The sequence below is a fragment of the Bacteriovorax sp. As-1 genome, assembly GCF_058446905.1.
On record NZ_CP184341.1, the window covers coordinates 57,672 to 115,342 of the forward strand.

Below are 57,671 nucleotides of genomic sequence, written 5' to 3' on the forward strand. Positions count from 1 at the left end.
GAAATCTCTTTAGTCGACCACCAGGATAGACTTGTTCCTTTTAATCTCCCAGTTTCAACCATTCCCATTCAAAAAAATGGACAAGTTATTAAAGGTGACATCCGCGCGGTGAAACTTGAGATCATGGGCAAAGAATACTGGGCGACCAACTACTCTCCTCTGAGCCTGATTATTGGCGGGAAAAAAGTTATTATCGAAGTGACAAAAGAGAGTTTAACTCTTCCTTTTGAAGTGGCACTTTCACAATTTAAAATGGACAAAGACCCGGGAACAGACAACCCGGCAAGTTATGAGTCCTTCGTTAAACTTTTTGACGATGGCAAGATGACTAATCACCACGTCTTTATGAACAATCCATTAAAACATTCGGGATACACTTTCTACCAGGCCTCTTACTCTCAAGACAGCGGTGGAAATTATCACTCAACTCTCGCTGTAAACGTCGACCAGGGACGCGAACTAAAATATCTAGGATCGCTAATGCTCGTTCTCGGCGGAATCTGGCACTACAATCTGAACAAAAGAAAAAAAGAAAAAGGAGCTGATGCCTAATGAAAACTCTCATCTTAATCCTGCTCTCCCTACTCACTTTCAGCGCTCACGGGATGGAGACTTACTTCTGTAAAAAAGAACTGGAAACCTTGCCCATTCAGCAAGGCGGAAGGATCAAGCCTCTCTATGTCCACGCTTCGGAAGCGATGAAGGCCTTAACGGGAAAAACAAAAGTCGACGACCTTTCTGCGGTTGAAGCCTACTGTCTTCTATCTCTAAATGGCATGGGCCTTCCAGTATCTCTAAAACTTATGGCGAGAATTGATCATGTCGATGCTATGAAGTTTTTAGGTTTACCTAACGACACTCACGAAATTGATTACGAAACTCTTATCACTAAAGAAGACGAAATCAGAAATGAGGCCAGAATGGGAAAAGGAAACGATTCTTATAAGAAGGCCATGGGAAAACTTTTTGACAACATCTTCCTTTATAAAGAAATCAAAAGCGGAAACAATTGGCTTTTTGCAGACGTCCAAGGCACAAGCTTAAACTGGTCGCCACTGACAGCTTTTTTAACAGAAGATAAAGTTGTGGCCCAAAAAGCAGTGACTCCAGGTGACCCGTTTCTTCCAGTTCTACTAAAATCAAAAGCTGACTACACTGCCGCTTTCGGCGACAAATACATGGTTGAGTACTGGTATGCTAAAGCAGGACTGGCAAGTGTAGCGATGCTGCTTTCTATCCTGGCCCTGGCCTCAATGGTACTGTTTAAAAACTTCAAGATCACACTTGGTCTTGCCGGTTTATCAATCGTTGCTCAGATCACCCTGATCACTTTTAGAGTTATCATCTCTGGAAGAGCACCGATTACCAATATGTACGAGACAGTTCTCTTCTCTGGTTCAGGGGCCCTTTTATTAGGCCTGATCCTTGGACACTTTAAGAACGAAAAAGTTTTCGTTTACATGGGTCTTGCTTACAACGTTTGTACACTGATGATGATCAACTTCGCTAACGGAATGCTAACGGCAACAATCTCGCCTCTCGTTCCAGTTCTTCGCGATAACTTCTGGTTATCAACTCACGTGACAACCATCATTCTTTCTTACGGTGCTCTGGCCCTGAGCTGGATTCTTGCCAATACGGTTCTTATCAAGCGCCGCCTTGGAAAGATGGATAAAAAAGAAGAAAACACAAACGCTGATATCATCTACACGACTCTTAAATGGGGAACGACGATGCTTGCTGCCGGGATTATTCTTGGTGGTGTGTGGGCCGATTACTCTTGGGGAAGGTTTTGGGGATGGGACCCGAAAGAGACATGGTCACTGATTGTTCTTTGTCTTTATATGGCCATCCTTCACGGGCGCTACACTTCGTGGATTAAAAATGACCGCTTCATGACAGTGACAGCTGCTGCTTTCTTAAGTGTTATGATGGCATGGTTTGGAGTTAACTACATCCTGGCATCAGGACTTCACTCTTATGGATTCAGTGAAGGTGGAGCAGTCTTCTTAGGCTCGTTCTTTTTAGTTCAGATCATCATTCTGGTTGTGACAAAAAACTATTCAACAAAAAATGAAGCTGAACCTGCTTAAGGGTTCAGCTTCATCACTATTTAATTTTTTGTAAAATTCACTTTTTCAATGCCGATCACACCAATGATCGGCGCTTTTTTTCCAATAAACTTCATATTGTTAAATTCTTTTTTGTTATTCATCATCACGATTTCTGATTGAGCGTTTTTGGCCACTTCAATCTGATACTCCTTTCTCTCGCCTTTAACCGCGTTGTATAATGTATCTAAGTAAAGCACCCCACCGCGCTCTTCATCAAAGTTATGACTGTATAATCTGACTGTGACATACTTATCTTTCTGGTGAAGGATGATTCCATCTCCATTGATCTCGCTCATGTCCACTTCTTTTCTTTCTGTCAGTTTTCCGTTTTCATAAGCTTCCATATAAATGTGCTTAATCCCACGACCGTCTTCATCCATCTCATAGGTCATTCTGCCGGTGTTTTTATCAACGTCGCTTGAAACCACACACAGAACTTTTTCTGCTGCTTCTGTGGCGCTTAGAATGCTTGATAACATGAAGATGGCCAGTGCCGTAGGCACGATTTTGGATAATTGCATAAGTCCCCCATATGTTTTTGAACATTGGGTTCATCGGCAAAATTTTCCCTGAGCCTGAATGATTTTAGAAAAGGGCCTTCATTTGATCGACATACTCGGGTTTTCTCATCCCTACAAGAATGTAATCAAAACCATAGTCTAGGTAAGTTTCAACGGCCATAACTGAAAAAGGTCTCTCGGCATCATCTGGCAGAAGTCCTACAGACATTGCTTGTTTTTTAAACTCCAGCGCTTTATCTGAGAGTTTTCTTCGGGAATATAGATAGGATGTTTCCATCAATTGATAAAAGGGTTGTGCCTCTTCAGCAGAAAGTCCCTGTCCTCCCCACACGCGGGAAATGAAAGGAAAGAAGTGTCCGTAATAAACCTGGTCAACAGCATCCGGAGTGGGAAGGTTATTCCAAAGTTCAGTGAACTGCTTAATCATCTCCACTTCGTGAAAGTCATCTGCCGTCGTATTTTCATCGGCCGCTTCATCCCACTTTGTTTTGACTAATCCCATGGCGTGCTCAAAAAGCTCCTGTGCCTTCTTGTCGTCCAGGTTTTTTGTCTGTTCTTCATAGGTCGCTAGTCTCACCAGTTTATTTTGAGTAAACGCGTTTATAGGGCGATTTACGACTGTTGTCAGTCCATTTGCCATACACAGTTCAAGCAAACTCTCATCACCGTAATCGCCAAGTTTTTCCAGCGCTCCGATTTCAATCAGGTTAAATGGAAATTGAACCATTTTAAAATTCGTACCGTTCATTTCTTTTAAGACTGAAAGGATGCGAGAGAGGTCTGTTACTTGTGGATCGTTAAGTGGAAGGACAAAGTTATTTGAACTCACACCATAGGCCTTAATTCTTCCCTTCTTCACTTCTTCTTCGCAGAAAATGAAGGCCTTTTTTAAACGCGAGTAATACTCGTCTTGAGTTGAGCCTGCTGTTTGAAAATAATATTCCGGGTTATGTAGTAGAAAGTAATCCACTGAATCGCGCTTTAGTCTTTCCAAACTTTGATCCAATTGACTCTTTAAAAACTCAGGATGAATGGAATGCTTTAGTTCTTCGCTTAAATCCACCAGGTCTTCCAGCGCTTGTCCTTTGTCATTAAGTTCTTTTAAAACGCGCAAAGCGTGCCCTTGTATATATCCAGCTTTAGTGACAATGATGGGTTTATATTGTGGGTTTTCACTTAAAACAGAACCAATCAGCTCTTCTGATTCGCCATTGGTGTAATTTGAAGACGTATCAACTAATGTACAGCCGGCCTCTAGCGCTTTAATTAGCGACTCTCTGTGCACTTTTGACTTAATACTTACGCGGTAAGATCCAAATCCTACATGTCCCATGAAAACGATCCCTGAATGTATAAATTAATGAAGATAAGGCAAAAGCCCGCTGATCCTGAAGATGCCTTCGGCGCCCTTGTCCTCTTCGTACTGGAAATTACGATAGCATTCATTTTTAGAATCTAAAACAAGATCTTGTTGTCCATTAACCAGAATCCCTTCAACTTCCAGAGTGTTGGCGTTAAAAACCGGAGAACCCGAGTTGCCTTCAAATGAATCCAATCCTGCTGTAAAGGTGAGATCACTGGTGTTGCTATTTACTTTTGCGCTTTTTGAAAGCATGAGCGGAAGGCCGAATGGATGCCCAATCATAAAAACGCGAGCGTTATCCGCAATTTTATTTTTTAAGTTTAATTTAAGTGCCGGGCGTTTTTTAGGAACGCGATCCAGCTTGATGATCGTGAAGTCGCTCTCGCCATCAAAAGACTGCGCCACAATAGATTTACAGCTAAAAACATTGCTGTTTAAAACGCTGTACCCTTTTTTTGTTTGTTTTTTGCTGTCGACATCAAAGATGACCTTTTTCATCATGCAGTCTTCACTGGTTTGAAAGCAGTGCCCGGCCGTGGCCATGAGATCCGGCCCGATTAAAAACCCCGTGCATCCAGGAAGCGCACTTTTATTGGAGAAGCGCTCATCCACACACATCTGCACAGTAACTTGCAGAGTTTGAGCTTTGATGGTGGTTTTAAAAAAGTTTTCTTCTAAAAGATCGGTGCTGACAATTAGGGCCACTGAGCGGCTTAATTCCTGGATCTCTTTTGTTGATTGAGTTGTGACCAGTTCGCGGTCGTCTTTTCCATAAATCGAGCCAACAGTGCTTAGGTCGATGCTTTTAGCATGGACATTAAGCGCAGTAAAAAAGAGGCATAAAAAAAGGACCTGGCGCACATGTTCTCCTATGAAAACGAGACGCCAGATCCTACCATTTTTAAGAGGTTTCCCCCTAAAGCGTGAAATTATTACTTAGTGAAAACCCTTCAGTTCCTTGATGTTTGTGATTCTTGTGACATCTTCCCCACGGCATTCTGTCATCTTACAAACCTTAGGGATTGAACACCCTCTCACCGGGTCGCTGATATAGTCTCTTTCCCCGCGTACTAAAATCCCCTCAACCACACCAGTTTTTGAGTCAAAAACCGCCGATCCAGAGTTCCCTCCAAACGTATCGAGAGTTGCCTGGAAGTAGTAGTTATTTTTGTTTGTTCTCACAGCTGCACCATCAGCAATTTTTGATGGAAGCCCAGACGGGTGACCGATAACAACCAGATCCGCCTTATTGGCGATTTTCCCCGATGTTCTTACTTTAAGAGGAAGGCGTCCTTCTACTTTGCGGTCTAACTTAACTAAAGCGTAATCATTGTCAGTTGCTCTATCCAGTGCGCGCGAAATGATTTGTGTACATGTATAAACTGCAGACTTAGGAACAATATGTGTTTTCTTTTCTTCAGTTGTATTGGCGTAATCAAAAACCCATGAGTAGCGCGAGCAATCACTTAGCGACTCAATACAGTGACCAGCGGTCACTAGTAGATCCTCTCCAACTAAGAATCCTGAACAGTTTGCCGCTGTGATTTGCTTAGCAAAACGAGCGTCTGAACAGATTCCATCCTCTTCCAGAGTTGTTCCAGTAATTTCCAGAATATTACCTTCGCGTTCTTCTAAAACGTTCGTCGGGATCATCGCCGCAGTTGAGTGGGCAAGAGTTTTATAGAGAGTATTTTTTGATTCAAAAATATCTTTTCTGTCATCTACACCGTAGATAACTTTGTCGTAAGAAAAAGCATTGTATGTAAGGGCCAGCATCAGGCAAGAAGCGAAAATTTTCATTGGATGTCCTTAATTTTAAAATTTTAAATAAAAAAAAGGCGGCCATTTAATTGGCCGCCTTGATATGAGGAAAACTACATTGCTAGTGCATCGAAAGGGTTTAGGTATTGAGCTTTTACTTGTCTCATACCAGAGTCTTCACCCATTGACTCAAAGTACCCGTACAGTGCTCCCTCAGTGATTTTCTGGTTAGCATAGTAAGACTTGATGAAGTTTCCTGCAGTGTCTTTAATTGTAGCGTTTAGTGGAACAAAGCTTAGTCCAAGCTGAGCAAGAGTCAGCATAATGCGCTTTCTTGAAATTTGAGTTGGACGATCGTAGTTGTAAGCAACCGCTGGACGAGACTGTAGCATAGACTCGTTATCAAAAAGGTTAACAACTACTTTTTCATTGTTGAAAGTTACGCGTTGGAAAGCGTAGTTCATGCGATCGTTAACTTCAGAATACAGTCCACCAGCTTTTTGAAGCTTAGCTGTTCCCGCTCTGAAATTAGCGTAGAAGTTGTTCACTCCGTACTTCGTCCAGTTAGACTTAGCTGCACTTGATTCCCAGAAAGCGTACCATGGAATGCGAGATTCATAGATAGATGACCAGATCATGTTCACTTCATCGTGAGTTAAACCAAGCTCTTTCTCATCGAAGCTCTCAAGATAGTGAAGAAGCATGTTTTGATGGAAGTTTCTTCTTTCTGTGATTAGTTTTTCAACTTGAACAACCACGTAGCTAGCTGTGTTTAGCATCGGGATGTTGCTCAGTCTCTTTCTGGCGAAATCCAGGGCCCAGCTTACAGCTTTGTAAGTTACGTTTCTCTTATAAAAGAATGTCGGGTCTTGAACGTTTGAAAGAATAGTTGGGTCTAAAAGTAAAATAGCATCTGTCATTTTACCTTCGAACTTTGCAACAACTTCATTGAATGCCGGGTTCGTGAAAACTCCGTCAACGTTTACAACGGCCAGTTGCTTTAGTGAATCAACAACCGTCTGCACGTAACGGTCGTACTCAGCTTGAGTGTAGCCTTGAGCAAGAAGAAGCTCACGGTCTTCATCCAATACTGAACGAACACTCGCTTCGTACTCACCGCTTGCCAGGTTTTGCTCTGACATAAGTGATTGTTCAGCTTTAAGCTGAGACTTCACCATGTTGATATATGGAACAACAGAAAACTTCACAGGAAGAGTCCTGTCCCTGATCCCTACTAATTTACCGTCGTCTGAACGGATAACTTGAAAACGTTTATGAAAAGCATCTGCTGATTTAGCGAAAGCTTGGTTTGTGTTTACAGCAAGCAAACACAGTAGCCCCACCATAAGTGAGAATGATTTCATTTTTCCTCCTAGTTGAAAAATGTGTGAACTAGGATCAATGGTAAATGAAATTTTTCAGTTGAGTTGAATGTAAGAAAATATGATAGGAAGTGCTAAGATTTTGACACTAGAGCTTTTTCAACTTCATCCCACAACGCGCTTCTTAATTTAAGCGACATCACACCAGCTGCTCTTGCTTCATCCCACTTCTTTTCATCATTTCCGCAGAGAGATTGAAGACAATCTGAGGCTGCATGCGAATGCTCTCCTCCGTCAATTTCAATATGACGGGCAAGGTAGTAGCGCATGTTCGGAAACGATTCTTGAGTTTTTTGATCAAAATTCGTTGATAGATCACCAAGTATAGAAGTGAACATGTCGGGAATTAATTTTTCTCTTCCAAAGAAAAAGGCAGCAGCGACTTCATGAATTTTTCCATTGAGTGAAAGATCAATATTGAATTTTACAAAATCATGCTCGGCCTTTGTACACCACTGTTCATACTTAAGATCGCTCATAAATGAGAGCAGTCTTTTTGGATCAGCACCGACATCATTCATCGCACGCAGATAAAGAGTAAAATGATCACAGGCCTTGCCTTCTAAATCTTTATCACTCTCTTCACCTAAAACGATTTCGTTAATCAAGCGCACAGTCTCTTTAGGATAAGAACTTGGTCTCCATGGAAGCTCCACACACGTAATCTCTTTTTGCAGCCTCTTTAAAAGCGACATAAAATCCCACACCGCAAACACATGTGTCTCCATGAACATTTTAAGTTCATCGAGCGTTCTGATTTTGTTATAAAGAGTGTGATTGGCAAGAGCTTCGTGGTGAGCGATTAAATCAGGGTGATTCATAATGGATTTCATAACCAGTCCTATAGGTAAAACTATAGAAAGGTCATACCATTAAATTTCGAAATCGTCGTATGTTTGATTGAAGTTTGCGTCCAATTCTTTGGAAAAAAAGCGCCGCGAAAAATACTGCCCGGCTCTAATTGTGCGAATGAAATCGTACTCTTCCAGCTTTCTTAGGGCCGAATAAACGTCTTCAATGGCAATGGTTAGGTTTTTTGCCATTTCCGTGTGAGACATCATCTGTGAGATACCGTGAGACCTGTGAAGGTTGGGAAAGCACCAGACTCTACGATAGATATACATCAGAACAAGAATCTCAATGCGGCTTAGTTTATAATCCACAATGATTTTATCAAAGAAAATATCCGGAATTTCAGAGGTAGAGGGGCCCAGCGCAATGTTAGAGCCTCCGACATCTTGATTGTCTTCAGCTTTACCTTTTGAGCGGTGATCGGCCAGAATTGAATGTATATCGACCATATTCCATTCCTGATAAGGCCTCTATGCGATCCATGCATTAAACCTTACATAAAAAGTATAACACAAAAAAACTAAATGGAAAATGGCTAGCATTAAAACCGCGAGTGTTACTCAAGTATGGCACCCATAAAGTAGAGCTCTGAGCCCTTGAACTCGCGCTTAACTGTATGAGTAAAACCCAGGCGTAAGTAGAAATTTACGTTCTGAGCATCAGGTGAAGTTGTGAGGTGAAGCCCTTTAATTCCTTGGCCTTTAAGCAATTTCATATAGTGATGAACCAGAAGACTTCCTAGTCCTTTACCTCTGGCATCCGGGTGAAAATTGATGTGCAGGTGGGCCGGAAATTTTTCGAACTGCTCCTGAAAAACCGCGCCTCCAGGGACATCGAGCACTTTTAAAGAGGCAAAAGAGTCCTGGCAGCCACTAAGATAACCTAGTACCTTTTTCCCCTCCATCACCACGAAAAACTCCTGTGGATAGTGGGTCTGGTAGTCGCCGCACCAGCGTTTAAAGAATATCAGACGTCTTTCTTCAGAGGCAAAAGTCTTAACAGAAGTCGAAAGAAAAAAGATGTCTTCAACTTGTTTTAGAATTTTGGAATCAAAATTGATTTCTTTTAAAGTGGCGATAGAAAAACTCATTCAATAACCCTTTTCATCGTCTTATAAAAACGCAGATATGAACGAAGAGGTGCTGGTGTTGCCTGAATCAACTCAACATCCACACATTCATCGGCCCAGTCATCCCAGGAGATAATAAGATGGCTTGGAAAATACTTTCTCCATTCTTTTTTATCTTCCAGGTTTTTTAAATCGCGAAGAACCACCATCACATCCGGTGCATCCATCTCGCTTTGGCACAGAGGAATCAGGTCCTCTTTTTTTAATTTTAAGACGGCATGATAAGAATTATAAAAAGACGTCAGATCCTTTAAGGTTTTATCAGGCAGTGAGAAAAAAACGGCCACTTCTTTTGCGGCCTCCGGTCGTTTTAAGAAAACACTTACCAATAAATCTTCAATGGTCTCAAGATCAGAAGAAAAATGAATGTTCTTCCAGATCTTAAAAGCATCTTTTACCGGTAGTTGATAATCTCTCACCAGCTTTGAAAATTCATTGATAAAGGCCCCAGCATTTTTTGATTTTTTCATCTCCGATATAAAGTGATGTATTGAGAGTTCACTCAAATCAAAAAGGCCCATTTGGTTTTTAATGCTATCGCTGATATTAAAATTATATTTCACCTGGAAGCGCACCAGGCGAAGAAACCTGACAGAATCGAGGAAAAAATAATCGCTGATTTCTCGAAGCGTTTTTTCTTCTAAGTCCCTCACTCCGTTATAGGGATCGACAACGCGGGCCTCATCTTTAGTAAAATGAATCTCGATACCAATGGCATTTAGTGTAAAATCTCTTCTGGCAAAAGCACGATCGTAAGAGAGTTCTTTATCAAGCACCACTTCAAAATGGTGATGGGTTTTATTTCCTGTAAGTGGATTTTCCAGACGTGGTGAAGAGAACTCTAGGTCAAAGCCTTTAAAGTCCAAGCGGACAATGTCATACGGGAGTTCAGTATAAGTGAGTCCTCTTTTTTTAAAAAAAGATTTTAGCGCACTGATCACCACACCCCTGACTTCAAAGTCCAGGTCGTTAGACAGAGTTCCTTCCCTTAAAAAGTCGCGGCTTCCGCCACCAACCAGACACAGACGCGCACCAATCTCTTCAACTTCGCTGAGAAATTGTTTTAAGTCGGCCGGAAATAGAGAGAGAATCATCATGTATTAAATGTATCACGATGTGAGAGCAGTCTATCAATAGTATTTTTAATACGCAGAAGATTTTCTGATTCTTTATGATAGACGATATAAAGCTTTCCACTCGGCACTTCATATTCATTACCAAGCGTTAGGACTTTATCTTTGAAATACGAACGATTTAAAACGTGATTTGGCACAACAGCGATTCCCAGACCTTCACTTACGGCCTGGAGCATATGACCATGCGAGTTTACAGAGAAGCGCACATTTAATTTTTTTGGAGTCGCTTTAAATTTACTTCTGCACCATTTTAAAAAGAGCAGATCATCTTGCTCAAATAAAATAGTCGGAATTTTTTCCAACGTTTCAAGCGTCAGCTTTGTGTTGAAATACACATCCTTCATCTCGCGTGGAATAACCAGTGTCGATTTTTCTTCCATGAAGAATTCTTTCTCACCATGAAGAGGCACATCGTCTTCAGGTAAAATCAGGATATCAATTTTGTTGGCCTCGAAATCAAGAAGCAAATCTTCCTGATGTCCCATGCGGACTGAAAGTTGAAGTTCAGGGTTTTCTTTTGCGTGCCAGACAACTTCCTTTGCTAGCCACGTCTTCCCAATACCTGTCAGGGTTCCGATTCTTACCTTCCCCTGCATTTGATCGCGGTCCCCCTGAAGTTCAGTCAGAGTCTCTTCCATTTCTTCCAGAAATTGAGTTCCCAGGCGGTAGAGTTTCTCACCTTCAGACGTTAAAATCACCGCCTTCCCTGAGCGCTTAAAGATCTTAATTTCCAATTTGGACTCAAGATTCTTGATACTCTGGCTGATAGCAGATTGGGTTACACCTAAGACTTCCGCGGCCTTAGAAAAACTTTTGGCGCGGGTCACGGCCACTAATGTCTGGAGTTGCGATGTTTCGATCATGTATTAGGTTTACCTAATAATACTGGAAAAGGAAAGAAACCATGTAAAAAGAAAGCGGCCTTTAGAAGAACCGCCTTTATTCAACTTATGAAAGCTAACAAAGGCCTAACAAGACCCACCTTCTGAAAGGTAAACCTCGTAAACCTTCTGCTCTTTTTCATCAACGATTAGCAATTCAACAAAAGAGATCCCACAGTACCCAGGCCCATTTCCACTATAACCAAACTTCACACCCTGGCGCTCTAATCTTTTAATAACCGGTGCCCAGTCGTGGTTTAGGTCGTAAATCTTTGCTTTAATTTCTTTAATTTTTTCTGCTTCACTTGATTCATCAAGGCCTTCAAGCATTTCTTCTAAGGCACTCTCAGCAAAGCCAGACATAGCAATCGCAGACTTCGTTGAAGTGAATCCTTCATCAATTTCATCATCGTATGCCATATCACTAGACTCTTTGAACACTAGTTCGCGTTCTTCGCCATAGTTTTCTTCTACATAATTCATTAGGATTTCTTCTGCATTTTTTCCTTTTACAGAGTTCTCTTCCCAACCCATGGCCAGTTGACCTAGAGCTTTGACGTCTGCATTTACTGTCCTAGTGACTCCAGCAAAGCTAGAAGTGATCGTTAACGAGAAAACAAGAGCTGCACTTAATACTGCCTTCATAGATCCCCCCAAGATTATTTTTTGAATGCCCGGGTTATAGACAAAAAATGTGGGGATTGGAAATGATATTACCCAATGCTTCCTATCTAAAAAAGAGATAGGTAAAAAAGCAAAAAAAAGGGCCCCCAAACGGGAGCCCTCTTTGTTTTTCTTGATAGTTAAGAAAGAAATTACTCGGCCTGTGCAGCAAGCTTCTCTTTTCTTTCTGCCATAACTTTCTCACCAATGTTGTTTGGACATTCAGCGTATTTCGCGAATTCCATTGTGTAAGAAGCTTTACCAGCAGACATAGAACGTAGAATTGTCGAGTAACCGAACATTTCTGAAAGTGGAACAAGAGCGTTGATAATAACGTCACCTGTTTCGTTAGATTCAGAAGCCTGGATGATCCCGCGACGAGAAGAAAGGTCACCAATAACCCCCCCTTGGTACTCATCTGGTGTCTCAACTTCAACTTTCATGATTGGCTCAAGGATAACTGGAGAAGCAGCTTTTACAGCTTGTCTCATCGCCATACGAGAAGCAATACGGAAAGCAAGGTCAGAAGAGTCTACATCGTGGTAACGACCGTCTTGTAGGAATACTTCAACGTTGATTAGAGGGAACGCAGCTAGAGGTCCCTTATCCATAACGTCGTTGAATCCTTTTTCACATGAAGCGATGAATTCGTTAGGGATTGCTCCCCCTTTGATTTCGTTATGGAACTGGAATACTTCTTCTTCGTTTGTTTTCTTTTCTTCAGCAAGTGGCTTGATCATCCCGATTACGTGACCGAACTGACCAGAACCCCCAGTTTGTTTCTTGTGTAGGTAATCGAACTTAGCTTCAGTTCTGATTGTCTCACGGTAGTTAACCTGAGGAGCACCTACTTGAACGTCACAGTTGTATTCACGTTTTAATCTTTCTACGTAAATCTCAAGGTGAAGCTCTCCCATACCTGCGATACGTGTTTCAGCAGATTCTTCATCTGTGTAAACGTGGAAAGTAGGGTCTTCTTTCATGAAACGAGAAAGACCTTTTGAAAGTCTTGTTTGTTGATCTTTATCTTTAACAGAGATCGAAAGCTCGATAACCGCTGCAGGAACGTGCATACCTTCACATGATAAATGCGTTGGTCCGTCTTCTGCTACGAATGTATCCCCTGAAGCACAGTCGATACCGATTAGAGCGATGATATCACCAGAACCTACAGTTTCGATGTTCTCTCTATCGTTAGCGTTCATACGTACGATACGTCCTACGCGAACTTTTTTCTTAGTTCTTGTGTTAACGATCGTGTCACCTTTATTTAAAGTCCCTTGGTAAATACGAGTGTAAGTTAACTGCCCGAATTGCTCGTCAGTAATCTTGAACGCCATACATACAAGAGGTTTTGTGTTATCTGGCTCAAGATCGATCTTTTGGTTTGTGTTGTTATCGATTGCCTTTGGCTTCGCACATGTAAGTGGAGATGGTAGGTATCTAGCAACACCGTTAAGAAGAAGTTGAACACCTTTATTCTTGAAAGCTGATCCCATGAATACTGGAGTAAGCTTAAGAGTTTGAGTTCCTCTCTTAATTGCTTCGTGAATATCTGCTTCTGGAACTTCTTCGCCACCAAGGATTTTTTCAACCATGTTGTCGTCGAATTCAGAAGCTGCATCTAGAAGTTTTTCTCTGAATGCTTCGATATCATCTGCCATGTCTGCAGGTGGAGCTTCTGCTCTTACCTTCTCTCCGTTTTCTCCGTCGAAGTAGTAAGCAGTTCTCGTAATAAGGTCTACAACACCTTTGAAGTTTTCTTCAGCTCCAATTGGAAGCTGCATTAAAACTGCATTGTGGTATAGTTTTTCTCTTAGAGCAGCCACCCCTTTGTGTGGGTTAGCACCCATACGGTCCATCTTGTTTAAGAAGGCCATACGAGGAACAGCGTAACGCTTCATCTGACGGTCTACAGTGATTGACTGAGACTGAACACCAGCAACCGAACAAAGAACAAGGATCGCTCCATCAAGAACGCGAAGTGAACGCTCTACTTCTACTGTAAAGTCAACGTGGCCCGGAGTATCGATTAGGTTGATACGGCATTCTTTATCGACACCCTCAGCATATGTAATACCAGCTTGATCAATCCCTCTCCAAGTTACTGTTGTAGCTGCAGAAGTGATTGTGATCCCTTTTTCTTTTTCAAGTTCCATGTGGTCCATAGTCGCACCAGCTCCACCGCCGCGTACGTCTTCGATCTTGTGAATCTTGTCACAGTAGAAAAGGATACGCTCAGATAGCGTCGTCTTTCCCGAGTCGATGTGAGCAGAGATCCCGATGTTTCTGGTCTTCGCCATTAATTTCATAAATTCATCTCCAAAAAGGTTTATTTACCCTAAAAAATTTTTTGAACTTTTTTAAACTTAATTTAAGGGTGAATAATAAGAAATTTAGAGGGATGAGTCAATGGAAGTTTAGTTATAAAGAGGGAAAAAGATTGAACAAGGAGCATCAAACAAATTGACAATTTCACTAAAAATCTCTAAAAATTTTCGGGTTTCCCAAAAATTAACCCAAATTCTAAAAAAGGCTTTTTCCCTATGAGCGGCGACCTCAGCAAACAAGACTTATACGAAGGCGTTAAAACCCTGATCGAAACCGACGCTGTCCACGTCCATCTGCCCCAACAAAAACTTTTTACCCTGTTTTCAGTGGGCTTTCAGTACATGCTGTTTGAATCTACCAGAAAACCTGGTGCTTATATTATCCGCGTTGAAGACGGCTATCTTGCCGAAAAACTAGCGAAAAAATCAAAAGACCCATCTACTAGAAAGTTCATGCAACAGCTTCTGGTAAACCGCAAATTTAAGTACGAAAAATCATTTTTCTACCTGGACTACTTCCACCATGGATCATGGAACCTGACCAGCGAGCTTCCCCGCGATAAAGTTAAGGCGGCGCTTATTGTTAAAAACACATCATCAAAACCAATGATGGAAATTGACCTTGAAGGCGAGGCTGACACCTCGGTTATTGATACAATTAAAAATCACGACTACCTAAAAATGTTGATGGATTTTGTTCCTCGTACAATCACTATTGCCTTCGAAGAAACCTTCGATGGAACAACTCCTGTTTCTTTCCCATTCATTAAAAAAGAAAAAGAAAAAACGGTTTCGGGTGTGACAATTAATACTGATTTAGACTGGGACGATTAGTCTTCCTATAAATCTGGAAAAGTGTTTTTGATATAACGTTGATAACGAAGATGGATAATATCAAAGAGCCCGCTTTCTTTCGGGTGAATACTTGTATTTCCAAAATTAAACTCGTCTTGTCCATCCTGTGATCTGTCTCTTTCCACAAAACTCATATCCGGGACGTTGTGGACAACTTCACTCGCTTCAAGCTTAGCGATCAATTGATCAAGAATTCTTATTTCAGCTTCATTGATTTTGGCCTTCAATTTAATTTTTGGCCCTTTTCTCCCCTGCGGATGAGTAAAATCCTGCGAGGCCGGATTAAAGCGCGCACTCATTTCCGCCTGATCTTGGGGAGAGAGTTTCGCATAAAAGCGAGCAAAGTTGTTCACCTCTTCATTGATCTTGGCGCGTTCGTAATCGTAGTAGTTAGTGTTTTTAGCACGCGATTTCTCCAGCCCTTTTTTAAAAACCTGGTCTCTAAATGAGCCCACAATAGTTTTATATTGTTCAAGGCCGGCAATCGCCGAATTCTCCATTTCCGGATTCTTTGTCTTAATTGCCTGATAGTAATTTTCGTAAAGGCCTAAATACTGATTGAGAATTTTAGTATTGGGATTTGACCCTCTAGGAAAACTCAGTGGCGGGCAAGATCTTTTATCCACACAAGAGATGTCTTTTACGCGAGTTAAAACATAAACCGGAGCGACGTTGGCCGCCTGAACATCGGGAATAAAAAAGTTAAAGAAAGACGTTTTTACTTCAATTTTCTCCTGCGCTTTTTCTTCTACCTTCTCCTGCAGCTCATTTCCTTTGGCCTTAAGCTTAGCAGAAATTTCATCTTCGTATTTCGTCAAAAGTGCTTTTGCTTCATCGTCGAGGTTTTCAATTTTTGCTTTGATGGTTTTTAAATAGGACTGGGCCTCGTTAATACTCATCTCAGTGATAAGTTTATCCGACGACACTCCAACTTTTGCCGCCATCTCCTGAAAACGGCGGGCATCGGCATCACTTGGAACGAGCATGTTGATTCCTTTTTTCGAGAGGCCTTGGACATCGTTGATTAAGCGCTCAATACGCGAGAGTTTTTTCTCCAAGTCCGCTGCCGCATCCCCAAAAAGTTTTCCCGCCGTAAAGGCCAGGGCCCCTTGAGCTCCAAAAGTAATGGCACGAGAAGTTCCACTGGCGATAATCGATTTTAAAAATCCCATTTGCCATCCGGCCATATAGGCCACAACGTTAGTGGCAAGACCTCCGACAATTCCCAATTTATCTAAATCACCAATCCAGTCTGCCGCTTTATCATCTTTAAGGGATCCGGCCACCGTTACTTTTTTTGTCTCTTCGGCAGCTAAGGCCGTGCTTAGAAGTGTCGAATGGATAAACCCCATGGCATTTTTTAAAATGTCCGACGTGACTGGAACATTCTTTAATTTTTCGTACTCACTCCATGAAAGAGTGCGATCGACTCCAAACTTCAAGGACTCCCACTCGTAGTAATAACCCCATTTATCTTCTGCGCTCTGGGCCTCATCAATAAGTTTGGCGTAACGGGCATCAAGTTTTGGAGAAAAGTTGAGTTGATCAATTGAAGCAGGGGCCGAAGCGACACACGCTCCTCCTCCACTTATCCAATCCATCTGTTCAGCTGCCGCTGTGGCCGAAGAGGCCAGGAAACCGATACTGACCATCTTGGCGTTTTTTGCTTTTTTCTTAAGTGCACTAACGGCATGATCAATAGTATTTTTATAGGCCTTGATGTAGTCGATTTGTTCATCGACTTTGGCCTCTAATATTTTGGAGTTTTCTTTTACACTTTTCGTTTTATCGATATCGACCTTACTGACCACTTCGATTTCAGCAAGCTCTGAAGCTTTAAGAATTTTGATGTTCCTCATTTCCTGAAGCACATAAACGGCAGCACTTCCAGCGTAGATAACCGCAGAAGGTTTTGTTTTACAAACCATGATGGCCTGAGGAGCAATCAAAGTCGCCGCAAGAAGTGAGATGGTCGATGTGATATAACCAGCGCCGAGTTTGATAGCATCTTTTTTTAAATCGGCCTTTTCTTTTTCTACGCTCGCGCGCATTTCATTGAGCTTGGGCTCAATTTTTTCATCGACAACTTGCTGGAATTTTTCTTTGGCCTCTTGTTCTAGAGCGTCTTTTTCTGCATCGAGCTTTTCTTCGAGGGTGGCCTTTAATGTGTCGGTGTCGAGATTTTTGATTACAGTTTCCGAGAGGCCGAGTTTTTTCACGGCCTCCATTTCTGAATCAGAAAGATTAGAGAGGTCTATCCCCCAACTCAGCTGAGAAAAAAGAAGGGATAAAACAATGATGAGAGTCTTTAAAAACTTTATACCAGGTCCTCAATCATCACGGAGACTTCGCCAGGGATTTAATTCCATTAAGGTAACGGTCCTGGCATTTGTTCTGGTAAGCATTTTTAGCTTTTTCGTAACCCTTTGAGAGACTCAGAGAATAAAGAAGCTCAGGGAACTCTTTACATTTTACCGGGATCTTATCCTCTCCACCATGGGCGAACTGGTAACAGTAAGCATCCATGTGAACTCTCGACATCCAGTTCATCTGCTCTTGTGAAAGATTCATTTCAACTGTATTGTTGGCCCTTACCACTAAGTCTTTTCTTAACAGTTCTTCAGCGGCCAGAGTTTTAATGCTCTCTTCTGTACGTTTTTTAACCGCCTCTTCTACTTTGACGTAAGAGTCAGTACAACGGTTTTTCTTTCTAAAATAAGTAAACAGAAAAAAGCTGTCTTTTAGATCTTCTTTAATTTTTAAGCCTTCATCGTTTTTAGCTTCCATACAAGCAGCTAACCAATCAGTGCGCGCTTGTTTGTGGGCCTCCTGGATTCGCTCCATTACTTTTTTATCGTAAGCTTTTTTCTCATCCATCGTTTTGGCGATGCGGTCGTTTACTTTTTCAATATCATCATCGCGTTTATCCAGTGCATCTGATTGTTTGCCATAGTATTGGTTTTCGGCCACCAGGATTTTTAAACGCAAATCCTGCATCTGGGTTTCGGCCGAAAGAATTCTTCTTTGAAGCTCTTTGAGCTGATTACAGAAATAAGCAGGTCCATTGGCAATAGACATATTATTGTTAGTCGCATACTGAATAATTTTGTCGTACTCTTTAACTTTCTGATCTAACTCATCAGCAGCATCGTAATACATTTTACGACAGGAAATATCCAGGTTTTGATCCTTAAATTTTTCCATAAACATATCGCGGTCAAAACGCATATCACGACTGGCATTGGATAATTGTTTAACGTAATCGTTTCCTAAGTTTTTTCCTTCAAAGAAATTAAAAGCATCAATATAGTTATCTACAATCTGCTCCATCTTCACTAAATCATTAAGCTGGTTATCCCAAGCGGCCATGGCCTTCTCGAAATCTTCCCATTCTAACTTCTTCTTTTTTGCTCCAGTGAAAAGCTCATGAAGAAAACTAATCCCTTCACTCACTCCCTGAATCGCGAGGCTGACAGCGATCCCACCAAGTGCGGCCCCGGCAGCAGTGTAAAAAGCAACTTTGGCCATATGGTTGGGGTCGAGAGCTTTTGATAAGAGCTTATTACTCTCCGCCCAGTTCGTATTCATGTTTTTGTATTCGTCAGCAAACTTATCTGCTGTGGCATTGGCCTTATTTAATTCTTTATTAGTGTCGGCCCAGTTTTCATTAGCGCGAGTGGCATTGTCATTAACCTTGTCGATGTTCTTATTGAACTCGTCCATCTGCTTATTGGTATCAGACCAGTTTTGGTTGGCATTACCAATTTGCACATTGGTGTTGTTCCAATTCGTATTGGCGTTACCAATCTGGATATTGGTGTTTCCCCAGTTTGTATTGGCACTCCCAAGCTGAGTGTTGGTATTTCCCCAATTCAAATTGGCCGCATCTACACCTGTGTTGAGTTTTCCTAAATTGGTATTGACGTTGTTTACGCTGTTTTCAAGATTTTGAATATTACCGGTCAGGTTAACATTAAACCCGCCAAGAGAATTGGCCCCTGAATTGGTATTGCTTCCAGTAAAAAGACTTGTGAAATCAAATCCGCCTGCCGCATGAGCTTCATCAATCATAAAAGGAAGAGATAACCATGTGGTCTTCTTTTCTTTTTTAACTTTAAACTCTCCATCATAATCTAAAAGACCATTGTGAAGTTCATTAACTTCTGCTCGAAGCTTTGAGTAAAGTCCCGTTCGCACCATCGATGTGATGATGGTCACATGATTACCTTTTTTCAGGAGACTCACCTTTACGGTGCGGTTCATTTTTTCAACTTTCCCTTCCACTGTCAGAGAGTTTCCCTGCCCGCTGATCACCATCTGCGGCCCAAAACTTTTCTTAATTGATTGGGCAATGTAGGCAAGCTCATTCTTTTTTGGATCCGGGTCTTTTTGTGGATTTTCTAAATACACAAAGCTCGTATCGACAATCGACACTGGAGTTTTTTCAATCCAGAGAATGCGTTTAAAAAATTTCGTATGAATTTTAGAGTTCCCTTCCGTGCGCTCAAGCGTTGGCGTGTAATTCCACTTGCTATTAAAAATATCAAACGATGTTGATAGCTGAGTTTTATTCTCTTCTGCTGCATGAAGAACTGGCAAAAAAGTTGAATTAATCACTAAGGAAAAGACTAAAAGTGCTATTTTCATATAATTCTCCGAAAGTCTTGTCGGTTATTAGTTGACCAAACTTGAATGACTCTACTCATTTTTGCCTAAACAGATCTCCTAAGTGCACAAAAACTAAAGATTCAAAATGACCTTTCGATAAGATAGCAAATCATTTGGAGGATTTTATGTTCACTATAGTGGGTGCAGTCGTTACTACAGTCTGTGTTATCATGGGATACGTTCTTCACCATGGTAACCTAGCGATTCTTTGGCAGCCAACTGAGGTTCTCATCATTGGTGGTGCCGCTGTTGGATCTCTTGTTATGGCCAACAATCCATTTGTTATCAAGGCCATGCTTGCAAGATGTATTCAAGCTTTAAAAGGAACTGGGATTTCAAAGGCAGCTTATATCGAACTCCTTCAGTGTATGTTCGAACTTATTAAGATGGCCTCAGCTAACCCGATCTCAATTGAACCTCACGTTGAAAATCCAGAAGGGTCAGAAATTTTTAAACGCTACCCTGCTGTTTTACACAATCACCACGCCATCGATTTTATCTGTGACACACTAAAAGTTCAGATTGCTTCATCACTGTCTCCCTACGATCTGGAAGATCTGATGAATGCTGACTTAGATATCGTTACCGAAGAAGAACACGTTCTGGTTGGTGGTATTAACCGTGTATCAGATGCCATGCCAGGTCTGGGGATCGTTGCGGCGGTACTCGGGGTTGTTATCACCATGGGTAAGCTGACTCAAGGTAAGGAAGTTATCGGTATGTCGGTAGCCGCGGCCCTTGTAGGTACGTTCCTCGGGATCTTGTTCTCATACGGTTACCTGCAGCCACTTGCTGCCAAAGTAGAATCGAACTTAAAAGAAGAAATGCGTTTTATGATCACAGCAAAAATTTGTCTTCTCGCTTTCTCAAAAGGAGTAAACGCGAAGGTATGTGCTGAGTTTGGTAGAAGAAGTATTCCAACGGAATTCCGTCCTACATTCAAGGAAGTGGATGAAGCGACAGCAAACGCTGGGAAAAAGTAACTCAATCTAATATGTGACCAAGGAGCGGTCTTATGGCAGATGAAAAAGCGCCTATTATCATTAAGAGAATTAATAAAGGACACGGTGGTGCTCACGGTGGAGCCTGGAAAGTAGCCTTCGCGGACTTCATGACCGCGATGATGGCCTTCTTCCTGGTAATGTGGCTGATGGGTGCCGACGAGTCGACTAAAGCGGCGATAGCTGATTATTTTACCACCGCGACTATTTTTAAAGGTGGATCAGATTCAGTAGGAAAAATCGGTAGTACGCCGAATACTTCGTATTCAGTGCTTAACGGACAAGAAGGCGGGTTCGACCAGGCAGATGTTACAGAGCCAGCTCGTCCCCGTCCCGTTTATCTTCAAGAGCACAAGGTTTTATCTAAACTTGTGGATGAACTCTTCGATGGTAACGCCTTCTCCGCCGACTACAATTCAGATTACTTAAAGTTCGCCATCCCTGGAAATATCGTCTTCCAGTTTGGCTCAACAGAAATTTCCTTTGAAGGAAAAGTGTACCTGAAAAAACTCGCAGACGTCTTTAGAGACTATGAGGGAACTGTCTCTATTGTTGGCCACACTGAAAAAGGTGAAGGTGCCACTGAGCAGGCCAACTGGGACCTTTCTTTTAAGCGCGCTATGGCCATCAGAAACTCGCTCATTAAAGACTTTGGAGTCTTACCTGATAAGTTGATCCCTGTGGCCCAATCGAGTGCGACTGTGTCCTCTGAAGAGGAAGAAAAAGGAATCAACGTCAATCGCAGGGTTGAGTTCGTTTTAAGACATAGAAATTTTTAAGATTTCAAAAAGAATACTAAAGTATTTTAATCACCTATCCGAATAGCCCCTTATCAGTGTCTAATCGCTGAATACATAAGGGGCTTATATGGATCGCGACAGTTTTGTTATCACTCTAATTGCTCAATACAAAGACGAAATCGAAGAGATTCTCGTTGAGTGTGAGCACGTTTACCGTTCAACTATCGATTATGAGTTGCTTGATGGAAAAGTCGAAGAGCTCATGAGATGCGCTAAAGTTGACGGGCTTGAAGAGAAAATTGTGTGGGATCTTCTCCACCATAGAATTCCTTCATACGTAAACTATGTGAATGCAAAAACAGTGAAGACTAGTAAAAAAGCAGCTTAAGATTTATACTCGTATCAAAAGAATATCCTTAGGGAGCAAGACTTTTGATACGAGAAATTTTGACTTATTTATCTGAGTCTCCCAAAGAGGCATCGGCCAAAAAACTGGGACATCTCGTTGAGAGCATCTCGCTTGTTGCCCGCGAAAAGCGCTGCCAGAAGGCCTGGCTTCCCCACCGCACAGAATGCAAATCCTTTATCACTGAAAACCTAAAAGTCGCTAAAGACACCAACTCCGTTTTAGTTTTAGGTTCAGGTCCTTTACATGAAATCCCAATTGAAGTCCTGGCCCGCACTTTTAAAAAAGTGACTCTGGTAGATATCATTCATTTAAAAAGTGTTAAACGCGAACTCTCCCACTTCACTAATATTGAATTTGTTGAGCACGACATTTCTGAAATTGAAAATGCACTCATAAAGGGAGAACTCTTAAGAAAAATCCCTGAAGCTTTCCTGGCCCAAGACTGGGGTCTGGTTCTTTCTGTCAATATTATGTCACAGCTTCCGCTACACCTGGAAGCTTATATCGAGAAAAAATTTAAGGCGAAGTTTGAAAGTAAAGAAGTTGAGTCCTATCTTCAGGATGTCACTCGTAACCACTTTCTGTACTTAAAAAGTTTTAATGCCCCGGTGCTTTTAATCACTGACACTGTGACCACCTATTACAATAAGCAGGACTCAGTGGTGCAAACCGATTACAATTATGCTCACCTGAATTTACCTAAGCCACTTACCGAGTGGAACTGGAATGTTGCCCCTATCCCTGAGTTCCAAAAAGACGTCGGGATCAAAATGAATGTGGGGGCCTTTGTCTTAAAAAACCTTCCGTCTTAATTAAGATAGTCGTTGATCTTTCATCTAACCTCTCCTTTAATTAGATCTATATGAGTAACAACAATAAAAAAAGCGGCGCTTTATTTGTAGGGCTTGGAATCTTTCTAAGCCGTATTGCTGGCCTTCTAAGAGAGAGAGCTTTCGCTCACTACTTCGGTAACTCAGATGCCGGTGATGCTTTTAAAGCGGCCTTAAAAATTCCTAACTTTTTACAAAACCTCTTTGGTGAAGGAGTTCTTTCAGCTTCTTTCATTCCTGTCTATGCCGGTCTTCTGGCCCGCGAGCATAACGAAAAAACAGAAAACCCAGACCATCACCTGGAAGCTTCACGCGTGGCCTTGACCATCGGAAGCTTGATGTTTTTAATGACTTCTTTTTTAGTTGTCGGAGGAATTGTCGCGACTCCTTTTCTCATCGATACAATCGCTCCAGGTTTTGAAGGGTCTAAGCGCGAACTGACAATTAAACTTGTGCAAATCTTTTTCCCAGGTACTGGTCTGGTTGTTATGTCGGCCTGGTGTTTGGGGATCCTCAATAGCCATCGAAAGTTTTTTCTTTCTTATGTCGCTCCGGTTATCTGGAACGTCGCCATCATTGCGACTCTTCTCATGTTTGGTAATGGCTCAAGCCAATACGACCTGGCCATCTACACCGGTTGGGGTCTGGTGGCCGGAAGTTTCCTGCAAGTTGCTGTTCAACTTCCAACAACGATTAAACTTCTTAGAGCTTTCCGTTTTTCAATGGAAACACAAAACCTTCACGTAAGAATCATTCTTAAGAACTTTGTTCCGAGTATTGTTTCCCGTGGAGTTGTTCAGGTGAGTTCATACATCGACAACATCCTGGCCTCACTTCTGCCAACAGGTGCAGTGTCCAACCTGGCCTATGCCCAGACTCTTTATCTTCTTCCTGTTTCACTTTTTGGGATGAGTATCTCGGCCAGTGAACTTCCTGAGATGAGCTCGATTACGGGTTCAACAGAAGAAATTTACGCTAAACTTCGCGATCGCCTGCAAAGAGGGATTGCCCGAATCAGCTTTTTTATCGTGCCTTCTCTATGTGCCTTTTTAGTCCTGGGAGACATTTTAGTGGCGGCCCTTTTCCAGACCGGAAAGTTCACCGAAAAAGACACTCACGTCGTGTGGATGGTTTTAATCGGTTCAAGTGTTGGGCTTCTTGCTTCAACGATTGGAAGACTCTACTCTTCAACCTTCTTCTCACTAAAAGACACGAAAACAACTTTAAACTTTGCTGTCGTTCGTATCTTCTTTACGACGATTCTTGGGTACTTGTTTGCTTTTAAGTTTGCTCCAATGATCAGCAGTGACCCGGTTTATGCGACAGCAGGTCTGACAGCATCGGCCGGAATTAGTGGATGGATTGAATTTGTGCTACTACAAAAAAAGCTCAACAAAATCATCGGGAAAACCGGTGTTGAATACCGCTATCAATCAAAACTTTGGGGAAGTGCTTTAATCGCCAGTGCCGTAGGACTTTCGATTAAGTTCTTTATTCACTTAGGGCTTCTAGAACACCCGATCCCGCGCGCAGTGATTATCCTGGGCGTTTATGGTGTGCTTTATTTTGGAATCACCTATATGATTGGCATTGAAGAGTCTCAATCTATCATCAATAAAATTAAATCAAAGGTAATGAGGTCATAAAATGGAATTTACTCCGGCAATCACAGACGTGCTCAAGTTTTTTATCACACTGATTTCTATCGTTAACCCGATTGGAGCAATACCGGTTTTTTTGGGTTTCGTGAGGAATCACAATTCCATCAACGTCAAAAAACTCGCCAACCACACGGCCACAGCTGTTACGATCACCATCTTAATCAGCTTAATATGCGGCCAGGCGGTTTTAAATTTCTTTGGGATCTCTGTTGCCTCATTCACCATCGGTGGTGGAATTCTTTTAACGACAACGGCCTTCAGTATGATTTCCGGCCAGCAATCAAATTCAAAAATCAATAATGATGAAATCAGGTCACTCGACTTCGAGCGAGAAATCGGAATCATCCCACTGGCGATTCCACTTCTTTCAGGTCCTGGTGCTATTTCAACATCTATCATTCACGCTAAAAATTTCACCAGCTCCATTCACTGGATCGCTGGTATCGTTATGGTCATGGTGGTTGGACTCATAATTAAAATCATTTTAAGTTACGCGGAAAAAATCGGAGAAAAACTCGGCCAGATCGGTCTAAACGTTATGACCAGAATCATGGGTTTAATTCTTTTATCAATGTCGATTGAAATGATCGCCTATGGTATTAAAGAAATCATGCCGATTTTGAAAGGCGTGTTTTAATTTTGACCTAATCAAAGACTAACCATTTCCTGACTGGCTCACGGCCGGCTTTCTCATTAGTATGTCGCCAGAAGATTATTTATGGAGGAATACTTATGTGGAAGCGTCTGCACGATCTTTTTGAACGCCTCATTTCACTCTTTGTCAAACACGACACAAAGGAAACCTGGGCACTTCTTGAAATGCGTCGCGAGATTAATCTCGAGAACTTAGAGGACCTAAAAAAGCTTAGACTCAAGAATTTTTAGGAGTATAATTTCCCCATCAACTGTTTTATTAGGATGGTTATATGGAAAGAAACACACGTTACAATAACGGTCTGGACGTAGAGACACGTTCACAGGTCATGGCCGGATTCATGACCAGAGTTTATCAATGGATGGCCATTGGTGTTTTACTGACTGCCGGGATTTCAACTTACATCGGAAACAACGATCAAATGGCGATGACTATCGTGCAGAATAGATTTTTATTCTGGGCCGTTATTATTGCTCAATTCGGTGTTGTGCTTGGTTTATCAGCAATGATTCAAAGAATGAGTGCAGTGATGGCCACAGGTCTCTTTCTGCTTTACTCTGCGCTGACAGGTATTACATTCTCGACAATTTTTTTAATCTACACTCAATCAAGCATCCAGTCTGCGTTCTTTACGACAGCAATCGGATTTGCAGGTCTTTCAGCTTTTGGTCTATTCACTAAAAAAGACCTGGGACCTGTTGGGACATTCTGTACAATGGGATTATTCGGACTTATTGGTTACTCGCTCCTAGCGATCTTCTTCCCGGCAATGATGGGTGGAACAGCTGGTCTAGTGTTTAGCTTAATTGGTCTTTTAATCTTTGCTGGATTAACAGCTTACGACACTCAGAAAATTAAATTAATGGGTCAACATGCAATCAATGCAGAAGAAAGATCAAAGATCACTGTTCTTGGTGCTCTTACTCTTTACTTAGACTTCATTAACTTGTTCTTAATTATTCTAAGATTTACAGGCGATCGCCGCAGATAAAAATAAAAAAGGCCTCCAATTGGAGGCCTTTTTTATTAGATGAATCCTTTTAGTATCGACTTAATCTTCTCAACATACCCACCCACTTCAGCAGATGTCATATACGGCGAGAATGAAAATCTCAGAGCGGCCCTTGAGTCTTCATAACTATAACCCATGGCCATGAGAATGCGGTTTTCTTTAATGATACCAGATGAACACGCCGAGCCTGTAGAAAGATCAATTCCCATCATATCAAACTTAGCACTGAGAACTTCAGCTTTTTGCCCATAGAGCACCAGAAAAATAGTGTTGAGATTGCGGTATGGAGACGAGCGCGCAACCACTTCACCACGCTCTCCTATGTACTCTACCAATGCCTCTTCCAGCTCATTTTTAGCAGTGGAAAGATCATCTGGCCTGAAGTTTTCTTTCATATCGTGAAGGGCAAGTTTAATCGAATAAACACCCAAAGCATTTTCTGTTCCAGCGCGAAGACCTTCCTGCTGAGTTCCTCCGACAATAAGTGGATTGAACTCCAGGTCTTTTTTAAAGAAGGTAAAACCAATTCCTTTAAGAGCGCCAAACTTGTGGCCTGAAAATGTATAAGCATCAAGATCAGTGTGAAGCACTTCCCAGTTGGCAACTTTGCCTGCGGCCTGAACAGCGTCCACGTGAACAAAACACATTGTTTCTTTTTTAATTTCAGCGGCCCATTCCAAAGGCCAGACGACTCCAGACTCATTATTGACGTAAGTGTAGTTCATAAAACACTCACGCCCTTCACTGACTTCGTTCAGAAGATTTTTCATCAGCTCTTCTTTATCGAAAAGTCCGTTTTTATCTACACCAAAAAACTGCACCACATGCCCCAGGGCCTCGAGGTCATTTTTTAATTGAACCACACAAGCGTGATCGACTTCTGAAAAGAAGAAGCTCGCTTTTTTTCCTTCTTTAAAAAACTTAAACGCCAGACCTTTAAAGATCGAGTTGATTCCTTCGGAAGCACCCGAATGAAAAAAGAGTTTATGATCCTTTAAATTAAAAAGATGTTGGATGTAATCAATGCTTTCGTTGATATACTTGCGGGATTTTTTCCCGGACTGGTGAAGTGAAGCAGGATTGCCAAAAAGAAAATCCCCGCTATGGAGAAAGTCTACGACTCTCTTCGATAGCGGGGATGTTGCATTATAATCAAAGTAGAAACGATTACTGATTGATTTCTCCAATTGGGTTTCTAATTGCTGAAGTCATAATTCCAGCGTCATTAGAAGCACCAGCGATACCAGCTTCAGTTTCAGTTTCTTTAGACTTGCGAACTAGGTCACCAAGTGAAGTAGTTGCTAAGTATTCTTTCATGATGATACCAAGGTTCATGAAGTAGTTCTTAGACAGGTGGAACTCTAGAGAGTTCGCTGCTTCAGCTTCAGTTCCTACGATATCGCGAGCTGGGTTGATGTTTTCTCCAACACAGTCTAGTACGTCTTTAATTGTAATTTGGTCCATGTTGCGAGCTAGTACATAACCGCCACCTGGTCCACGAACAGACTTAACTGCTTGGCCATTTCTTAGCTTTCTGAAAAGTTGCTCTAAGTAATGAAGAGAAATGTTCTGTCTTGTTGAGATTTCTTGTAGTCTTACTGGATTCCCATTTGAATGAGTAGTAAGGTCTAACATTGCTCTAACTGCGTAACGCCCTTTTGATGTAAGTCTCATTGGTCTTCCTCCATAAAAAATCCAATTGATCGTAACCGTGTTTTAGAAAATTCTTCGAGAGATGCGTGTGTCGTCTACTGGTAGAAGTGCTCATCCGTGCCCTTCTTTCTAGTCTGACTTGATTCCCTTCGAAAAGAATCAATCTAACAAGAATAGTATGACGTTAGGGATTCATAGAAGTCAACAAACTATTTTCTATCTTTTGATTGTAAGGTATTGAAATTAAGGTAATCTAAAGCGTTAAGATCGGGTGAATCCCCAATAAAACCGCCTAATTAGGTCACTTGATTCGATGCAATTTATTGATCTGAAAATAATTTATCCGTGTTTTTTGATCGGAAAAAATTGCCTACGTAGGACCACTTTTTAAACAATTTTGCTAAGTAAAAAATTGCGTGAGTTGTTTTCGTTGATCTCAATTTTCAATTGATAAAATTTAAATTCATCACCAATGATTCGTTGAAGATCGCGCAGGTAAGGCATTCCCCACTCAATGAGAAAATAATCTTTCTCTTCTAAATACATCGGGATTTCTAAGTGAATGAGCTCTTCTCTCTTTTCGATCCTATAAAGATCAGCGTGCAGAAGATTGTCGATCTCATTGATGATTGAATAAGTGGGGCTCGTCGTCTGCTTTGTCGTTCCTAAGAAGATCTTAGTAAACGTCGTCTTCCCTGCACCAACCGGCCCATCCAGGATGATTACACTCGGCGGTTCAATCACCTCTTTCATTTCAAGGGCGATATTGGCAAGGTCAGACTCGAGGACTTTTTTCCAGGCGCGAACTAAACTCATGTGTCACCTTTTCTATTTTAAAGGATGTGCTTCAAAAACGTTTTTTAAATTCTTTACGGTATTTGAAAGCCCATTAAAAAGAGCATGGCAAATAATCCAGTGACCGATGTTGTACTCTTCGAAGATTTTCGCTTCTAAAAGAGGAACAACACTTTCTTCAGTCAGACCATGGCCTGCATGCGTGGCAATTTTATTGTTGGTTAAAAATTCTTTAGCGGCCTTATACTGTTCAATATAACGGCCGACATCATCCCCGTTAGCAAAAACGCGCGCGTACTCTCCAGTATGGATTTCAACAGCATCGATGTTTAGTTGAGTGGCCTTAATAAGCACTTCGATTTTTGCTTCTAAGAAAAGCGAAATCTTGACGTCTTTAATTGAACTCTTAAGCTTCTTAACAGCTTCTTCAATGCGGATAAAATTAGCGTCATCCAAAAGATCCAGACCACCTTCTGTGGTTTTTTCCTGGCGTTTTTCCGGAACTAAACAGATCCATTCAGGAGTGGAAGCGATGGCAATCTCTACGATTTCCGGATTCACTCCCATTTCCAGGTTAAGTGGTTTTCCAAAACGTTTTGTTACCAGGCGAACTGTCTCAACGTCAGTGTCCTGAATATGTCTTCTATCTTCACGAAGGTGAATAGTAATTTGGTCAGCACCGTTTGATAACGACACTTGAGCGGCGTCTACGACACTTGGATAATCTTCTCCACGTGCCTGTCTTAAAGTGGCCACGTGATCAATGTTAACGCCTAAACGAGGGATCATTTTAAACTCCTAAAAAGTAACTAAACTAACCAATCTCTTTTTTCACAACTGCGACCAGTCGATTACATTCTGCTTCAACCAGCTCCGCATTGTCACCTTCAACCATAACGCGAAGAAGGGGCTCTGTTCCTGAATAACGAAGAAGGACACGTCCTCTTCCATCCAATTTTCTTTCTGCTTCTTTTGTCGCTTCTTCAATCGCTTTGACTGTCTCTAGCTGAGGTTTATTTTTTACCATCACGTTTTTAATAAACTGAGGAAAAAGCTCAATTTCTGCGACCAGGTCTTTAAGCGACTTGTTGAAGTATTTCATCGCCTCAATAACTTTTAATCCTCCCAGTGACCCGTCTCCCGTTGTCGAATGGCGGCTGAAGATGATGTGCCCAGAAGGCTCTCCTCCTAGGATACAGTTATTGGCGCGCATATATTCGATGATATAGCGGTCTCCGACTTTTGTGCGATAAAAATTAAGTCCCAGAGATTTTACATACAGTTCAAGTCCCAGGTTGGACATAACAGTCCCTACGACAGTGTCACCAGGTTTAAGTTCACCGCGGGCAAGAAGAAGTTTAGCAAAGAGACCGATGATTTTATCACCATCAATCATTGTTCCTTCTTGGTCAATAACACTTACTCTATCGCCGTCACCATCGATACAAATCCCGATGTCTGCACGGTATTTTAGAACTTCTGCACGGGCCGCTTCCGGGTGAAGTGAGCCGACATTTTTATTGATATTTTCTCCGTTTGGTGAAATCCCGATTGAGAACACTTCTGCTCCCAGCTCCTGAAAAATCATCGGAGTTACTTTGTAACCAGCGCCGTTAGCACAGTCTAAAACAATGCGCATTCCATCTAAGTCATAATCATGCCCCAAGGCCGATTTAACTTGAACAATATAGCGACCATAAACTTCTTTTAATCTTTCGGCATTTCCTAGAAGGCCTCCGAATTTTGCCGGCATTAATTCCGGATTTAAAATCAGTCTTTCCAGTTCAAGCTCTACTGAGTCTGGAAGTTTATTTCCTTTCCCATCAAAAATTTTAATCCCATTGTCTTCAAAGTGATTATGTGAAGCTGAGATCATCACTCCGGCATCAGCGCGCATCGAGTGAGTTACAAAAGCAACTCCCGGAGTTGGAAGAGGACCAGTCAGAATAACCTCTCCACCTTGCGAACACACACCAGAAGCAAAGGCCATCTCCAGCATGTAACATGAAAGTCTCGTATCCTTCCCTACGATAATGATGGGTTTTGAATTGTTTGGATTGGTCGATTGAAAGTAGTGAGTCACTGCGCGACCAAGGGCCGTCGCCACTTCTGCTGTCATTGGGTAAGCGTTTGCCTTACCACGAATTCCATCTGTCCCGAAAAGTTTTCTCTCCGACATAATCTCATCCTTTTGCAACAATAACATTCCTAAGCGTTATTCTTTTTTAACTTCTTCACGCTTAGGAATTGTCAGTTGTACTTTATATTTTAATCTAATTCTTGGGTTCTCTTCATACATCAAACGCGAGTCCAGCTCATCCAAGGGAACCATTAGCGTTCCTTCTTCCTTGTCTACCGTCGAAAGGTTCACCGGAGTGGTCTCTACTCTAGACAATTTTCTGATGACGTCAACAGGACCGCTGACCATTATGTTCTCTGGCTCAACGTGCATTTCTTTAAACTTTTTGTCATAGGCCATATTGCCAATGTACAGAACCTTGACCGGCAGCTGCATTTGCACCAGGCGGTCAATTTCAATGCTCGCCTCTTTCGGATGCATCTCTAAAATGTCCACACCAAAGGGCACCGTAATCTGTGACGGATGGTATTGAACTTTAAAATTCTTGCCGAACTTTTTAAAGTAAGGGTTCAAATCAACGACCAGCTTCTCTTTGTTGGAAAAAACATTTCCAATGAAGGCCTTTGAGCCTTTGAGTTTTAGAGTAAGCTGTCTTTCGGTTTGACTTGAGATGGCGTAACCCTTGGGCAATTGAAACTCAATTTGAATCTTCTTTTCTATTTCCACTGGCTCACTGTTTAAAACATAAAACCATAGCGATACTGCAAAAAAGATCGCGATGATTTTGAGCGTGTGTCTTTGGGCCTTTTCTAATTTCAACGAACAATGTCCTTGGTCTTAATCGGTCTTAGAGCACTGTCTAAACTTTCATTGCTCCAAATGTGACGAAGATACTGTCCCAGCTCTTTTTCTGTTTTACACAGGTAGAAAATCCCTTCGACACATAAGTTAATCTTACCAGTTTCTTCAGAACAAGTAATAACTAATGCATCGGTAACTTCTGTCAGCCCCAGAGCGGCCCTATGACGGGTCCCTAAGTGGCGTTCGATATCAAAGTTCTTTGATAGGGGCAAAAAGCAGCCCGCAGCTGTGAGCTTTGAGTTCTGGATAATGATCGCCCCATCGTGAAGGCTGGAGCTCGACTCGAAGATCGAATAGATAATATCCGAATGGATTCTGGAGTCCAGCCTCGTCCCGGTATTGATATAGTTGAGTAAACCGTGCGTGCGTTCAATAACGATCAGGGCCCCGATCTTTTCTCGCGAAAGGGCCCCGCAGGCCTCGACGATCTCATCAATTTCAAAATCGTGCTCGTCCTTAGAAAAGACAGTCAGGATATTTCTCTTCGTCCCTACCGAGGCCAGGGCACTTCTGAACTGGTCCTGGAAGAGAACGACAACGATAATGAAAAATGAATCAAAAAAGTGAGCTAGTACCCAGTTGAGTGAGTAAAGCTTAAAAGTGATCCCCAGCCAGAAGAGGCCGAAAAGAAAACCAAGCCCCACAATCATCTGCGCGGCCTTTGTTCCTCTTACGATCAACAAAAGTTGATAAATAAGAATCGCGACAATGAGAATGTCGATGAAATCTTTTATATTGAGATGATTAAAAAATGGACTTAAAAAGGACATACCATTCCTTTTTAAGCCGCATTTGCGAATTCGTCATCTTCTTTCATGAATTTTAAGCGTTCTTCTTCTGTTAAGTTCAGAGACTTCAGGATATCTGTACTCATCAGAAGCTTCTTTCTTAAAGCTTCGCGGCTAATGCCCATCGCCTTAGCGGCCTTAGACTTGTTGCCGTTGCAGCGTCTGATCTCAGCATGGATCATTTCACGCTCTACCAATGAAAGACGGTCTTTAAGCGCAATGTTGTGGTCGCCAACAAATGGCAGGTCCCCAAACATTCTCTTCTTTTCTGAAAGATCCACTAGTGGTGATGCTGAATCTTCAATCTCGATATCAGTGATCACGTGGGCCTTTGGATTATAAAGCACTGCCCTTTCCACACAAAGACGAAGTTCTTTGATGTTACCTGGCCAGTCATACTTCTTTAACTTCTCCATTAATTTTGGAGCAAACGACTTCAGAAGAAGCCCTTCTTTTTTACATTCAGCTTTTAGGAAATAATCCACTAGAAGCTCGATATCATCGCCTCTTCTTCTTAATGGTTCCATAAACACAGTCGCTTTTGAGATGAACTCATAAAGCTCGCGGTCAAACTCTCCATTGGCCACAAGGAGACCAAGATCTCTGGTCGTTGTCGCTACAATGCGAACATCAAGACTGAACTTTGTGTTCGGGATATGGCGAGTTTTTAACACCTCTAAAAGTGTCTTCTGGTTTTTTGGAGAAAGGGCCCAGACCTCATGCAGCTGAACAGTTCCACCCTGGCAAGTAATAAACTTGCTTTCAGTTTCTTCCGGCCCAAAAAGCATTCTTCCTACCATTTCCTGGTCTTTTTCAGCACAGTGAACCACTTCAAAAGATTTTAATCCTCGCTGACCTTCAACGTGAAGAATCTTAGCGTAAAGTGATTTACCTACACCGCGCTCACCGAAAATTAAAACTGGTGCTTCGATGTCTTTTAGCTTCACGATTGTGCTTCTTAAAGAGGCCACGTGAGGCACTTTACCAATCAGCGCGTTCTTTCTATCAAAAGGATTCGAGAATCTTCTGATAAGCGACTTATCTGACATTGGCGTAAAGTTATAAAACACTGAAGAGAAAATCAATGAAAGAACTTTCATTGTCTTTTCGTCTTCAATCGTAAAGCGGTCTTCGTTTCTCTTGTTTAAAACTTCGATAACACCGATGATCTTGTCTTCGCGGTTATGAATTGGATGACAGATGATTGACTTCGTTTCAAAACCAAATTTCTTATCAAACGCTTCATTAAAGCGCGTGCTATCATGAACAGTATCAATGTTTAGGGCCACACCAGTTGTAAAAACTGATCCGGCAATCCCGATGCGGTAATCAAATTTTAACTGCTCTTTTCTTACTCCAAGCGCACAAACTGCTTCCAGTTCGTTGGTCTCTGGGTTGATAAGAAATAGTGAAGCTCTCTGTGCATTAAGAATGCGGATAACTTCATCAAGCATTGATTCAATAAACCCTTCTTTGTCTCCAAAGTGAGTGATGTCTTTAAATAATGAAAGTAAAAGTGAAAAGATTTCAAATCCATCCGTCGCTTTTGTGTAGCGCTCTTTAATCGCTGAATCAATCAGACAGTTTTTTAATCTCTCTCCTGAAAATCCAAGAATGTAGTGCTCAAGGAATTTTGCAATTCCCTTTTCTTCTTCGATTTCAATACCGTAAATAATCTTTTGATCATCTAATGATTGTGAAAACGCACGCACAACTTTCCCGGTTAAATCCAGATGGTGCTTCTTATATTGAAGAGAAATAGTGATTTCCTGACCAACAGAAATGCGCTCACTAGTGGCAAATCCAAGCCCGGTTAATGAAATATCAATGAGCTTGGCATCATCAATATATTCTTCTGGACCTCGATCCTTTGACATTTGAACGAGAAATCTCAGGTCGTCGGCCTCTTCTACTGGAATTCTGAATGATTGGTAGAATTTAAATTCAGAAAAACTCGCTAGCATAAGCTCTCTCCTAAAGTGTACAGATTCACTCAAGAGTCTTATCGACGAATTCCTTAAAAACTTGAATTTTTGCCAATTTTAATTTGCAAACGCTTGTTTAGTTTGCCGATGTGCCTGGAATCGCAGGAATGCCCTCTTTGCCTGGTTCATGCGTGTCTGTCACACCCGGAGCTTTTGCCAAATCCTGACGAAGACTGTGGACAATCACCTTGTGCATGGCCGATTCAAAGAGCTTCCAGTACTCGTTGCTCTTTCTTGGGTCAGCAGAGGGAAGTTCTAATGTGTATGTTGGAATGTTTCTTTCCTGTCCCGCCCAGTTTCCTAGTGAACCTGGAAAAAAAGGATAGTCTTTAATATTGTAGCCGGAAGCATCTTTACTCATCTGGTTTAAAAGCTCGTGTGCCTTCACACCATCAAGACCGTTGTTGGCGGCGATACTTGGGCCATCGTAATCTAATAAAGTCAGCGGCGAGTGAACCGAAACAATCTTATCCGGGTTGTAGCGCTTAATCAGATTCACCTGGAAGACAACTTCCGGTTCACTGTTTGGCCTATCACCTGGATTTTTTCTTTTGTCTTTTCTTAACTTCGTCAGCCAGATCTTTCTCGCTTCTTTTTGCCAGTCTGCTGTCGGAAAATTTCTATTTGGGTCTACTCCACGGGCATTCACACGTGTCGGGCGCGCTTTAAAGTATGAATCAGGATTAACTAAAGGAGACACCAGGACAACTTTATTACGGAACTCGCCTTTTAGCTTCTCAGGATCTGAGTAAGCTTGACGAAGGTAGTACATTAAATCAAAACAAAACTTAACCGGCGTGATTTCATCTCCGTGCACTCCGCACATAACAATCGTCACGTCTTTGTCTTTAAAGCTTGGCTGCTCTTCATCACTTACGTCACCAAAAACTGTCCACATAAGTGGATCGCCTAAAACAGAGTTTCTATAGTGACTCCATTTAAAAGTGTCACACTCACTCTTGTCCCAGCCGTAGCGCTTGAAGCTCTTTTCTAGTTTTTCACAATAATTCTTAATTGCCGGGGTCATTCCAAGCTCCGTTGCCGGAGGTGCCGCCGCAGGTGCAGGAGCAATTGGAGTCGACTGGGCATAACTTGCACTAAAAGTGCAAAGCATACTAAATAGAATTAATACATGACGGGCTTTCATTATGGATGATATTATAACTAGGTTCTTTTAAGGAATTCAATCAAAACTTAGTGAGTCCCCATGGGAAAAAATAATCTTATTATCGCCAGTCTTAACCCTAATCTCTATACAACCAAGAGGTTGATTGAAGAAGGCAAAAAACAAAAACACTCCGTTTTGTACCTAAACCCTTATCAGCACCAGATTCTTCCCAAAGAAAAGGAGAAAAACGGACTCTACCTCCATAGGACAACCGGAACCAATTACGACGATTTTGATCTGGTGGTCACGAAGCATCATGATAACCTGGGGATGAAAATTTCGAACCCTTACAATGCCCTTGGGACATTCCGTTCAAAAGATCTTCAGTCGCTTTTTTTTAATCGATATGATCTGCCTGCCATTACAACCCTTCTTTTCAGAGGGACGATGACTGATGAACTTGAGGCTGCCATCGCCAAACTTGGAGCCCAATACATCTTAAAAATGAACCGTGGCAATCAGGGGATTGGCGTAAACTTTCTGGAAGGACAAAAGTCACTTCAAAGTGTGCTGGAAACTTTCCATGCAATGAAAGACCAGCGTTTTTTAATCCAGCCCTACATACCTCACAAAAAAGAATGGCGCCTCTTTATGCTTAAGGGTGAGATCCTCGCCTGCATTGAAAAAACCATCGCCAAAGATGACTTCCGCGGAAATGCAAAACGCTCAAATGGAAAAATCCTTAAGAAGCTTCCAAAAGACTTGGAGTCTATTGCTCAGAAAGCTTTCCTTCACAGTGGGCTGGACTATGCGGGACTTGATTTATTGTTGTCGGAGAAAGGCGGCATTAAAATTTTAGAGGTGAATCCGATTCCAGGTTTTGAGCAGGCAGAAGAGCTCTCGGGGATCAATATCGCCCGAGAGCTTATAGTCAAATTACAGTAGGTAGTCGAAGATGTTTGCCGGGATTTTTGTGAAGTAATACAAAAGTTTCTTCCCAAACCCGATCTGGTAGAATTCAGCGTCAGCAATCGTCTTTTCAGAATCAAGATGGATGCTTCCACTTAATCTTGAATCAATATCTTTTTTGACTTCAACAGCTAGCTCTGGTGAATTTTCACAAGCTACAACCATTTCTGAGTTATAGTTAGCAGATCTTGGGTCTACGTTATATGTCCCGATGATCACGTTTTTATCGTCAAAGATAAAAGTCTTAGCGTGAACTCCAAAACGCGCCTTGCCTGCTTCACTTTCTAAAACTTCGTATGAATCTGGTCTTGCTCCCTTAAAGATGTATGAGTCCAGGCCTTTGTTTAACCATGTTCTCACGTTGCTGTCGAAGTTTGCGTAAACGTAGATAGCGTCTGTTGAGTTTAAGCTGTTCGTTAAAAGTTTGATTTCAACTTTATTAGCAAGGGCCTTATCCAGAGACTCTGAAAGCTCCTTGTTAACAATAAAGTAAGGAGAATCAATCAGGATCGATTTTTCAGACTTCGCGATACGCTCGAAAAGGTTGTGCTTAATCACACGGTTTTCTTTTCTGTTTTTTGTTCCAATGCTTGGGTACTCAGACATGAATGTAATTTCATTACATGAGCCGCGGTACTCTTTACTTAATTCAGCTTGTCCTTTTTCTCTGATGTCTTGCTCGCGTTTTGCATCTATTGGAGTATTGACGAAATCCTGAGCAATTTTCACTTTTTCTTTCCACTTCTTCAGGTCGTACTCGTACCCGGCAGTGTCATCATTATCCCCTCTTCTGTATTTTGGGTCATCACTTTCAGGCATTTTATCACGGGCCACGCGCTCGCTCTTTTTAGCAGCGAATGTTTCATCAAATGTTTTCTGAATAGAGGCAACCATGTCACCCTGAATGTGTATTTCGCGGTCCAGGAAGTTGTATTCTTCATGTAAATCAAAGTACTCATCACCGATATTTCTTCCACCAGTGATCACTTCTTTTCCGTCTACTAAAATAAGTTTTCTGTGGTTTCTATATTGTCCTGAAAACAAATTAAGCGTCGATGTCGTGTTGAAGTACTTAACTTCAATTCCTTCTTTTTCCAACTCATGGGTATAAAAAGGAGAAAGGTCACTTTTAACCATAAACCAATCAAGCAGCATTCTTACCCTTACACCCTCGCGTGCTTTTTTCACTAAGGCCTGAGTAAAAAGTTTTGCTGATTTATCTGTTCTATAGATGAAGTATTCTACGTCGATGAATTTCTCAGCTCTCTCAATCATCTGCAGACGCTCTTCCAGTGAAGCTAGTCCATGGTTTAAAAGAACGACATCATGTGGCTTCTTCATCTGCACACTGAAAGGATCTTTTCCTGCAATGTCTTGAGCAAATACATTCGTACCTACTAATAGATAAAGGGCTAAAAAAAGGTTCTTCGTCTTCATAAAGGCCTCTGGTCTTGATAAAAGATGTGTCTCTTATGATACGGGCCAAAGGCCTGTTGGTGGGCTGAGCTTGTAAAGAATTCACCCCCTGTCAGCTTTATTGACAGGTCTTTTTTACCCAGAGGAATCATGTAAATTCAGCAACTTGTTAGAAGATAGATATTTTAGTTTGACTAGTCATACTTTTGAACTAGAATGGCAACAAGAGGACACTTTAAATGTATATCTGTATTTGCAAAGGAATAACTGAGAAAATGCTGATGGACCAAATCGGGACACACAACCACTCTCAGGACCAAATCCTAAAAAATCTTGGAATCGGCGACTCATGCGGGGCATGTGTAGTCGATGCTGTCAAAAAAATCCTCGATAATCAGAACAATTTAGATTCCAAAAGCAAAAAATCCGACTCATAATCTTAGGCATCTCACACTTTACTTTTTTTTGGAGTGCTTATTATGAAAGGAAGTCAGGCAATCATTGATGCTCTTAATTCTGTTCTTACAAAAGAGTTAACAGCAATCAACCAATATTTTCTTCACGCAAGAATGTTACAAAACTGGGGACTAGATAAACTAGGTCGCCTTGAATACAAAGCTTCAATTGATGAAATGAAACACGCTGATGAACTTATCAAGCGTATTCTTTTCCTTGAAGGACTACCTAACCTACAAAAAATCGACCGCATCAGAATAGGGCAAACGGTTCAAGAAGTGATGGAAGCTGACCTAGAAGTTGAAAACGAAGCTATCCCTCACCTAAAAAAATGCATCAAGCTTGCTGAGAGCGAATCAGACTACGTGACTCGCGACTTGTTCCTTCACATCCTTGAAAGCGAAGAAGAGCATGTTGACTGGCTTGAAACTCAAGTAGGGCTTGTTAAGCAAGTAGGAATCCAGAACTACATTCAATCTCAAATTGAAATGGAGAAGAGCTAAAAAGAGGCCAACTCCCTTGTTTTAGAGTTAGCTCTTCCAACCGCTTTTGCTTTGAATGAGAAATTATTTGGCCACCAAGAGGTGGCCATCAACTACCAAACCAACCCTTTCCCCATGAACACACTAAAGAAAAACTCCCTCATCCTCATTAGCTTCCCCGTCGGCAATTACCAATGCAATTGCTCTATCCTCTACTCTGATATAACCAGAGAAGCGATCATCATCGATCCGGGAAATGATCATGAATTCATTCTGCAAAAGGTGAGGGATTTAAATCTTAAAGTAAAAAAACTCATCCACACTCACGCGCACTTCGATCACATCGGACGAAGCACAGAAGTGGCCAATGCCACTGGAGCGACTCTGCATCTGCATAAAGGCGATCAGTTTCTCTATGATGCTCTTCCTCAGCAAGGCGTGTTTTTCAGGCAAGTTGTCGGTGCTCCAAAACCAATCGACTCTTATCTTGAAGACAACGAAGAGTTCTCATTTGAAGACCCGGAAATTAAAACATTCCTAAAAACAATCCACACTCCAGGACACACACCTGGCTCATGTTCTTTTTATACCGAGTATTTTGACGAGCCGATGCTCTTTGCAGGCGACACTCTTTTCCAGCGCTCTATTGGCAGAAGTGATCTTCCTGGTGGCGATGGAAGGCTTATTATTAAGTCGATTAAAGAAAGGCTTTTTAATTTGCCTGATGAAACCAGAGTGATTGCGGGCCACGGTGATGAGACCCGCATCTTTGAAGAGAAAAAATATAATCCGTTTCTTTGTTAGCCGATTGGTGAGCAGATCTCGACAAGAAATCCGTTAAGGTCCCTCACGTAGCTGAGAGTTTGCCCCCAAGGCTTTTCTTTTGGAGCTTTTACTTCTGTTGCTCCTGCATTCAAGGACTTTTCATAAAAGGCCACTGTGTTTTCTACGCTCTCAACATAATAAATCACATATCCAAGTTTCAAATTAAGCAACCTGCTCTTTAACTTCTGGAAGTTTCATCACCATTAGAATTGGGATAATTAAGAAAACAGCTCCAATGTAGTATGGTGCTGCTGATCCATCTTTGTAGTAAATGATCGCTGCAAAAATTGGCCCTAGAACGCGGGCAAGAGCTCCCATTGACCTGAAGATCCCCACACTTCTTCCCTGCTCTTCACTTGGCGTATAAAACGTTACCAGAGTTGTTAAACATGGCATGATCATCGAAGACCCAACGGCCAGGAAGAATAATCCGGCGTATAACATTGGTGATGAGTAAGCTAGAGCGATTAATAAAAGACCTGGCACTAAAGAGATCATCCCGATCAGGGCCATTTTCTTTTCACCGATGACTGCCGCTTTTCTTCTAACAAATCCACCTTGGACGAAAGCGATAATGAATCCAATCCAAATGAAGATATAAGCATTTTGCATTGATGTGTAATTTAGTCTTTCTGCGGCCAGGAATGTTAGAGTGAACTCCATTCCTGAGAAAGCTGTTAGAAATGAGAAGTATCCAAGGTTAACTAAGTTAACTCCTGGGTATGGAAGAGGTTTAAACAGCTTAAAGATGTTGGCACTTCTTTCTGTTTTAGCTTGCCCTCTTCTTTCAGGAGGTAGACTTTCTTTAAACTTTGAAGAAATCCATACTGTGTTAAAGACAGAAAGGATAAAAGCAAACGCAGCTGGAACAGAAAATGGGTTAACTCCCCATGCAACTGAAGCTGGATAAATTTTTGTTAAATCAATCAGTGAAAGAATCCCACCAAATGCCGGTCCAACAACAAATCCTAAAGCAAAGGCCACACCAATGATTGCCATCCCTTTAGAACGGTTTTCTTTTGTTGTTACGTCGGCCACAACAGCTGTTGCCGTTGAAATATTTCCCCCCATAATCCCGTCGATAATTCTTGAGAGGATTAAAAGTGTGAATGATCCAGAGAAAAACCAGATTGCATAACCAACGGCCATACCGGCCATTGAGCGAACTAAAACCGGCTTTCTTCCGATCTTATCCGACCACGCTCCCCAAAGTGGAGCGGCAAAAAATTGCAGAGAAGAATAAATCGCTCCGAGCATTCCCCCGAATAAAACGATTCCTGAAAAAGCATTAGTTGAATCGGCCGTATAATTTGAAATCGATTGAATTGATCCAAAGATCGCCTGTAAGTAAACGTTATTTCCATCGACTGTCAGGTAGTGCTTAGCTAAACTCGGAAATAGCGGGAAAATGATAGAGAATCCTACCAGGTCCAGAAAAATAGTTAAGGCCACAATAAAAATTGAAGACTTTGCTTCTGGTGTTAGTGGTGTCGATTTTTGTTTTAATTCCTGAGCACTCATTTCAATAAATTCCTTATAGTCATTTTTTTCTAATGTATAAAAGTCAGCTTCGCGCGTCTCGATATCAGAAAGGCATTGGTGCTCAACAAAACTTGCAAAGTCTTTGCACCATTTTTCATCGTCATTTAAACAAGGGATAAAGTGAATGTCCCCCCCTTCTTCCTGAGCCGTGTGCTTTAGCTCATGCCCTAATTCATCTAAAGTTTCTAAACAGTCGGCCACAAAACTTGGCGAGTAAACAGCGAGATGTTTCTCACCTTTTTGCACCAACTTCACTACAGTGTCTTCTGTATAGGGAGTGAGCCACTCTTCCGAACCAAAACGCGACTGAAATGTCATCGTCACTTTATCAGGTGAAATATTTTTTAGGCGAGAACGGATTAAAAAGAATGTTTCAAAACAGTGCTGATAATAAACATCTTCTTTTTGTACCACTCTTCTTTTTTGGATTCCGTGGAAAGTTAAAAGCAGGCGATCAAGTTTCACACCTTCTGCTTTAAACTTCTCAAGATACTTATCAATTTGCAGAACGCTGTTATCTATAAAAGCTTTTGTTGTGTGGAAATTTGTCACCACGCTGATATCGGGAATTTTCACGCGGTTTTTATAAACGTGGGCCAGACCATCAAGTCCGGAAGCAATCGTTGACTCCGAGTACTGAGGAAACATTGGAATTACTTTTAGTTTAGTCGCAGGATTCGGGTCTTTTTCCCAGTCATCCCAAACGGCACTTACACGCGGCTCTGATAGTAAAAAAGCATGATTGACCTCAACCTTGGGTGAAGTCAAAAATGTACGAACGCGGTCAGTGAAATTTTTAGTGATCGAAATAAGCGGAAAAGTTTTTCCGTCCCAAATACGAGAATAAAGCTCGGCAGATCGCTTCGGCCTAAATGGCAGGACAAAAAGGTATAAAATGATCTTCCATAGGACAGGATTGATGTCCACAACACGGGGATCAGCTAAAAACTCCCTTAAAAAGGCCCTGACATCACTGACTTTAGGGCTTTTAGGCGAACCTAACTGGACGAAAACAACTTTAGTTTTTCCTTCACTCACGGCTTTATTCCTCAGGCTTAAAATGGTATAAGATTAATATCAAAAGAAGAACTTTAAGACTATGGAAACCCTATGAAAAAAAGCAAGAATACTGCTTCGAAATCGCCTAGACAAGGCCAGAAGTCAGAGACGAGAAAAGCTGAGCTAAAAAGCTTCTCGCTAGGCGAAAGCCACACTGATTATCCAACCACTTACTCTCCAGAAGTACTGGAGGCCTTCGATAATAAGAACCCGGGGAAGACGGCCTGGACGACATTCGTGTGCACTGAGTTTACTTCTCTATGCCCTAAAACGTCACAACCAGATTTTGCAAAAATCTTTATCAACTACATCGCTGATAAAAAGATGGTGGAATCAAAGTCGCTGAAGCTCTACCTTTTCAGCTTTAGAAACCACGGTGACTTCCACGAGGACTGCGTTCAGAAAATCTGTGACGACCTGGTGAAGTTAATGAACCCGCACTACATCGAAGTTATCGGTGAGTTCACTCCGCGCGGAGGAATTGCGATTTTCCCGTTTGCAAGTTATGGGTCTAAGAAATTTGAAAAACTAAAAGATGAACGTTTTATGAATTATGCTCCGGGAAAATACTCGATGGAGCTTTCAAAACTATACTAGGAAACAGTTATGGGAATTGGATTTACAGAAGGCCTTTTAATTGCGGCCATCGCCCTACTTCTTTTTGGTGGAAAGAAAATTCCAGAGCTGGGAAAGACTCTGGGAGCTTCAATCAAGGGCTTTAAAGAAGGAATGAAAGAAGACAATAAAAAAATAGACGACAACGACAAGAAGCAGTCTTAATTACTGCTTCTTGCCCTCGAATTCTTCAACCATTTTTAGTACCAGCGCCTGATCTCTAGGGATCTGATCTTTTAATCTAAAACACGCATGCACTAATTGATCGTAAGGGACATCAATACCCTTTTTCTTAAGTAATGTCGTAGCGTATCTCACAGCGCGGTCGATAAGTTTATTATTGCTCGCACGCACCCAGGTCATCAGGTTAGATTCGTAACGCCCCATTCTCCCCATAATCGTCGTCGAGAGATTGTTCAGTAAAATCTTAAGGACCAGGTGAGCTGAAAGAAAATTCAGTCCCCCTAAATCCAGCGTGTGTTTTAAGTAATCCAGTTCAAAATGAATTTGATTAAGCTCGCGGTTAAAATGCACTTTAAAATGATGGTTCTTCTTTTTTAAATACTCTTGTCTCATGGCTGGAAAGTGCTGACTGATATCAAAGCCCATCAAGCGCTCATGAGTGGTCTGCGCTGTGACTTCTGGCCAGTAAAACGTGCGTGGCGCGCGCTTTAAAAGAGAGTGCCATGCCTCTTCATTAGTTTTTGCCTGAGAAAAATACATATAAGAAAGCGAAGGATTCTTATGCTCTTCCTTCTGATTTTCAAACGGATATAAGCTAAACGTCGGCGATCTCTCCGTCGTATCTGTAAGGATACTGATCCCAAAATAAGAGTCTGTCTCATAGAGAAGATATTCACCATTTTTATAAATATCGCTTTCTTTTTCAATGAAAGGTTTTAAGAAATCAAAATCTGTTTTTCCCACGAAAGAGATGATGCCTGCGACTTCATCTTCAATTTTTTTAAAAATCTCATCGTGAAACCACATCGCCAGCCCCACGACATACATTAAAATGGTCGTGGCCTGCATACGCGTGCTTCCAGTCAAGGCCATTGGCCCTACTGTCACGTTGATTTTGTGAATCTTTGGGTTTTCAATCACATTCTTCGAGCGAAGAGCGGTAACTTTTAAAATATCGTCGGGATTGCAATAGAGGAAAAAAGGCGAGTTGTTGCTTTTTTTCGAAGCAGCTTCTGTGGCCCCGATAACAAAAGGAGTCTCTCCTCCTTCCGTCGTTGAAATAAGTAAATCCCCTTCCTTAAATCCAAGCTCCATCAGCTGGCGCTCGCCAAACTCTGGGAAGTCTTCAAACTTCTCTACCGCATGTATGAGGGCGACATCTCCTCCGGCCATAAAGCTAAAAATGCGGTTTTGATACTCAGGGTGATTGTCGTATTTGTGTCTCCAAATCGTCTCTAAGGCAAGAGAGAGTCTTCCTGTCGCTCCACAACCACAGAGGAAAATATTGTTTCCTGCTTTAAGTGTCGCCTCAACTTTCTCCTGGAGAAATTTGATTTGAGGAAGCACTTCACGCACTTTTAAAAAGACATCGTAATCAATGCCTTTAATCGTCGCAATCGCACGACTGACATCCGTTTTCGCTTCATCTGATAAATGCATTGAACGTGGATTTGGTGATTCAGTGGGAAGACTTCCCAATTTAAACTGTTCACAAATTTTTAAAAACTCTTCAGCTCCCTGACGGGAAAGGGCATCTTTTTGTTTGTCTTCCATGACCACTTTGTTCTCTCTAGAGAAAATTAGAATTTAATGTCCTTTTTAATTCTCTCTAAAATTTCATCGAGGTCAAATGGTTTTAAGATAAGGCCATGTCCACCGGCCTCTTTGACTTCTTCTTCCCTGATATCGAAGGCACCCGTAAAAAGATAGAAGACTGGCATAGTTTGATAATAGCTTCTTAGATTAGAGAGAAGCTCCATTCCAGACATCTCGCCCATATTGGAATCGGAAACAATCACCTGGACTCCAGGATTACTTTTGCAAAAATCCAATGCGGACGCCCCTGAAGAAAGACCGACAGTTTTTACACCAGGTATCTGGAGAATCTCTTCGTACATTTCAAGGAGGTCAGGATTATCATCAACGATTAAAAGGATCGGCTCTACACTCATAGGAATATATTGTATGACAAATCATCGGAAAATTTTGGGCAAAGAAGCTAAACCCTTAGATTAAAAGAGATAAAAAAAAGGAAGTCCGAAAACTTCCTTTTTTTACACCCCAAAAAATTTGGCAGTTAAATCAATTTTTTTCGTTTACTACTCGATGATCTCTAGAACTGAGCGCTTCTTTAATTTAGTAGACGCTGCATTTAGGATCGTTCTTAGTGATCTCGCTGTACGGCCTTGTTTACCGATAATCTTACCAAGGTCAGTCTTATCTACCTTTAGTTCAATTACAGTCGTCTGCTCTCCAACGATCTCATTTACAGTAACAGCTTCCGGCATATCTACTAGAGCTTTACTTACGTAGCTAATAAGGTCTTTCAACTCACTCACAACAAACCTCCAAAAACGTGGATCTCAACAAGCTTTTTTACAAAGCTTAAAGAGCGATTTTTTGGTTGCTAAGTAGAGTTCTTACTGTATCAGAAAGAGTTGCACCTGAAGCTACAAGAGCTTTAAGGCGGTCAACTTTTACGTTCTTAAGTGAAGTAGCGTCGTGTGGGTTGTATTGTCCTAGTTTCTCAAGGAAACCACCATCTCTTGATTTACGAGAGTCAGTTACAACGATTGTGTAAACAGGATCATTTTTTCTTCCACCACGCGATAGTCTAACAGTTAACATCTAAAATTCTCCATAAAGTAATAAAAAACAGATTAAATTAAATAATTCATGCGGTCTAATTAGTCAAATATTAAAAGCTTATGCTTAAAAATATCCTTTGCCCCACGGACCTTTGCCACCTTTTTTCTTGTCCTTGCCTTGCATTCCGGCGAAAGGATTCACAGCGTTAGGATCTTGCCTAAAACCCTTCTTCCCTCCCATACCTGGAAATCCCGGCATTCCCGGAAAACCTCCGCCATTCATCATAGCGGCCATCCCACCCATCATTTGCTCCATTTGTTTGAACTTCCCAAGAAAGTCCTTCACCTGAGCTTCCGTCGTCCCTGAACCGGTAGCGATTCGCTTTAAACGGCTTTCTTTGATGATTTTATAGTCCTGGCGTTCTGCCTTGGTCATTGATGAGATGATGATCTTCATACGCTTCATTTCGTTTTCAGCAGGGCTTAGATCGCCGATCTGGCGAAGCATACCACCCATCCCTGGAATCATTTTTAGAATTGAGCCCATTGAGCCCAGGTTACTAATCATGTCCATTTGCTTTAAGAAATCATCGACAGTGAACTTCCCTTTTTTAAAGTTGTTCATCATCGACTCAGCGTCGGACTCGTTGATGTTGTCTTGTGCTTTTTCAACTAGTGAAAGAACGTCTCCCATATCGAGGATTCTCTTAGCAAGACGATCAGGATGGAATAACTCCAGATCCTTCATCTTCTCGCCCATCGAAACGTAACGAATAGGTACACCAGTGACGTGACGGATAGATAAAGCCGCCCCACCTTTAGCGTCAGAGTCCATTTTCGAGAGAACGATTCCCGTCACACCGATAGCTTCATGGAAAGTTTTAGAAACATCGACGGCCGCTTGTCCAGTCATGGCATCTGCCACCATCAGGACTTCCGGTTTTAGATCGGCAATTGATTCTTTAACTTCCTTGAGTTGATCCATGAGTTCAGCGTCGACGTGTAGACGTCCGGCCGTATCAATTATCACTACGCTCTTGTGACGTTTTTTAGCTTCTTCAATAGCTAGTTTGGCAATCTCTTTTGGGTGAAGATTCAAATCAGAGTCGAAGCAATCTACGTCGATTTGTTTTGCCAGGGTCTGTAGTTGCGCTTTCGCAGCTGGACGGAATGTATCCGCTGGAACAAGCATTACATCTTTTTTCTTTTTGCTTTTTAAGTGTAGAGCAAGCTTTCCTGAAAACGTTGTCTTCCCTTGTCCGTTTAATCCGACAACCAGAATAGGAACAATTCCCGGGCGCTCTAAATTGATTTCTTCGTTGGCGTCTCCCATGATACGCGCCAGTTCGTCGTGCATGATCTTAACAAACTGCTCGCCTGGGTTAACTCCCTTGATAACTTTTTCACCAAGTGCTTTTTCTTTAACAGCGGCCACGAATTCTTTAACAACTTTGAAGTTAACGTCAGCTTCCAGAAGAGCTGTGCGCACTTCTTTTAGTGTTTCTTCAATATTTTCTTCAGTGATTTTTGATTTGCCTTGAATGTATTTAAAGGCGTTCGAAAATTTCTCACTTAACGTATCAAACATGCTTATCCCAATTTGAGGTTAAAATGCGCTTCAATGATCGGACGACAGTCGGCCGGCTTCATTGCGACATATGGTGTTTTGGCACGGAAAATTTCTACCTGAATTGTGCTATTCCAGCAAGCTGCAATAACAGGAATTCCAAAAGCTTTTGCTCCATCGAGATCTCCGAGACTATCTCCAATGTGCAGTAGGTTTTCTTTTTCAATCCCTTGGGTGATTTTTAAAAGCCCCATCGGGTGAGGTTTAGACAACCCATCGTCATGCCCATAAATTTCTCCGACATACTCGGCAATCCCCAGTTTTTTTAAACTCTCCACTGTGGATTTATGGGATCTCGCCGTCCAGACGCTGATATGAAAGTTCTGGGCCACCAGATCAACTAAAAGTTCTTTAATCCCGGGAAATAAACTAAAATCAGGAGTTTCGGTGCATACCAATGTGCCGTCGTGATCAAAAATGATCATCTTCGGTTTAGTTTCTTGGGAAATATTTTTCATATCAGGGCGATTCCATTGACTGGTGGTTTCTCTCTCTGCTACCTAGAGTCATTAAACCTAATTGATGAGCTAGAGATTTTTCATGACAAAGAATGCACCATTTAGCCCAGAACTTCAAAAAAAAATCGATGTTCTTAAAGCGCGTCGCACACCTATTCAAATGGGCTCGCTTTCTTTTGACTCTCCACTACTTTTAGCTCCGATGTCTTCAATCTGTACGGCGCCTTTTAGACTTCTCATGGAAGACCTGGGTGCCGGCGGAACAGTTAGTGAACTTATCTCAATTCACGGGATCAATTACAAAAATGTTAGAACTATCGACATGCTAAAAGTTGATTCGCGCGAAAAAAATATGGGTCTGCAACTTTTTGGTGAAGGCGCAGAAGCTTTTGCCGAAGCTGCGAAAGTGGCCGAAGAGTTCAATCCAAAATTTATCGACATCAATATGGGATGCCCGGTAAAAAAAGTTGTAGGAACTGGTGCTGGTTCATCTTTATTAAAAGACCCAAGTGCACTTCCTCCACTTTTCAGCGCCGTGAAAAAAGCAATTAAAGTTCCACTGACTATTAAAATCAGACTGGGATGGGATCACGATTCAATCAACGCTTTAGAAGTTATTCACATCGCTAAAGAAGAGGGGATTGAATTCGTCGCAGTCCACGGCAGAACGCGCGCTCAACAATACACGGGCAATGCAAACTGGGATCACCTGGAGTTCCTGGGAGAAAAAGCACCACTGGATATTATTGGCAACGGCGATCTTCACACGGCCACTCTGGTAAAAAACAGAATGAAGACCACAAAATGCCAGGCACTCATGCTGGGACGTGGGCCTTTAAGAAATCCATTTTTATTTCTTGAACCTTATATGACAGAGGCAGATGATATTTTCTTTACGCCTCAGGATCACTTGGAAGTTATCAATAAACTTATCGAGTACTCTGTGCCTTATGCCCACAGCGACCACACGCTTTTAGTGTCGATTAGAAAACACTTAATCTGGATGGCCGCTGGTTATAATAACGTGAGCTACTTTAGGGATATGATTTTTAAAACTCCCGATCTAAAAGACACGATGAAAATTTCAGAAGATTTCTTCCTCTCGCTCAAAGATCAAAGAAAGAGGCTTCAGGATCACGATTCGTTTATGACTTCTGGCCACGGTTAAAAGGGCGATGCCTCAGAAACCGGCCAGAAATTCTCACAGCTTAGCTAAAGCTCCTCCTTTTTAAGTCCCTTGAAACACTAGGCCTCTCGATAAAATCCCCATCAATACTTTAGTCTTTTGATAAACTTCCGATAAGATTGACGTAGAAATTTAATGGAAACCAATGATGAAAGGTTTTAAAACATCACTTCACCTCGCTCTTTGCACAAGCCTTGCACTTGGAAGCTTTAGTGCGTTTGGTGCTGGGCCGGAAGATAAAAAACCTGGATTCAATCCTAATCGTCCAAACACTGCGGCCACCACAGCTCACGGATACAATCCAGGACTCTTCTGTAGAGAAGGCGCTGGCAAGATGATGAATGAGTTGAACAATCTTGATGATTATAAAAATCAACAAGAGAAAATCGATGTTCTCAGAGGTCGCCTACAGGACATTGAAAACCAAAGAAAAATTCTTGATCAAGTTAAAGGTCTAAAAAAGAGATACGAAGACTCGCTGGCAAATTTTGAAAAAACAAAAGCAATGCAAGACGCTCTACTGGCCCAACAACAGAAAGTGGCTGATCTAAAAGTTCAAAACTCTATTGATGATTTAAAAAGTGTTATCAGAAACGGGATGATCTTGAGTGTGCTCTCTACTCTTATAGAGAAATCAAAAGATTCGGATTTTTCGAAATCCGAAACGTTCACAATGAGTCACCTATGTAAAAACTCTCCTGAGACAGAAATCTGTAAAGAGATCGTAGAAGAAGATAAGCCTGGAGCTACTCTGTTTGAGAGTATGACCAAAACATTTTCATTTAAGTCAAAGTCTAAGTTTCGTGAATTAGATAATGTTCTTGCCTCTTTAAAAAAAGCTTTAGACAGCATTCAGAGTGCTGACGCTAAAAAAGAAGTTCGCATTGATGCAGAGGCCATCTTAAAATCGATTCCAAAAGATGTTAAACCAGATGTTATTTTAAAGATGCTTAACGAACAAGCACCGGAAACAACGGCGATGCTGGAAGTTGATCTTCCAAAAGATAGAATCCTTGATTGTCTCAATGAGAAGAAACCATTTGCAAAAGGAATTTGTGAAGGAATTGCCAACACTCCGGTACAAAGAGACGCGCTGATTAAGTCAGTCTCTGGCGAACTAAGTGCTGTACACTTCTCTTTTACTCAAAAATCAATTCTTCAACAAGCATTTGAAGAAAACTCTAAAAAATACCAAAGCATCGTTGATAATATCGTTTCTGGTCGCACTGTTCCTGAGCAGCCAAATGTTGAAACAGATATGATGAACCAAATTGAAGCAATGGATCAAGCTGCGACTGTTTCTGAAATATATGAAAGTCTTAACAGAGCTCCGGCCGGTGCGAGCGGTGAAAGAACATGCAAAGAGGCCAGAGGAAAGTTAAGTGGTCTTTCACTCTTCTTTTTCCAGTGTCCGGATTTGGGTGGCACTGATGAAGTTGATGCTGAAAGAAAAATTTCAGAAGCATTAAAAGTAGCTAAAACCAAATCACAAAAATTCGCTGAAGACTGCAGCTCTTTTAACACAAAAACGGAAGACTCAATTATCAAAGAATGTAAGGATTTGATTGGAGAAGTTGCCGCAAAAGTCGATTCTCTTCAAGACAAATACATTCAGGCTTCAAGGGGCATTCAAAACGACATTAACCAACTGACAAATGCCAACTACAACGCCATTGAAAATATGAGAAAGTACGTAGCAGAAAAATACCTGCGTTCTTGTGATGTTGACTCTAAAGGCATGGAGCTCAAAGATGAGTCTCTTCGCTTACCTGGCGGATGTTCAAACGAACCTGCTCAGTTTACTTTAAATAAAGTTTACGGCCTAAGCACTGATGTTGCCGCTGTTATCGGTAACTCATTTTCAAAAGAAATTAGTTCGCAAAAAGCATCTTCAACAATGACCTTCTCTCCAAATGAAATGAGAGATTTTCTTCAAACTTGCCAGAGTAGCCAAGGGGCCCTAAAAGATTCTTTTAAAGATGTTTGTGCTATGATCACGACTGAAAATAATGTGATTGAAAGACAAGATAGAAAAGAACAAGTTTATAAAGATCCAAACTACTATTACGACTACGACACCAAATCAAACTCGGTTATCAAAACAAAAAAGAAGAGTGGTTTAAGAGTGTTTGGTGAAGGTGTGCTTCCAGTCGCCCCTTCTCTTATCCCGATGTGGTTTAATAACTACCAGACTAAGCAAAACATCAATATGCTGACAGATCAGGCGATTTTCCAAAAGCAGATGCTTTACACTTTTGATGTCTATAACCAAAACCCATGGATGTACAACTATGGTTATTTTGGATATGGTAACCCATTTTCATCAACAACTGCGACATCCACCACATCAAGCGGCTTTAATTTCGGCCAATAGGCAATCTTTTTACTCCACTGCCACCGAAAACAGGCATTCTTATTGTTTCCACAATTTAAATCAAAATTTCTTGGGCCATAATTCTTTATTAATTCTAAGTGCTTGCCATTTTGCTCTTTCCGCCTAAAAAACCGATCAATTCGCTGCTGTTTGCACGGTAAAATATACCTATCACTCTCTAATAACTTAAAGAGTTAACCCAATTAAAAACAGCGGACGATAAGTATTGTGATGAAGACCCTTCACTCGCTTATATTCACCATCGCTACACTCTTGATTCTTCAAGGTTGTATGCCTCAGTCTGCTGGAACCAACAGAAAAAAGACGACGGCTTCATCATCTTCAACAACAACAGGAACAACAACTCCGACTTTTGCTTCTGATGAGGCCCTTTACTGGTTTACCTCGCTGAAGGTGACAGGAACTATCACTGTTAACCAAAACTCAGATACCGTTATGTACCTGCGTGGATCAAACATTCATAGCTTTCTAATCAGCAGTGACAGCACGACAAATCTTCCTTACTACCAAAATGGGAAATCTTTCTGTTTAGTTGGTAATTATGGATCAAGCAATAAACAACTTCGTTTAAGACTCGTGCCTATTTCAATCAGTAATTACTCGACAAAAACAACTGAAAGACTCTTCAGAGTCGATGTTCCAAGCCGCGCAGAAAACGCAGCTGCTTGTGGAACGGCTTCAGTTGACGGAATCGCTGGAACTGCAGCGGCCTATTCATTAACTGAGATCTGTCCGACTTGCTCTGGTGGAACATACCTGACTTCTACTACGCTTAAACTTTTTGAAAGCAACGTCAGCGCAGGAACAATGTCGCAAATTGCGACAACAAAAGTGACTCTTTCAACACTGGCGATTAAGGTAGACCTTTCATCAAATTCTTCATCCCCAGTAAGCTCATGCTCTACATCTTCGTGTGAAGCGAAAGGCTTTGACTGCTGTATCGAAGGTCAGTGTGTGAAGGATGCCAGTATTAAATCCTCAGCGACAAGTGACTCGCAATACGCTCAGGCCATGAGTGAGTATGCAGTCAACCCTCTTTCATTTATTAATTTCCCGAACATCTTTAATATTTGTACAAATATCTCGCACACTCCACCATCAACAACAACTCCGGGAACAACTCCTCAAAGTGACGCTGAAAAAAGAGTGGCCCAGTACTTAGCTGACTGGAAATGTATTGAAACCGCACAAAGTTCGGGTTCATACTCTCTATGCCTTCCAGGTGCAGGTGAAACAGATTACAAGTCGACAAAAAAGAAACTGGCCATCGCTTGTGGGTGCCCTACAACTTATACTGATGACGAAAGAGCAATCAGATGTCCAGACTGGGGTGTTAGACCTCTTTATAAGTCTTCAATTGAAACGACAGCTAATATTGTCGATTTCTACTGTTACACTCCGACACCGGAAAACCCGATCGGACCGATTACTAACCTGAACGTGAATGTTCCTAGCCGTAGTGCCCCTCACCGCTTTTATGCTGTTGATGGGACAAGCCATGATGACGTCAGTAAACTATCAAGCACCATCATTCAAGAAGGTGAAGACTTCTATTACCTGGACACTGCAAACCGCGCAGCTCCAGTTAACGGAAGCTACAACGTCAATTCAATCCTTGGACGTATGAACGTCGCTCTTTCTCAAACTCAGCCTGCAAAAATGATTGCGGTAGAATTAGGGAAAACATATATCGTATCGGCCACAAGCGGTTACTTCACTCCTTGTACTCAGTGTGCAAAGGACAGCTGGTTTCAGACTTTCTCCGCTCACCCGGCGACAACTGGTGGTAACGGTCTTCGCGCCAGTGGATACACGACATCAAGAGATACATATTCTACGAATGTCACTTTAGGTAATTACGAAGACACCCACTTTGGTCGCGCTTGTTACCTGCCAGTGACAATGATTCCTTTCTCACACAAGAAAGAATCCTCTCTACAAACTCAGCGCTTAAACCGTCTTAAGACACAGGCTACTTATTTTATTAACGGTTACCAGAAAGACTGGTTTGGCTTCAATAAAGGCGCACTCATTGGATCATTTGATGGGGTGACTTGGTTTGGTGTTGGTTCTGGAAGAAGAATTACAGCAACAACCAGTAAGCTTTACCTGGCCATCAATGCTTCATTCCTAGATGTGGCCGACAGAACAGACACAGTCGTTAACATCATTCCTGATATCTCTGCCTCAGTGGCCGCTGATTACGACTTCGACCCGACTTTGGCCATCAGCGATCCAAAACAAAACCAGGCCGGGACTTGTCAACAGTACCACCAGTGTAGCACCGACTCTGACTGTATTGCTCAATTGGGCTGGGAGTATATGTGTGCTGACGTTTCTCAATCGAGAACTCGCTGGCCGATTTACGACACAGAAGCAAGAGAAGTTAACAACCAGGAAAAAATTGGTTCAATCTTTGAAATCCTTTCAGGGACAACAACTCAAGGCTCAAGTGGAAAACGCTGTGTATACCGTGGTGCTGGAGCTCCATGTGTGCGCGACTTCACTGCTCTTAACGGTCAATATAATCAGAAGAACCTGACATGTGCCCCGAACTTCTACTGTGCGGCCTTAACCACAAACCGTTTTAACGATGAAGTGGTCCGCTCACCAAATGAGTTTGACGATATCTTCTTCGGTATGGATACAAACGTTTTAGGTAGACCTCTTAAATATGTAACTGCAACAAAGTCACTTACAACTGAAGTGATCGCAAACATCAAATACAACGGTGGAACAGACGCTCTTGGGTTAACGACTTCACAAGTTGATGACATGGGTATCTGTCGTCCAGGACGCTCACTTTCATCTACTGCCACAACGGCCCATGGAAATCCTGATACACAAAAAAGAGCTGACTATATTTCACAAATTGGTTCATGTGATTCAACTCAGACTGGTTCATCAAGAACTGTGTCTTGTCCGGCCATTGGCGACGACTTGGATTACGTGCCTTATAACACTTCTTCAACCACTCTTTCTCAGTTAAGAGAAATGCAAAATGCCTGTGGTGGAGAAGCAAAACACACATCAACTTTTGCTTCTGCTTTCGCCAACATTGAAGGTGGATCACTGCAACTTCTTCAACACATCACTCAGCCAATCATGGCGGCGGACGCTTGTTTAAGAAGAGCTGGTTCTGTTTGTCATACAGACCTGGACTGTGGCCCGAATAAAATGCACGAAGATGCTGTTGGTTCAATGGCCCTTGCCTACTTCGGGGGAACTGAAGCTGAGCAAAACTATTGGAGAGAATCGCTGATTTGTGGACAAGGTAAAGCGGCCCCGACTCTGGGAAGCTCAAAATACTACGATTATGAATTAAACCAAAACCGTTGCTGCCGTGAAATCGGGAAAGACTTTACGATGTTCACTTCAGGGCCTGCGACTATTATCCCAGAAAACATGGGAACAAACGTAAATCTGGTGACATCAAGACTTTCAGTGACAGATCCAAAAGCAAACTACCGATACTCTCGTTACACGGCTTCAAAAATTGCTAAAACGACAGCAAACTACCCTAGTGTTTCAGCAACAGCTGAACCAGCAAAAGACCAGTGGAAAGTTATCAATGAAACCGGATCACTGACTTGTTGTGGTGGCGGCTGGATCAGAAAATTCGCAGACGGAACACACGACTGGAAAGTAAAAAATCGTCTAAGTCTTGAGACGTCAAACTTTGCGTGTTTAAACTACCGTACTCCACTTGTAAACGCTGACTACAACGGTTTTGGGGATGCAAAAGATCAAGTTGTTCAATCGACTTATCAGCGCGAGTACGAATATTTCTGTAAGTACCCTGGACAAAATGGGTGTATGCAGATCCTTTACCGCGATGTAAGTGGATACCAGATCCTGCCTCCTCGCGTGTACGAGCCATCTGATGCTGAAAACCTTGAACCTGACGATACGACAACTACTCCGTCATGGGCCACATCTGCACCTTACTCTGCGGCCGGATCATACAGTGGTCTGCCAGCGACAGGTTACACTCGCCTTGACACTTCACCTGTTGGTGACCTTGAGAGTGGGAATTATACATATAAAATGAATCAGGATGTTCCTTATCCTCCATTTGCTTATATGTTTACTCAGTCACCTCCTTACGATCTTTATACCGATGCAAACGGAACAAAGAGATCATTAATCTTCTTCGTCGACAAGGATCTTGACTACGGTGTGAGTATTTACCTTCCGGCCTATATTCCTTTTAACGTGACAAACGCTAATGCCAACCTGGCCTCTGCGACTCCGACAATTTCGCGAGTGTATATGAAGTACATGTACGACGACGGACGTGTTGAAGCGGTTAACATTACAAACTTAAGAAACCTGAACAAGGCAACATGTGATGGCGTTGCAAATTACCCAAGTGGGTCTTCAGGACAGCCTATTGATGCTCTTTCAACGGGTGATTACGAAGCATGGTGTATTTCAGCGAACTCAAAAACACAAAATCGTCCAGTGATGAACATCAAGGCCTACACAGGGAATGTAGCTATCCGTCAGTGGAAATACGCTGCTGTTGTTATCGACTTCATGCCTCTGGAAAAATACAAGCAGACTCTGGATGCTTCTCTAGGTGCAGTGACTACTCCTGGTAACCCATACTACTACCTGACAAAACTTGGGCGCCTGGAACTCATTGGTATCCCACAAATCACTTATGAACCAATTTACTGTAACGGAAACCAAAACAAACTGGTTCCGGGAATCTTCTCTTCGTCAATTCAAACCAGAGCACAGTTCAATGCTGTGGCCAACACTTACACATCGTTTAACCCGATTGCAAGTTATGATGAAGAAGGAAACTCTGAAAGTGAATCTGCTGGTATTGGTAACCAGGCCAAGCGATTTACTTATCAAGATAAACTCTCACACGCAGCAGTCTTCTCTTCTAAAGACTTCGCTTGTTGTATGCCTCTTGGAAAAGAAACAACTTCAGCAGCAAAATGTTGTTCGGGAACTGCAAGCACAGTTAATGGAAAACTCACATGTAAACTTCCTTCAGGAACTGACCTGAACGTTTACTTTAACAAGTTCGTTTCAAGCGAAGGTGTTGGTTCAGACCAGCCAGGTGGAGGTCTTCTGATTTCTTCTGAAACTTCAGAAACTGAAGTCGACTTCAACGCTTATACTGGTGAACCAAAAATGCGAGCCTCTACTTTCCAAAAACTTGAGGCCCTGGGTGCAGCTTACTGTCAGTCAGGAGTCGTGCAAAACGGTGGATCATTCGGACAGTTCCCTCCTGAGCCATACTCTGGGTACTACACGACAACTGGTGAAACTATCAACTATCCTATGAGTATTGTTGACTCGATTGTAGACTCGATTGAAGGCGACACGGCCGCAGGTAAGTTCCCATTTGATAACGGGTACCGTTGGGACCACCACTATTATTGCAAGTAATCCGCAATAAATCTTCCCATGACGCAAATTCTCTGCTAGATTCTGGCCCTTATGAAAACTACCCTCTTCTTAGTAACAATTCTCTTTTATTTTAACAACTTACAAGGTGCTTTCGCCGCCGAGACCATCGCGTGCTCTCACCCTGAACTTTGCCGCCTGGCCAGTATCATCTTCACGGAAAATCAGGTGAAGGATTACGAGTTCATTTCCCTAGTGAAAATTTCAGGGGACCCCCATGAATACGAGCCAAGCACGAACGAAGTGAAGTCTCTTATTTCGGCCAAGACGCTGATCACAGGGCCTGGTGAACTCAATCCGTGGATTAAAAAAATTCATTACCAAAGATCAAAAACTCCAGGGACAAAAACATTCACACTTCCACTTGATAGTCGCGACTACAATCTTTATCCCGGAGGTAACCACGAAGCGCTTTCGCACTTCTGGCTTTATCCGAAAATTTTCTGTTCACTTAAAACAAAACTAGAAGACCAATTAGTCAGTTCTAAACTTCTGGTGATCAAAGCTCCCAAAAAATGCCAGAGTGAAGAGATGAGAATTGAAAAAGAGTTAACAAACACGTTAGCTCAAATAAAAAAACCAGTGGTGCTGACTCACGATGCACTTCTTCCCCTCCTGGGAAAACTTGGTGGGAAAGACGCTACAGTCGTAGCGATCAAAGGTTCAGGTCATCACCAGGAAGCAACTCCTGCTTCAGTAAAAAAACTTTATGACGCTCTAAAAGCGCCAACGGTCATTTGGATTGAAGAAGTAGGAATCAAAGTTCCCGCTAATATTCTTGCCAAAAAAAGGTCAACTGATATTACAATTGATTTGGATACAGCAAACTCTGAAGGAGCCCATTACTTTCAGGTGCTGGAGAGCTTAAACACTAAACTTAAGGCGCACTAAGCATATGAGCGAAGCCATTTTAAGAGCAGAGAAACTTACTTTCAGTTACGAAGGCCTTGAGCCTATCCTGAAGGATATATCTTTCACTCTTAAAAAAGGTGAAAGCCTTGGGGTCTTAGGCCCTAACGGCGGTGGAAAGTCGACGTTGATGAAAATCATCGCTGGCCTTTTAAAAGCAAAAAGCGGCGAGATTTATTTTAATGGTGAGCCACTTTCAAGTTTAAAAAACTACCCTTACCACCTACTTTCTTACGTTCCTCAAAGCAGCGAACTCAATCCGATCATGCCGGTAAAAGTCAGCGAGCTTTTAGATTTTAGT

52 protein-coding genes and 1 pseudogene (2 of these 53 cut by a window edge) are annotated in these 57,671 nt (G+C 41.9%); 21 read left to right on the top strand and 32 right to left on the bottom strand.

From position 1 onward, the window contains the following. Both ACN20O_RS00275 and ACN20O_RS00280 read left to right on the top strand, forming a co-directional pair. On the top strand, nt 1-552 hold the final stretch of the coding sequence (locus ACN20O_RS00275) for a cytochrome c biogenesis ResB family protein (protein ID WP_491636050.1). It extends 1,077 nt beyond the left edge of the window; the window shows 552 of its 1,629 coding nt (coding positions 1,078-1,629); its start codon lies beyond the left edge, outside the window; its stop codon occupies nt 550-552. After that, nucleotides 552-2,093, top strand: coding sequence for a cytochrome c biogenesis protein (locus ACN20O_RS00280; RefSeq protein WP_491636052.1), 1,542 nt, complete (start codon nt 552-554; stop codon nt 2,091-2,093). Before ACN20O_RS00275 ends, ACN20O_RS00280 begins: the two co-directional genes overlap by 1 nt. A 20-nt stretch (nt 2,094-2,113) precedes the next feature. On the opposite strand, the gene ACN20O_RS00285 is transcribed toward ACN20O_RS00280, so the two are convergent. From ACN20O_RS00285 to fusA, 12 genes are all read right to left on the bottom strand, one after another. Beyond that, nucleotides 2,114-2,635 carry a hypothetical protein gene (locus tag ACN20O_RS00285; RefSeq protein WP_491636054.1) on the bottom strand — a complete coding sequence of 174 codons (522 nt, stop codon included), beginning with the start codon at nt 2,633-2,635 and terminating at the stop codon, nt 2,114-2,116. Nucleotides 2,636-2,699: 64 nt separating this feature from the next. Beyond that, nucleotides 2,700-3,968 (bottom strand): aldo/keto reductase, encoded by a 1,269-nt coding sequence (locus tag ACN20O_RS00290; RefSeq protein WP_491636056.1) that lies wholly within the window; start codon nt 3,966-3,968, stop codon nt 2,700-2,702. Nucleotides 3,969-3,992: 24 nt separating this feature from the next. Beyond that, complete coding sequence (locus tag ACN20O_RS00295; protein WP_491636058.1) at nt 3,993-4,859, bottom strand: trypsin-like serine peptidase; 867 nt, start codon at nt 4,857-4,859, stop codon at nt 3,993-3,995. A gap of 75 nt (nt 4,860-4,934) precedes the next feature. Next, entirely contained in the window at nt 4,935-5,798 is an 864-nt protein-coding gene (locus ACN20O_RS00300; RefSeq protein ID WP_491636060.1) for a trypsin-like serine peptidase, read from the bottom strand. Between the two features lie 74 nt (nt 5,799-5,872). Beyond that, complete coding sequence (locus tag ACN20O_RS00305; RefSeq protein ID WP_491636062.1) at nt 5,873-7,123, bottom strand: hypothetical protein; 1,251 nt, start codon at nt 7,121-7,123, stop codon at nt 5,873-5,875. 92 nt (nt 7,124-7,215) lie between these two features. Continuing rightward, nucleotides 7,216-7,974, bottom strand: coding sequence for a DUF3050 domain-containing protein (locus ACN20O_RS00310; RefSeq protein ID WP_491636064.1), 759 nt, complete (start codon nt 7,972-7,974; stop codon nt 7,216-7,218). A 39-nt stretch (nt 7,975-8,013) separates the two neighbouring features. Continuing rightward, nucleotides 8,014-8,442: a hypothetical protein gene (locus ACN20O_RS00315; RefSeq protein WP_491636066.1), complete on the bottom strand. Its 429-nt coding sequence runs from the start codon at nt 8,440-8,442 to the stop codon at nt 8,014-8,016. Between the two features lie 107 nt (nt 8,443-8,549). Continuing rightward, nucleotides 8,550-9,083 (bottom strand): GNAT family N-acetyltransferase, encoded by a 534-nt coding sequence (locus ACN20O_RS00320; protein ID WP_491636068.1) that lies wholly within the window; start codon nt 9,081-9,083, stop codon nt 8,550-8,552. Beyond that, on the bottom strand, nt 9,080-10,219 hold the full coding sequence (locus tag ACN20O_RS00325) for a tRNA nucleotidyltransferase/poly(A) polymerase family protein (protein ID WP_491636070.1): 1,140 nt from the start codon (nt 10,217-10,219) through the stop codon (nt 9,080-9,082). The genes ACN20O_RS00320 and ACN20O_RS00325 overlap by 4 nt, the downstream gene beginning before the upstream one ends. Beyond that, complete coding sequence (locus tag ACN20O_RS00330) at nt 10,216-11,121, bottom strand: LysR family transcriptional regulator (RefSeq protein ID WP_102243879.1); 906 nt, start codon at nt 11,119-11,121, stop codon at nt 10,216-10,218. Before ACN20O_RS00330 ends, ACN20O_RS00325 begins: the two co-directional genes overlap by 4 nt. A 105-nt stretch (nt 11,122-11,226) precedes the next feature. Then, nucleotides 11,227-11,784, bottom strand: a complete 558-nt coding sequence (locus tag ACN20O_RS00335) for a hypothetical protein (RefSeq protein ID WP_491636072.1) — start codon at nt 11,782-11,784, stop codon at nt 11,227-11,229. A gap of 170 nt (nt 11,785-11,954) precedes the next feature. Further along, complete coding sequence (gene fusA / locus ACN20O_RS00340) at nt 11,955-14,114, bottom strand: elongation factor G (RefSeq protein ID WP_491636074.1); 2,160 nt, start codon at nt 14,112-14,114, stop codon at nt 11,955-11,957. Between the two features lie 234 nt (nt 14,115-14,348). On the opposite strand from fusA, the gene ACN20O_RS00345 reads away from it, so the two are divergent. Beyond that, a complete protein-coding gene (locus ACN20O_RS00345) occupies nt 14,349-14,966 on the top strand; it encodes a hypothetical protein (protein WP_491636076.1) in 618 nt (205 codons plus the stop codon). A 5-nt stretch (nt 14,967-14,971) separates the two neighbouring features. On the opposite strand, the gene ACN20O_RS00350 is transcribed toward ACN20O_RS00345, so the two are convergent. Together ACN20O_RS00350 and ACN20O_RS00355 are read right to left on the bottom strand one after the other, a co-directional pair. Beyond that, nucleotides 14,972-17,206: a hypothetical protein gene (locus ACN20O_RS00350; RefSeq protein WP_491636078.1), complete on the bottom strand. Its 2,235-nt coding sequence runs from the start codon at nt 17,204-17,206 to the stop codon at nt 14,972-14,974. A 118-nt stretch (nt 17,207-17,324) separates the two neighbouring features. Next, nucleotides 17,325-19,634, bottom strand: coding sequence for a hypothetical protein (locus ACN20O_RS00355; RefSeq protein ID WP_491636080.1), 2,310 nt, complete (start codon nt 19,632-19,634; stop codon nt 17,325-17,327). A gap of 146 nt (nt 19,635-19,780) precedes the next feature. On the opposite strand from ACN20O_RS00355, the gene motA reads away from it, so the two are divergent. The 7 genes from motA (at nt 19,781) to ACN20O_RS00390 (ending at nt 25,942) form a co-directional block, all read left to right on the top strand. Then, entirely contained in the window at nt 19,781-20,638 is an 858-nt protein-coding gene (gene motA, locus ACN20O_RS00360; protein ID WP_491636082.1) for a flagellar motor stator protein MotA, read from the top strand. A 32-nt stretch (nt 20,639-20,670) separates the two neighbouring features. Further along, the gene (locus ACN20O_RS00365; protein ID WP_491636083.1) at nt 20,671-21,435 is read left to right on the top strand and encodes a flagellar motor protein MotB; all 765 of its coding nucleotides are present in this window, start codon (nt 20,671-20,673) and stop codon (nt 21,433-21,435) included. An 88-nt stretch (nt 21,436-21,523) separates the two neighbouring features. Further along, a complete protein-coding gene (locus ACN20O_RS00370) occupies nt 21,524-21,784 on the top strand; it encodes a hypothetical protein (protein ID WP_491636085.1) in 261 nt (86 codons plus the stop codon). Between the two features lie 59 nt (nt 21,785-21,843). Beyond that, complete coding sequence (locus tag ACN20O_RS00375) at nt 21,844-22,617, top strand: hypothetical protein (protein ID WP_491636087.1); 774 nt, start codon at nt 21,844-21,846, stop codon at nt 22,615-22,617. Nucleotides 22,618-22,667: 50 nt separating this feature from the next. Further along, nucleotides 22,668-24,281, top strand: a complete 1,614-nt coding sequence (gene murJ / locus ACN20O_RS00380) for a murein biosynthesis integral membrane protein MurJ (RefSeq protein ID WP_491636089.1) — start codon at nt 22,668-22,670, stop codon at nt 24,279-24,281. 1 nt (nt 24,282) lies between these two features. Then, nucleotides 24,283-24,933: a MarC family protein gene (locus tag ACN20O_RS00385; RefSeq protein ID WP_491636091.1), complete on the top strand. Its 651-nt coding sequence runs from the start codon at nt 24,283-24,285 to the stop codon at nt 24,931-24,933. Nucleotides 24,934-25,222: 289 nt separating this feature from the next. After that, nucleotides 25,223-25,942, top strand: a complete 720-nt coding sequence (locus tag ACN20O_RS00390; protein WP_491636093.1) for a Bax inhibitor-1/YccA family protein — start codon at nt 25,223-25,225, stop codon at nt 25,940-25,942. Between the two features lie 35 nt (nt 25,943-25,977). Here the strand turns inward: ACN20O_RS00390 and ACN20O_RS00395 are convergent, their stop codons facing one another. From ACN20O_RS00395 to ACN20O_RS00435, 9 genes are all read right to left on the bottom strand, one after another. Continuing rightward, nucleotides 25,978-27,150: a cysteine desulfurase family protein gene (locus tag ACN20O_RS00395; RefSeq protein WP_491636095.1), complete on the bottom strand. Its 1,173-nt coding sequence runs from the start codon at nt 27,148-27,150 to the stop codon at nt 25,978-25,980. After that, entirely contained in the window at nt 27,131-27,637 is a 507-nt protein-coding gene (locus tag ACN20O_RS00400; protein WP_102243893.1) for an Rrf2 family transcriptional regulator, read from the bottom strand. Before ACN20O_RS00400 ends, ACN20O_RS00395 begins: the two co-directional genes overlap by 20 nt. Nucleotides 27,638-28,003: 366 nt before the next feature. Further along, nucleotides 28,004-28,432 (bottom strand): tRNA (adenosine(37)-N6)-threonylcarbamoyltransferase complex ATPase subunit type 1 TsaE, encoded by a 429-nt coding sequence (tsaE, locus tag ACN20O_RS00405; RefSeq protein ID WP_491636098.1) that lies wholly within the window; start codon nt 28,430-28,432, stop codon nt 28,004-28,006. Between the two features lie 12 nt (nt 28,433-28,444). Continuing rightward, nucleotides 28,445-29,200: a pyridoxine 5'-phosphate synthase gene (locus ACN20O_RS00410; protein ID WP_491636100.1), complete on the bottom strand. Its 756-nt coding sequence runs from the start codon at nt 29,198-29,200 to the stop codon at nt 28,445-28,447. A gap of 25 nt (nt 29,201-29,225) precedes the next feature. Continuing rightward, nucleotides 29,226-30,590, bottom strand: coding sequence for a phosphoglucosamine mutase (glmM, locus tag ACN20O_RS00415; RefSeq protein ID WP_491636102.1), 1,365 nt, complete (start codon nt 30,588-30,590; stop codon nt 29,226-29,228). Nucleotides 30,591-30,626: 36 nt separating this feature from the next. After that, complete coding sequence (locus ACN20O_RS00420; RefSeq protein WP_491636104.1) at nt 30,627-31,310, bottom strand: CdaR family protein; 684 nt, start codon at nt 31,308-31,310, stop codon at nt 30,627-30,629. Further along, entirely contained in the window at nt 31,307-32,122 is an 816-nt protein-coding gene (gene cdaA, locus ACN20O_RS00425; protein ID WP_491636106.1) for a diadenylate cyclase CdaA, read from the bottom strand. Before cdaA ends, ACN20O_RS00420 begins: the two co-directional genes overlap by 4 nt. Nucleotides 32,123-32,133: 11 nt before the next feature. After that, on the bottom strand, nt 32,134-34,104 hold the full coding sequence (locus ACN20O_RS00430; RefSeq protein ID WP_491636108.1) for a sigma 54-interacting transcriptional regulator: 1,971 nt from the start codon (nt 34,102-34,104) through the stop codon (nt 32,134-32,136). Between the two features lie 97 nt (nt 34,105-34,201). Beyond that, complete coding sequence (locus tag ACN20O_RS00435; protein WP_491636110.1) at nt 34,202-35,239, bottom strand: M14 family zinc carboxypeptidase; 1,038 nt, start codon at nt 35,237-35,239, stop codon at nt 34,202-34,204. A 93-nt stretch (nt 35,240-35,332) separates the two neighbouring features. Between ACN20O_RS00435 and ACN20O_RS00440 the strand changes: the two genes are divergently transcribed. Continuing rightward, complete coding sequence (locus ACN20O_RS00440; RefSeq protein WP_491636112.1) at nt 35,333-36,178, top strand: ATP-grasp domain-containing protein; 846 nt, start codon at nt 35,333-35,335, stop codon at nt 36,176-36,178. Here ACN20O_RS00440 and ACN20O_RS00445 read toward each other — a convergent pair. After that, nucleotides 36,170-37,639, bottom strand: a complete 1,470-nt coding sequence (locus ACN20O_RS00445; RefSeq protein ID WP_491636114.1) for a phospholipase D-like domain-containing protein — start codon at nt 37,637-37,639, stop codon at nt 36,170-36,172. The two genes, ACN20O_RS00440 and ACN20O_RS00445, sit on opposite strands and share 9 nt — an antisense overlap. A gap of 218 nt (nt 37,640-37,857) precedes the next feature. Between ACN20O_RS00445 and ACN20O_RS00450 the strand changes: the two genes are divergently transcribed. From ACN20O_RS00450 to ACN20O_RS00460, 3 genes are all read left to right on the top strand, one after another. Beyond that, on the top strand, nt 37,858-38,055 hold the full coding sequence (locus tag ACN20O_RS00450; RefSeq protein ID WP_491636116.1) for a (2Fe-2S)-binding protein: 198 nt from the start codon (nt 37,858-37,860) through the stop codon (nt 38,053-38,055). A gap of 42 nt (nt 38,056-38,097) precedes the next feature. Next, a complete protein-coding gene (bfr, locus tag ACN20O_RS00455; protein ID WP_491636118.1) occupies nt 38,098-38,577 on the top strand; it encodes a bacterioferritin in 480 nt (159 codons plus the stop codon). Nucleotides 38,578-38,691: 114 nt separating this feature from the next. Then, nucleotides 38,692-39,360, top strand: a complete 669-nt coding sequence (locus ACN20O_RS00460) for an MBL fold metallo-hydrolase (RefSeq protein WP_491636120.1) — start codon at nt 38,692-38,694, stop codon at nt 39,358-39,360. Here the strand turns inward: ACN20O_RS00460 and ACN20O_RS00465 are convergent. After that, nucleotides 39,357-39,467, bottom strand: a pseudogene (locus ACN20O_RS00465) (VOC family protein); the annotation flags it as partial. The gene ACN20O_RS00460 and the pseudogene ACN20O_RS00465 sit on opposite strands and share 4 nt — an antisense overlap. Before the next feature lie 76 nt (nt 39,468-39,543). Next, complete coding sequence (gene hemH, locus ACN20O_RS00470; protein WP_491636123.1) at nt 39,544-41,961, bottom strand: ferrochelatase; 2,418 nt, start codon at nt 41,959-41,961, stop codon at nt 39,544-39,546. Between the two features lie 72 nt (nt 41,962-42,033). On the opposite strand from hemH, the gene queF reads away from it, so the two are divergent. Next, complete coding sequence (gene queF, locus ACN20O_RS00475; RefSeq protein ID WP_102243908.1) at nt 42,034-42,579, top strand: preQ(1) synthase; 546 nt, start codon at nt 42,034-42,036, stop codon at nt 42,577-42,579. 9 nt (nt 42,580-42,588) lie between these two features. Further along, on the top strand, nt 42,589-42,762 hold the full coding sequence (gene tatA, locus ACN20O_RS00480) for a twin-arginine translocase TatA/TatE family subunit (protein ID WP_491636125.1): 174 nt from the start codon (nt 42,589-42,591) through the stop codon (nt 42,760-42,762). Here the strand turns inward: tatA and ACN20O_RS00485 are convergent, their stop codons facing one another. From ACN20O_RS00485 to ACN20O_RS00510, 6 genes are all read right to left on the bottom strand, one after another. After that, nucleotides 42,763-44,334, bottom strand: a complete 1,572-nt coding sequence (locus tag ACN20O_RS00485) for an N-acetylmuramic acid 6-phosphate etherase family protein (RefSeq protein WP_491636128.1) — start codon at nt 44,332-44,334, stop codon at nt 42,763-42,765. It abuts the gene before it with no gap. A 26-nt stretch (nt 44,335-44,360) separates the two neighbouring features. Continuing rightward, complete coding sequence (locus ACN20O_RS00490) at nt 44,361-44,732, bottom strand: response regulator (RefSeq protein WP_491636130.1); 372 nt, start codon at nt 44,730-44,732, stop codon at nt 44,361-44,363. Nucleotides 44,733-44,879: 147 nt separating this feature from the next. Further along, nucleotides 44,880-45,068 carry a KH domain-containing protein gene (locus tag ACN20O_RS00495; RefSeq protein ID WP_491639243.1) on the bottom strand — a complete coding sequence of 63 codons (189 nt, stop codon included), beginning with the start codon at nt 45,066-45,068 and terminating at the stop codon, nt 44,880-44,882. A gap of 97 nt (nt 45,069-45,165) precedes the next feature. Beyond that, nucleotides 45,166-45,408: a 30S ribosomal protein S16 gene (rpsP, locus tag ACN20O_RS00500; protein WP_102243912.1), complete on the bottom strand. Its 243-nt coding sequence runs from the start codon at nt 45,406-45,408 to the stop codon at nt 45,166-45,168. Nucleotides 45,409-45,492: 84 nt separating this feature from the next. Beyond that, on the bottom strand, nt 45,493-46,956 hold the full coding sequence (gene ffh / locus ACN20O_RS00505) for a signal recognition particle protein (protein ID WP_491636133.1): 1,464 nt from the start codon (nt 46,954-46,956) through the stop codon (nt 45,493-45,495). A 2-nt stretch (nt 46,957-46,958) separates the two neighbouring features. Further along, nucleotides 46,959-47,453, bottom strand: a complete 495-nt coding sequence (locus ACN20O_RS00510; RefSeq protein WP_491636135.1) for an HAD family hydrolase — start codon at nt 47,451-47,453, stop codon at nt 46,959-46,961. Between the two features lie 82 nt (nt 47,454-47,535). Here ACN20O_RS00510 and ACN20O_RS00515 point away from each other — a divergent pair, with 82 nt between their 5' ends. From ACN20O_RS00515 to ACN20O_RS00535, 5 genes are all read left to right on the top strand, one after another. Then, nucleotides 47,536-48,621, top strand: coding sequence for a tRNA dihydrouridine synthase (locus ACN20O_RS00515; protein ID WP_491636137.1), 1,086 nt, complete (start codon nt 47,536-47,538; stop codon nt 48,619-48,621). Between the two features lie 163 nt (nt 48,622-48,784). Next, on the top strand, nt 48,785-51,013 hold the full coding sequence (locus ACN20O_RS00520; RefSeq protein ID WP_491636140.1) for a hypothetical protein: 2,229 nt from the start codon (nt 48,785-48,787) through the stop codon (nt 51,011-51,013). 231 nt (nt 51,014-51,244) lie between these two features. Next, the gene (locus ACN20O_RS00525; protein ID WP_491636142.1) at nt 51,245-56,443 is read left to right on the top strand and encodes a hypothetical protein; all 5,199 of its coding nucleotides are present in this window, start codon (nt 51,245-51,247) and stop codon (nt 56,441-56,443) included. 51 nt (nt 56,444-56,494) lie between these two features. Then, on the top strand, nt 56,495-57,352 hold the full coding sequence (locus tag ACN20O_RS00530; RefSeq protein WP_491636145.1) for a metal ABC transporter solute-binding protein, Zn/Mn family: 858 nt from the start codon (nt 56,495-56,497) through the stop codon (nt 57,350-57,352). A gap of 4 nt (nt 57,353-57,356) precedes the next feature. After that, nucleotides 57,357-57,671: the beginning of a metal ABC transporter ATP-binding protein gene (locus ACN20O_RS00535; RefSeq protein WP_491636147.1), read on the top strand. Its footprint extends 531 nt past the window's final position; only the first 315 of its 846 coding nucleotides appear in the window; it begins with the start codon at nt 57,357-57,359; the stop codon falls past the right edge of the window.

Coding starts and splice junctions, on each gene's coding strand:
- ACN20O_RS00385 (WP_491636091.1), top strand. CDS start 24,283: ATGGAATTTACTCCGGCAATCACAGACGTGCTCAAGTTTTTTATCACA.
- ACN20O_RS00325 (WP_491636070.1), bottom strand. CDS start 10,219: ATGATGATTCTCTCTCTATTTCCGGCCGACTTAAAACAATTTCTCAGC.
- fusA (WP_491636074.1), bottom strand. CDS start 14,114: ATGAAATTAATGGCGAAGACCAGAAACATCGGGATCTCTGCTCACATC.
- ACN20O_RS00530 (WP_491636145.1), top strand. CDS start 56,495: ATGAAAACTACCCTCTTCTTAGTAACAATTCTCTTTTATTTTAACAAC.
- ACN20O_RS00445 (WP_491636114.1), bottom strand. CDS start 37,639: ATGAAGACGAAGAACCTTTTTTTAGCCCTTTATCTATTAGTAGGTACG.
- ACN20O_RS00410 (WP_491636100.1), bottom strand. CDS start 29,200: ATGATCCCTCGTTTAGGCGTTAACATTGATCACGTGGCCACTTTAAGA.
- ACN20O_RS00305 (WP_491636062.1), bottom strand. CDS start 7,123: ATGAAATCATTCTCACTTATGGTGGGGCTACTGTGTTTGCTTGCTGTA.
- tatA (WP_491636125.1), top strand. CDS start 42,589: ATGGGAATTGGATTTACAGAAGGCCTTTTAATTGCGGCCATCGCCCTA.
- ACN20O_RS00355 (WP_491636080.1), bottom strand. CDS start 19,634: ATGAAAATAGCACTTTTAGTCTTTTCCTTAGTGATTAATTCAACTTTT.
- ACN20O_RS00485 (WP_491636128.1), bottom strand. CDS start 44,334: ATGGAAGACAAACAAAAAGATGCCCTTTCCCGTCAGGGAGCTGAAGAG.
- ACN20O_RS00370 (WP_491636085.1), top strand. CDS start 21,524: ATGGATCGCGACAGTTTTGTTATCACTCTAATTGCTCAATACAAAGAC.
- rpsP (WP_102243912.1), bottom strand. CDS start 45,408: ATGTTAACTGTTAGACTATCGCGTGGTGGAAGAAAAAATGATCCTGTT.
- bfr (WP_491636118.1), top strand. CDS start 38,098: ATGAAAGGAAGTCAGGCAATCATTGATGCTCTTAATTCTGTTCTTACA.
- motA (WP_491636082.1), top strand. CDS start 19,781: ATGTTCACTATAGTGGGTGCAGTCGTTACTACAGTCTGTGTTATCATG.
- ACN20O_RS00450 (WP_491636116.1), top strand. CDS start 37,858: ATGTATATCTGTATTTGCAAAGGAATAACTGAGAAAATGCTGATGGAC.
- ACN20O_RS00285 (WP_491636054.1), bottom strand. CDS start 2,635: ATGCAATTATCCAAAATCGTGCCTACGGCACTGGCCATCTTCATGTTA.
- ACN20O_RS00365 (WP_491636083.1), top strand. CDS start 20,671: ATGGCAGATGAAAAAGCGCCTATTATCATTAAGAGAATTAATAAAGGA.
- ACN20O_RS00280 (WP_491636052.1), top strand. CDS start 552: ATGAAAACTCTCATCTTAATCCTGCTCTCCCTACTCACTTTCAGCGCT.
- ACN20O_RS00495 (WP_491639243.1), bottom strand. CDS start 45,068: ATGCCGGAAGCTGTTACTGTAAATGAGATCGTTGGAGAGCAGACGACT.
- queF (WP_102243908.1), top strand. CDS start 42,034: ATGAAAAAAAGCAAGAATACTGCTTCGAAATCGCCTAGACAAGGCCAG.
- ACN20O_RS00345 (WP_491636076.1), top strand. CDS start 14,349: ATGAGCGGCGACCTCAGCAAACAAGACTTATACGAAGGCGTTAAAACC.
- ffh (WP_491636133.1), bottom strand. CDS start 46,956: ATGTTTGATACGTTAAGTGAGAAATTTTCGAACGCCTTTAAATACATT.
- ACN20O_RS00520 (WP_491636140.1), top strand. CDS start 48,785: ATGATGAAAGGTTTTAAAACATCACTTCACCTCGCTCTTTGCACAAGC.
- ACN20O_RS00430 (WP_491636108.1), bottom strand. CDS start 34,104: ATGCTAGCGAGTTTTTCTGAATTTAAATTCTACCAATCATTCAGAATT.
- ACN20O_RS00390 (WP_491636093.1), top strand. CDS start 25,223: ATGGAAAGAAACACACGTTACAATAACGGTCTGGACGTAGAGACACGT.
- glmM (WP_491636102.1), bottom strand. CDS start 30,590: ATGTCGGAGAGAAAACTTTTCGGGACAGATGGAATTCGTGGTAAGGCA.
- cdaA (WP_491636106.1), bottom strand. CDS start 32,122: ATGTCCTTTTTAAGTCCATTTTTTAATCATCTCAATATAAAAGATTTC.
- ACN20O_RS00335 (WP_491636072.1), bottom strand. CDS start 11,784: ATGAAGGCAGTATTAAGTGCAGCTCTTGTTTTCTCGTTAACGATCACT.
- ACN20O_RS00490 (WP_491636130.1), bottom strand. CDS start 44,732: ATGAGTGTAGAGCCGATCCTTTTAATCGTTGATGATAATCCTGACCTC.
- ACN20O_RS00320 (WP_491636068.1), bottom strand. CDS start 9,083: ATGAGTTTTTCTATCGCCACTTTAAAAGAAATCAATTTTGATTCCAAA.
- ACN20O_RS00290 (WP_491636056.1), bottom strand. CDS start 3,968: ATGGGACATGTAGGATTTGGATCTTACCGCGTAAGTATTAAGTCAAAA.
- ACN20O_RS00460 (WP_491636120.1), top strand. CDS start 38,692: ATGAACACACTAAAGAAAAACTCCCTCATCCTCATTAGCTTCCCCGTC.
- ACN20O_RS00315 (WP_491636066.1), bottom strand. CDS start 8,442: ATGGTCGATATACATTCAATTCTGGCCGATCACCGCTCAAAAGGTAAA.
- ACN20O_RS00525 (WP_491636142.1), top strand. CDS start 51,245: ATGAAGACCCTTCACTCGCTTATATTCACCATCGCTACACTCTTGATT.
- ACN20O_RS00435 (WP_491636110.1), bottom strand. CDS start 35,239: ATGCTTTGCACTTTTAGTGCAAGTTATGCCCAGTCGACTCCAATTGCT.
- ACN20O_RS00440 (WP_491636112.1), top strand. CDS start 35,333: ATGGGAAAAAATAATCTTATTATCGCCAGTCTTAACCCTAATCTCTAT.
- ACN20O_RS00310 (WP_491636064.1), bottom strand. CDS start 7,974: ATGAAATCCATTATGAATCACCCTGATTTAATCGCTCACCACGAAGCT.
- ACN20O_RS00300 (WP_491636060.1), bottom strand. CDS start 5,798: ATGAAAATTTTCGCTTCTTGCCTGATGCTGGCCCTTACATACAATGCT.
- ACN20O_RS00510 (WP_491636135.1), bottom strand. CDS start 47,453: ATGAAAAATATTTCCCAAGAAACTAAACCGAAGATGATCATTTTTGAT.
- ACN20O_RS00515 (WP_491636137.1), top strand. CDS start 47,536: ATGACAAAGAATGCACCATTTAGCCCAGAACTTCAAAAAAAAATCGAT.
- murJ (WP_491636089.1), top strand. CDS start 22,668: ATGAGTAACAACAATAAAAAAAGCGGCGCTTTATTTGTAGGGCTTGGA.
- tsaE (WP_491636098.1), bottom strand. CDS start 28,432: ATGAGTTTAGTTCGCGCCTGGAAAAAAGTCCTCGAGTCTGACCTTGCC.
- ACN20O_RS00400 (WP_102243893.1), bottom strand. CDS start 27,637: ATGAGACTTACATCAAAAGGGCGTTACGCAGTTAGAGCAATGTTAGAC.
- ACN20O_RS00330 (WP_102243879.1), bottom strand. CDS start 11,121: ATGATCGAAACATCGCAACTCCAGACATTAGTGGCCGTGACCCGCGCC.